This is a genomic window from Streptosporangium becharense, assembly GCF_014204985.1.
Classification (GTDB): domain Bacteria; phylum Actinomycetota; class Actinomycetes; order Streptosporangiales; family Streptosporangiaceae; genus Streptosporangium; species Streptosporangium becharense.
In genome coordinates this window covers 4,351,635-4,409,305 of record NZ_JACHMP010000001.1, presented here as the reverse complement: position 1 = coordinate 4,409,305, position 57,671 = coordinate 4,351,635, and the positions used below count along the sequence as shown (strand labels likewise).

Here is a 57,671-nt window from a genome sequence, read left to right as displayed (position 1 = left end):
TGCAACCAGTCGAGCAGCGGGCCCGCCCCGGTGCCCTCCCAGAGGGCGGCCTGGGCCGTGGAGGTGGTCGGGCGAGTGACGCCGACCGCGGCGAGCGAGGTGCCGGACAGCAGGTTGAACAGCGAGGACTTGCCGCTGCCGGTGGCCCCGGCCAGCGCGACCGCGGTGTGGTCGACCGAGAGGCTGCGGCGTGTCCCCGCACGCCCGACCACCGACCGCGCCGCGGCGACCGCGCCGGCGTCCAGCCGCCCGTCGGCCAGGTCGGCGGCCCGCGCCAGCGCCGCCAGCCGGTCGTCCAGCGGGACCGTCTTCTCCCGCCGCAGCAGCTTCACGCCCCACCCGCCTCTCCGCCGTCCGGACGCCCGGTGCCGGACGGTCGCCGGACGTCCCGGTCACGCGTGACAGGCGTCCCCTCGTCCTCACCCCGTACGCCCGCCGCGTCTCCGGTGCCGGAGACAAGCCCCCGGGAACCGGGTGCCGGGCCGGGGGGAAGCCCGAACCGGGGGACGCCGCCGGGCGCCTCACGCAGGTGGTCGCGCACGGCGCGGGCGGTGGCGCGCAACTCGGAGGCGACGCCCTCGGGAGGCTGGACGGCGTCGATCAGGCCGGTGAAGCGGGCGGCCTCCTGGCCGAGGAGGATCACGACCCTGGCGCGCAGGTCGGAGCGGGCCTTGATGGTGAGGGTGCGCACGGCCTGGTCGCCGAAGACGGCCTCCAGGAGCTTCTGGCTCAGCACGCTGGTGCCTCCGGCGATGCCCACCTCGATCCCGGTCAGGCCGCCGGTCGAGGCGAACACCGCGAGCATCAGCAGCAGCCCCGCCCCGTTGACCCCGAACGAGGTGAGCCGGGCCGTGGTGCGCTTGTCGGCGCCTTCCTTGCGGACCAGGTCGAGCACGTACCCCTGCCACTCGCGGACCGCCGTCTCCGCCCGTGCGGGCAGGTCGGCCGAGGCCCGGCCGAGACGCCCCGCCGCGGCGACGCCCTGCCCTTCGAGCAGCGCACGTCCGGCCGGGTGCGACGACCACGACTCCAGCAGGCGCTCGGCCGCGCCGTCGGCCGAGGCTCTGATCAGGGCCTCCACTCCGCTCTCCAGCGCCACCCGCAGCTCGTTCTCGGGTGCGGGACGGCCGGTGAAGAGCGCGACGAGCCGGTCCCGCAGCCGGCCGACCCGGGTCTCCAGAGAACGCATCAGATCACCGGTGCCGATGAAGTCCTGCCAGCGGGCCAGCACCTCCCCGCGCAGCAGCGACCCGTCCAGCATGCCGTCGTCGAAGGAGGTCAGCCCGGCGGCGTAGGCGGAGCGCGCCATCGCGCGCAGTTCCTCCGCCACGGTGTACTGGCGGTCGACGGCGGCGGCGAGCGCGGGAACGCGGGTGGCCAGGCTGTCCAGCGCGCCGGAGAGGGTCTGGCGTACCACCTCGGCGCGGGAGCGCGCGTCGGCGGCGATGGCGGTGAGCCAGCCGACGATCGGCTGGACCGCCTGACGCGGCAACCGGGCGTTCTCCTGCGGCAGCACCAGCTCGGGCACCTCGAACAGGCGCGTCCCGCCGAGCCCGTTGTCCGTGAGCAGCCGGGTCAGGTCCTTGTCCACCACCCCCAGGGCCTCCGGCGGGACGCGGGAGAGGATGACGGCCAGAGCCGTGCTGCGTTCCCTGGCCGAGCGCAGGAAGCTCCAGGGGACCTCGTCGGCGTAGCGGGCGGCGGTGGTGGTGAACAGCCACAAGTCGGCGGCGGCGAGCAGTTGCGCGGCCAGTTCGCGGTTGGCGGCGACGACCGAGTCGATGTCGGGGGCGTCGAGCAGGGCCAGGCCGGGCGGCAGGCCCGGGACGGTGACGATCCGGAGCGTGCCCGGCTCGCCCCTGCCGCTTCCGGTGACGCGGGGCAGGCCCGGCAGGACGTGCCGGGTGAGGAACCACTCGCGGTCGGCGGGGCTGGTGACCAGGGTGGGGGCCAGTGTGGTGGGACGCAGCACACCTGGCTCACAGACGTCCGCACCGACCAGGGAGTTGACCAGGGTGGACTTCCCGGCGCCGGTGGAACCGCCGACGACGGCCAGCAGCGGGGCGTCGATCGCCCCCAGGCGCGGGATGAGGTAGTCGTCGAGCTGGCCGGTCAGCTCGCGCAGCGCTCCGCGGTCGGCCGCGGTGTCGCCGACGACGAGGGGGAACAGGTCACGGTCGAGGAGACGCCGCAACTCCCGCAGCGTCCCGAGCAGACCGTTGTCACCCATACGGGGGTCCTGCCCGGCGAAAGGCCCCCTAGACGCGATTGGCCCCACCGCTCGACCGGGTTACGGGGGCGAACTCGGTAAAGCGATGGGGCCGGGCCCCGGGTCTCACGGATCGGGCCTGTGCCGGGCTCGTCTCCCCCGCAGCTGGAGGCGAGCCCGAACCCGCCGGTCGATTCCGGGGTGATCGGGGGTCACGCACTGCTCATTGGAGCAGACGAAACTCAGGATCAGATCTGGCGAACCTGAATATAAGCTGAACGTTCAATCACTCTGCGGAGGTCGCAGGACGTACCCCACCCCGCGCAGCGTATGGATGAGCCGCGGCTCGGCCGTGTCGACCTTCCGGCGCAGGTACGAGACGTAGGACTCGACCACTCCGGCGTCGCCGCCGAAGTCGTAGTTCCAGACGTGGTCGAGGATCTGCGCCTTGGAGAGCACCCTGCCGCTGTTGACCATGAAGTAGTGCAGCAGCTTGAACTCGGTCGGCGACAGCCGTACCGCGACGCCCGCCTTCCACACCTGGTGGGCCTCCTCGTCCAGCTCCAGGTCGCCGACCTGCAACCGGGCCGGGAGGTCGAGGTCTCCCCTGGTGCGGCGCAGCACGGCCCGGATCCGGGCGAGGACCTCCTCCAGGCTGAACGGTTTGGTCACGTAGTCGTCGGCCACGCGCAGCCCGGCGACCTTGTCGTCGGTGGCGTCGCGGGCGGTCAGGAAGAGCACGGGCATCTGCCCGCTCATCTCCCGCAGCCGTCCCGCCACGGTGAAACCGTCCATGTCGGGCAGCATCACATCCAGGACGACGAGGTCGGGACGGGCCCGCTCGGCGAAGTGCACGGCCTCCCGCCCGTCCGCCGCGGTCATCACCTCGAACCCGGACATCCGGAGACTGGCCGAGAGCAGCTCCCTGATGTTCGGTTCGTCGTCCACGACCAGCAGCCGGGCTTCCGCTCTGTCCAACACACCCCGAGGCTCGCTCACCTCTCTGGAACGGGGCTCAGTCGGGGCTGAACGTTTCCTGAGAACCGGGCGTTCCCCCAGAAACGTGTCATCTGCGTCCGCCCCCCTCGCTGATCGAGGTCGCGGTGACCGAGCCGTCCCCGGCCCTGCCTCCCTGGACGACCACCGTGCCGCCCGGCTTGAGGTCGGCGACCTCGGCCTCCTTCGTGACCCGTACGGCCGTGTCACCGGTGGTCTTCACCGTCACCACGGATCCGTCCGCGATCTTGACGTAGAGCGTGGTGCCGTCGACGCGCTGCACCGTTCCGATGGTCACGCCGCCCCGGCCGCCCGGCTGACCGAGCTGTCCGAGCCGGTCACCCTGCTGCGCACCCTGCCCGTTCTGCCCGCCCTGGGTGCCCGGCTGGCCGAGCTGGCCGCCCTGTCCGTTCTGCCCGTTCTGGGCGCCCGGCGGGACGGGCTGGCCACCCTGCCGCCCGCCGGCGGTCCCCGGCGCGGTGGGAAGCTGACGCACCCCGGCCGCCGGACCTCCGGCCACCACGGCCGGGGCACCCATCGCCTTCTGGGCCTGGATACCGATGATCACACCGGCGACGAGGAACACCCCAGCCCCCAGTGCGAGGGTGACCTTGGAAAGGCCCCGCCCCTGCCGGGGAGCCAGCTCGCTGTCCAGGTCACCCGGGAACGGGGAGGTCTCCAGCGTCCTCTCGGCCGAGACGGTCCCGTCCGCGTTGCCGCCCATGTCTGTCTCTCCTTGGGTATGCCGTGCAGGTCACTCGTGGCGCAGAGCCTGGATGGGCCGGAGCTTGGCCGCCCGGTTGGCCGGGTAGCCGCCGAAGAACAGCCCGATGCCCACGGAGACGCCCAGGGCCAGCATGATCGAGGACGGCACGAGTACCGGGTCGATCCCGGCGATGGTGAACCGGGTGCCGGCGAACGCGACCAGGACGCCGGACAGTCCGCCCACCAGGCTCAGCACCGTCGCCTCCAGCAGGAACTGGCCGAGGATCGCGCTCCGGGGAGCGCCGATGGCCTTCCTGATGCCGATCTCCCTGGTCCGCTCGGTGACGGTGACGAGCATGATGTTGGTGATGCCGATGCCGCCGACCAGCAGGGAGATGGCGGCGACCGCGCCGAGCAGGGTCGTGAAGATGCCGATGGTCGAGCTGACGGTCTCCTGCAGGGTCGCCTGGTTCAGGATCCGGTAGTCCGCGACACCCGTCGGGGTGATGCCGTGGCGCTGGTTCAGGATGGCCGTCACCTCGGCCTGCGCCGTGTCGGTGGTGTCCGCGCCGGTCGCCTGCACGATGATCGAACCCAGCGGGCCGAACCCGGTCAGGCTCTGCTGCACGGCGGGCAGCGGCACGATGGCCACGTCGTCGGCGTCCTGCTGGCCCGCGGAACCCGACTCCTTGAGCACCCCGATCACCGTGAAGGGCACCCCGGAGACGCTGACCTGCCGGCCGACGGGGTTGGCCGAGCCGAACAACTGCTCGGCCACGGTCCGGCCGACCACCATGACCTTCCTGGCGGCGAGCACGTCGTCGTTGACGAAGTAGGAGCCGGTCTCGATGGGCTTGTTCGTCGCCTCGAAGTAGCTGGGGTAGGTGCCGACGAGCTGTCCGATCGAGTGGCCGGCCCCCTCGTGGACGGCCGGGGCCCCGCTGGTGGACACCACCGGGGAGACGCTCCGCACGGACGGGGCCTGTTCCTTGTCGGCCAGTGCCCTGGCGTCGTCCAGGGTGAGTTGCTTGGCCTGCGTGCGCGGGCCGCTCTGTACCCTGCCGCCGCTCTGCGGACCGCCGAGGCCGCCGCCGATGCCGCCGCCGGAGAAGGAGGAGGAGATGGTCAGGGTGTTGGCGCCGAGCCGCTGGATGCTCTTCTGGATGCTCTGCGAGGCACCCTCGCCGAAGGCGACCAGCAGGATCACCGCCGCGACCCCGATGAGGATGCCCAGCGTGGTCAGGAAACTGCGCAGCTTGTTGGCCGCCAGTCCGCGGAACGCGAACCGCAGCACCTCCAGCCAGCTCACGGGGCGACCTCCGCCATGCTGGGCGGGGGCCCGTCGACCGGGGCCTGACGGCGGTCGTCGACGATCCGGCCGTCCACCAGCCGGATCACCCGCTTGGCGCGGGCGGCCACGTCGTCCTCGTGGGTGATGAGCACGATGGTCCGTCCCCCGGCGCTCAGCCGGTCGAAGATCCGCAGCACGTCCTCGGTCGAGGTGGTGTCGAGGTTCCCGGTCGGCTCGTCGGCGAGCAGGAGCGCGGGCGCCGTGACGAGGGCCCTGGCCACGGCGACCCGTTGCTGCTGGCCGCCGGACAACTCGTTGGGCTCGTGCCGGACCCGGTCGGACAATCCGACCTGCTCCAGGGCGGCCAGGGCACGGGTCCGCCGCTCGGCCGCGCCGACCCCGCCGTACGCCATGGGCAGTTCGACGTTGGCGAGCGCGCTCATCCGGGGGATGAGGTTGAACGACTGGAAGACGAATCCGATCTTCCGGTTGCGCAGGACCGCGAGCCGGCGCTCGTCCAGCGACCCGATGTCGGTGCCGTCGATCAGGTAGCGGCCCGAGGACGGCACGTCCAGGCAGCCGAGGATGTTCATGAGCGTGGACTTGCCGGAGCCCGACGCGCCCATGATGGCCACGTAGTCGCCCCGCTCGACGGTGAGCGACACCCCGCGCAGCGCCCGGACCTCGGCGTCTCCCCGACCGTAGACCTTGGTGATGTCGCTCAGGGACAGGACGGGGACGGTCATCGGCCGATGCCTCCCATGCCGCCGCGGGCGCCGCCACCGCCGCCGAGACCGGGGAACCCGCCGCCCTGCTGGGTGGCCGCCGGGCGGACGACCTGGTCGCCCTCGGTGAGTCCAGAGGTGATCTCGGTGAGCGCGTCGCCCTTGACCCCCACCTCGACCGGGGTGGGCGTCTGGCGGCCGTCCCGCAGGACGGTCACGACACTCCGGCCGCCCGCGGTGGAGATCACCGTGGACGGGACGGCGAGCACGTTCTCCGCCCGGCCGGCGATGACCTGCACCGTCGCCGTCTGGCCCAGCCGGACCTCCTCGGGCACCTCCGTGAAGGAGATCGTCACCGGGTACTGCACCACGTTGTTGCTGGTGGACGCGGTCGGCTGGATCTGTGTGATCTTGCCCGTGGCGGTGACGCCGGGCAGCGCGTCGAACCGGATCGCAGCCGCCTGGCCGACCTTGAGCCTGGTGACGTCGGACTCGGTGAAGGTGCCGACGAGCTGGAGCCTGCGGGTGTCCGCGATGTCGATGAACCCGCCCGAGCCGCCTGAGGCGGACGCACTCGCCGAGCCGCCCGAGGTGCCCGTCCTCGGCGAGGCCCCTGAGCCGGAGGAACCGGACGCCGAGGACGCGGCCCCCGAGGAACCGGAGGAGCCGGACGCGCCGGAGGACCCGCCGACCGTGCCGTTGACGGCGGTGACCGTACCGGCGAACGGGGCCTTGATGACAGTGCCCTGCACCGCGCGGCGGGCGGCCCGGTAGGCGTTCCTGGCCGTGACGTACTCGGCGTAGGCCGCGGCGGTGGAGGTGTCGTCGTCCGCGGAGTCGAGGGCGGCGGCGGCGGCGTCGAGGCTCTCCTGCGCGGCGGAGTCGTCCAGCCGGGCCAGGATCTGCCCCTTGGTGACCTTGTCGCCGACCTTGACGTAGATCTTCTCGACGGTGCCGCTCGACGCGAAGCCGAGGGAGCGTTTCCGGGCGCTGTCCACGGTGCCTGAGGCGGAGACCGAGGCGACGACCGTGGCCCGGGTCACCGGCACGGTCCGCACCGCCGCGTCCGCGGAGGAGGCGGAGGAGACACCGCCGCCCAGTGAGGAGTAGGCGATCCCCGCGCCGCCCAGCAACAGGACCGCCAGGACCCCGTTAACGATCAGCGCTCCGCGCTTGGTCGACAGCTTCACAGCGTCCGACCTTGGCCTACCAAACTGGGTGCCACCCCAATGGATCCTGAACGTTTGCTGGAGGCGCGCGTTTCCCCTGGAAGACATACAGCAAACCTTCAGGTTCCTGTGAGCATGCTGTGAATCAGAGGGACCAGGATGGTCGTTCATGAGACCGACCCAGCTCCCGAAGAACGTGCGTGTGGGCGGACTCGCCCTGGTCGCCCTCCTCCTGGTGGGCGGCGGCGTGATCGTCGCGCTCGACGACGACGCGGCGGGAGAGCCCCGGGTGGAGCTGGCCGCGGCCAGGCGGGGAACGGTGGTCGCCGCGGTGTCGGCCGCCGGTTCCACCGTGGACGGCGGCGCCAGGCAGCTGGGCTTCGGTGGCTCGGGCACCGTCACGAAGGTCTACGTCAAGGCCGGTGACAAGGTCGACAAGGGTGACGTGCTCGCCAGGATCGGCTCCGCACCCGCCCGCGAGCGCTACTCCGCGGCCAAGGCCCAGCTCGCCGCGGCGGAGGAGGCCCTGGACACGGCGAACAGCGCGGCGAGCGGTACGGCGAACAGCACGGCGACGGCTCAGCCGGGCGGCCAGGGCCGCATCGGCACAGGACCCGACCAGACCGGTACGAACGGCTCCGGTCAGGAGCGCCTGCCGGGCTGCGTGCCCACGACGACCCGGACGCCGCAGCCGGGGCCCACCCCCACCGCCACGCCGGGGCCGACCCGCACCGCCGCCCCCTCCGCCACGGGCACGCCGGAGACCGGTCCCGTCCCGGTGGGATCGGTGACGGACACGCCGGGCCCCGGGGACGGTGCCCCGGACCCCGGGAAGGACACCCGGCAACCGCATTCCTCCGCCACGGACGCACCCGAACCGGTGACGTCGTCCGCGCCGGACGGAGCGCACCCGCCGGTGACGGCCGCCCCCGCGGGCGGGATCGCCCCTGCCGCGTACGCCCCTGCGGCGGCGCCGACGCCCGGAGAGCAGAGCCCCCGGCCCGACCGGCGCAAGGCCCGCGGCGGAGAGCGGACCTCCCGGCCCGAGCCGGCGGCCACCGTCACCGTGACGGCGGCCCCCACGGTGACGGTCACGGCCACCGTCACCGTCACCGCGCCTGCGCCGGAGAACCCGCCGGCTGCGGAACCCACCCCCGGTGACCCGTCGTACGGCCCGACGGCCGGTCCCGGCACCGGTGACGGGACCGGCCCGTCGCACGGCCCGACGGCCCACAACCCGACGGCCGGACCCGACACGACCGGCCGGCCCACCCCCACCGCCCGGCCCACCACGACCGCCCGGCCCACCGCGACCGCCCGGCCCACCGCCGGCGGCGACGCCACCCCCAGGCCCGGCGTCTGCCCCACCCCGGGCGACGGTGCGGACTCCGGCACCGGTCGGATCACGACCCGGCCCCCGGTACAGAACGACGCCGGGACCCGCACCGGGAGCGACGCGGGGAGCGGTTCCCCCCGCACCGGCGGCCAGGGAGTGCTCGGCGTGGAGCAGGCCGAGGCCCGCGTGAAGCAGGCGCGGGCCGAGCTCACCGACGCCAGGGAGGAACTGGCGGGCGTGCGCATCGTCGCCCCCGCCGACGGCACCGTCATGTCGGTGGCCGGCGGTGTCGGCGACAAGGCGGGCACCGGCGCGTTCGTCACCCTGGGCGATCTCGACGAACTCCAGGTGGAGGCGCTGTTCACCGAGTCCGACATCGGCAGCCTCAAGCTGGGGCAGCGGGCGACGGTCACCCTGGCCACCAGGCCCGGGGAGAAGTACGCCGGCACGGTGACCGGCATCGCACCCACCGCCACCACCACCGACCGGCTGGTGCGGTACGGCGTCAAGGTCTCCCTCGACGAGTCTCCGGCCGGTCTCCTGGTGGGTCAGAGCGCCACGGTCACCGTGACCGTCGCCGAGTCGGTGGAAGCGCTCTACGTCCCGGCCCAGGCCGTGCGGACCGAGGGCGGGGTCTCCCGGGTCACCGTGCAGGACGGCGGTGAGCGCGTCGTGAAGACGGGGGTGCGCAGCGACCAGTACGTCGAGATCGTCTCCGGGCTCGCCGAGAACGACCGCGTGATCCTGCCCGGCGCGGCCACCGGCGAGTTCCCCGACAGCAGCTGGCCGGAGGCCGACGCCGGAACCCCCTGACGCCGGGCCCCCCGACGCCGGGACCCCCTGACGCCGGGACGCCCGCACCCGGCGGCCCCGCCCCGGCCGAAGACGCCGATCGGCCGGGGCGGGCGGTTCCGGCCGGGGGCACCGGGCCGGTCAGCCGACGGGCCGGTCAGCCGACGGCTCGAACCCCGAGCGGACCGAACCCCGAACGGACCGAACCCCGAGCGGATCGAACCTCGAGCGGATCGAACCCCGCCGGGAGGCGCTCCCCCGTCTCCTCGCCGTCAGTCGAAGTCGGGGGCGAGCGGGAGGAACACCCGGAAGGTCGCCCCCTTCCCGGGTTCGGACTCCACGGTGACGGTGCCGCCGTGGGCCTGGACCATCGCGGCGACGATGGCCAGGCCGAGCCCGCTGCCGCCGTCCTCGGGAGCGCGGCGGCCACGGGCGGAGTCGACCCGGTAGAACCGTTCGAAGACGCGCTCGCACTGTTCGGCGGTGAGCCCCGGCCCCTCGTCCGCCACCTCGACGACGGCCGAGCCGTCCTGGGCGGAGAGCGCGACGCGCACCGGCGAGCGGTCCGGGGTGTGGGTGAGCGCGTTCGTCATGAGGTTGCCGACGACCTGGCGGAGCCGCACCTCGTCGCCGGAGACGATGAGCGCCGAACCGTCCACCGAGAGCGTGATCTCCCGGTCGGGGGCGAGGATGCGCGCGTCGTGGACGGCGTCGGCGGCGATGGCGAGCAGGTCGACCGGGCGGGTGGCCATCGGCCGCTGCTGGTCCATCCGGGCGAGCATCAGCAGGTCGTCGACCAGCAGTCCCATCCGGACCGCCTCCGACTCGACCCGGCGCATCAGCGGCCCCGCGTCGATGCCGGGGGCCTGCCGGTAGAACTCGGCGAAGCCGCGGATCGAGGTCAGCGGTGTGCGCAGCTCGTGCGAGGCGTCCGCGACGAACCTGCGCATGCGCTCCTCGGAGCTGCGGGCGGCGGACTCCGACTCCGACCTGGCCCGGAAGGCGGCCTCGATCTGGGCGAGCATCCCGTTGAGCGACCGGCCGAGCCGGCCCACCTCGGTGCGCGGGTCCGTGTCGGGGACCCGGCGGCTCAGGTCTCCGGCGGCGATGGCCTGGGCGGTGCGTTCGATCTCCTGGAGCGGGCGGAGGCTCCGGCGGATGATCAGCACTCCGGCTCCGGCGAGCATCAGCATCAGTCCGCCGCCGCCGAGCAGCTCCACCAGGGCGAGCCGGCCGACGATCTGCCGTACCTCGCCCATGTCCACCGCGACGAGGAGCTTCCCGCCGTCGTCCAGCGGGATCGCCCGGACCCGCCAGTCACCGCTCTCGAACGGCTCGTCGCCGTGGTCGGCGGGCACCTGGGGCCCCGGCTTGCCCTCCACCTCGGTCCCGCTGAGCAGGAGGGTGATCCTGCCGCCGCGGTCGCGGAGCTCCAGCCTGACATCCGGCGCCAGGGGCTTGCCGGCCAGTGTGGCCGCGTCACGGCGCAGCCGGCGCAACGCGCTGTCGGCGTTCAGGCCGATCTGGGTGTCGACGCGGTCGATCAGGTAACCGCGCATGATGGAGACGCTGCCGACGCCGATGAGCGCGAGCGCGATCATCAGGAGAACCAGGATGACCGCTATCAGCTTGACCTGCAGCGGAGTCCGGTTGAACATCACTGTGCCGGCGGCAGGCGCAGCACGTACCCCACGCCGCGCAGGGTGTGGATGAGCCGGGGATCGACGTTGTCGATCTTTCGCCGGAGCACCGAGACGTAGGACTCCACGATCCCGACGTCGCCGCGGAAGTCGTAGTCCCACACGTGGTCGAGGATCTGCGCCTTGGACAGCACCCGTCCCGCGTTGGCCATGAAGTAACGCAGCAGCTTGAACTCCGTCGGCGACAGCGACACCGCCCTGCCGCCGCGCCACACCTCGTGGCTCTCCTCGTCGAGCTCGATGTCGGCGAAGGTGAGCCGCGACAGGCGAGGAACCATGTCGGCGGCACCGGTACGGCGCAGCACGGCCCGGATCCGGGCCACGACCTCCTCCAGGCTGAACGGCTTGGTCACGTAGTCGTCCCCGCCCACGGTCAGCCCCCGGATCTTGTCCTCGGTGGCGTCGCGCGCGGTGAGGAAGACCACCGGCGTGTCGCTGCCGCCGCCGCGCAGGCGCCGTACGACGTCGAAGCCGTCCATGTCCGGGAGCATGACGTCGAGCACGATGAGGTCGGGACGGTGGCGCTGGACCGCGGCGACGGCGTCGGTGCCGGTGCCGGCCGTGTTCACCCCGAATCCGGCGAATCGCAGGCTCGCGGCCAGCAGTTCCAGGATGTTGGGCTCGTCCTCGACGATCAGCAGACGGGCTTCGGGTGAGTCGGTCACTTGTCTATTTTCACCGGCCCACATGAGAAAGCAGTTAACTCATCAGCACTGAGGCTAAACCCACAATATGCCGCGCAATGGCCAAACTGGACGTCGCCGCGGGTGAAGGGGCGTTCCGCACCAGTGTGACGCGGCCGTGCACGTCGATCGAGAAGTCGTCCAGCATGTCGCCGTTCCTGCCGACGGCCTGCGCGCGGACGCCCCCGGCGGCCCGGACCAGGTCGGCGCCGGTCAGTTCGGGGACATAGCGGCGCGCGGCCCTCAGGAACGACCGCTTGGCCAGCGAGCCGAGCACCTCCCGTACCCCGGTCCGCCAGTGCGCGGCGGCCAGTCGGCGGGTGCCCGGCCAGGCCGCGATCCGGCCCAGGTCGGCCAGGTCGACGTCGCGCCAGGAGTAGCCCTCCAGCGCGAGCGCCATGACCGCGTTGGGGCCGACCAGCACCTCACCGTCGATCCTTCGGGTCAGATGCACGCCGAGGAACGGGTAGCGGGGGTCGGGCACCGGGTAGATGAGCCCGCGGACCAGGCCCCTCGCCTGACCGGCCAGCGCGTAGTACTCCCCCCGGAAGGGGACTATCCGTACGTCGCCGGGGGCCCCGGCGAGCCGTGCGACCGCGTCGGTGCCGAGGCCCGCGCAGACGATCAGCCGGTCGAAGCGGAGCGTCCGCCGCCCGGCCAGGACGTCCACCCCGCCCGCCCGTTCCCGGATCGCCCGTACCGGGTGCGACAGCAGCACCGAGCCGCCGCCGTCCACCACGTCGGCGGCCAGGCGTCGGGCGACCGCGGGGAAGTCGGCGATCGCGGTGCGCGGGGAGTGCACGGCCGCCGCGCCGACGGCGTGCGGTTCCACCTCGCGCAGGGCCAGCGCGTCCAGCTCGGCGATGCCGGGAACCCCGTTGGCGCGGGCACGCTCGGCGATCACCCGCAGCCTCGGCCGTTCGGCGGCGGTGGAGGCGACGATGAGCTTGCCGACCTCGTCGTAGGGGATGCGGTGCTCGACGCAGTACTCCCTGAGCATGGCCATGCCCTCGCGGCAGAGCCGGGCCTTGAGCGAGTCCGGCCGGTAGTAGACGCCGGCGTGCACGACACCGCTGTTGTGCCCGGTCTGGTGGGCCCCGACGTGGTCCTCCTTGTCGAGGACGGTCACCTCGGCACCGCGGGTCCGCGCCGCCTCCCTGGCCACCGCCAGGCCGACGATGCCCGCGCCGACGACTCCGACCCTCATCGCCGACCCCTCCCTGTGGGACGTCTCCCGCCGACTCCGCCGCCACCCACTCCGCCGCCGACGGCGGCACCATCACGGCGGCACCGTCACGACGGCACCGTCACGGCGCGACACTACCCGGCGGCCCGCGATACGCCCAGGGGGAGAAGGCCCCTCCCACGCCGGGCGTCCCTTCTCTCCGCGCCACGCGGCACGACCCGGCACAGCTCCGGAACCCCCGCCGACAGAAGTAAGACGTACGGCCGTTACGTATATGTCTCCCGGCCGTCGCCCATCCCACGGCCGGCGAGGGTATATCTCGATGAGGCCGGAGAAGCATCGGCCGGAACGGGCCGTCCCACCGGTGCGGAAGATCCGAGGCGATGAGCAGAGAGCTCTTCATCGACGTCGACCATCACGAGCGCGTGGGCTGCACCGTGCTCACCGTCATGGGTGACATCGACCGCAATTCCAGCCCGCTGCTCGAAGACGCCATCCGGCGGATGGTCTCCACCCGCCGGACGCGGCTCGTCATCGACGCCGAGGAGATCACCTTCTGCGACTCCAGCGGGTTGCGGGTGCTCCTCGGCGGGATACGCGTGACCTCCGAGGTGGGCGGATGGCTGCGCCTGGCGGCGGTGGGAGGGAACCTGGAGCGGCTGCTGCGGATGACCGACCTCTACGGCCGCTTCCCGGTCGACGCCGACGTGGCCGTCTCCCTCGGCCACGCTCACGGCCCGTGACCCGGCGGACGCGCACCCGCCCCGCCGTACGCCTCGTTCGCACGACCGCGCGCGACCACCCACACTGGTGACCCCGGCCCGCTCAGCGGGTGTTGCGGGCGATCAGTGTGATGGTCCCGGTGGCGCCCGCGGCGACCGCCAGCCACAGGAGCACCGCGGACGTCGGCACTCCCGCGTCGCCGTCCTCGTCCGCGGCGGCCTTGTCCGTGGCGTCCTCGTCCGCGGCGGCACCGGCACGCGGAGTCCCGCTACCGCCCGCGGCGGCACCGGTCGGCGTGGGAGTGGCGGAGCCCGCCACCCGCCGCGGTGCGGGCGTCGCGGCCTGCAGGACGGCGTCGGGCAGCGGCACCCGGTAGACGGGGCTGCGGGCTCCCTCGGTGCCGGTCAGCAGGTGGCGGCCGTCGCGCGTGTAGGCGATCGACTCGGCCTGGTCCAGCTCCGGCATCGTCATCTTGGTGATCTGCTCACCGAAGGCGCGGTAGACCGTGGCGGAGAAGTAGGTGCGGACCACGAAGCTCGACCCGTCGGGGGCATAGGCCGCGTCGGTGGCCATGATGGGTGCGGGGCCGACCTTGCGCAGCACGTTGGTCCGGTCGGTGCGCAACCGCCTCGGGGCCGCGTAGATCGCTCCGGAGAACTGCTTGGTGACGATGTAGAGGCGGCCGGTGCGGGGGTGCACCATGACGCCCTCGGCGTTGTGCCCGCCGTCCTCGTACCGGAAGCGGTAGCGCACGGCGGGGATGGTCGCGTCCCGCAGCGTGGTGGGCTCCTGCACCCTGTAGACGGAGATGTCGGGCCAGGCCCCCTCGAAGTTGTCGCCGATGTCGGCGAACCAGAGCACACCCCGTCCGGTCTGCGGGTCGGTGGAGGCCGCCATGCCCTCCCAGTCGCGGGCGACCGCTCCCCGCAGGGTGAAGGTCGCGCGGGTCCGCCCGTCGGCGCCGACCGCGAAGAACACCGGCCCGTCCGAGCTGTCGTTGTGGGTGTAGTGGATGTCCTCAAGCGTCGGCGAGACCGCCAGCCCACTCGACTCGGTGATCCGGCTGTCCTTGAAGCGGAAGAGGACCTGCTCCTCCTCGGCCGCCCGTCCCCCCGCCCCGCTGCTGCCCGCCCACGCCCCGGACCCGGCGAAGACGGTCGTCGCGATCACCCCGGCGGCGACGAGCACGCGTGTCAGGGCACTCCCCGATCTACTCCCCATTCAGCCATCATGCCCTGAGAGCAACTCGCGCAGACGCCGTATGAGGCGCTCGTCCGCGTCGAAGATCGCTACGCCTCCGCCGAACCCGCCACCCGAACCCACCACTCGAACCCACCGCACAGGCCGGATCGCACGGGCCGGGCCGGACCGCACGAGCCGGACGCACGAGCCAGACCGCACGAGCAGAGCCGGGCCGCACGAGCCAGGACGCACAAGCCGGACCGCACGAGCAGAGCCGGGCCGCACCGTCCCGGCGAACGGGCTCGCCTGGAGTGCACTCCAGGTGCCTAGTGTGGGCCACATGGAGTACACACAGCTTGGCCGTACCGGCCTGAAGGTCAGCCGCCTCTGCCTGGGAACCATGAACTTCGGCCCCGCGACCTCGGAGGAGGACTCCTTCCAGATCATGGATCGTGCCCATGAGCTGGGGATCAACTTCTTCGACACCGCCAACGTCTACGGGTGGCAGAAGGGCGAGGGCATCACCGAACAGATCATCGGCCGGTGGTTCGCCCAGGGGGGCGGACGCCGGGAGAAGACGGTCATCGCCACGAAGCTCTACGGGGACATGGGCGACTGGCCGAACGAGGGACGCCTGTCCGCGCTGAACATCCGGCGCGCCGCCGACGCGTCCCTGAAGCGCCTGCAGACCGACCACATCGACCTCTACCAGGCGCACCACATCGACCGGGACACCCCGTTCGACGAGTTCTGGGAGGCCATGGACATCCTCAAGCAGCAGGGCAAGATCCTGTACGTGGGGTCGTCCAACTTCGCGGGCTGGCACATCGCCAAGGCCCAGGAGAGCGCGCGGCGCCGCAACAGCGTCGGGCTGGTCTCCGAGCAGTCGCACTACAACCTGATCGTCCGGGCGCCCGAGCTTGAGGTCATCCCGGCGGCCCAGGACTACGGTCTGGGCCTGATCCCGTGGAGTCCCCTGGCGGGCGGCCTGCTCGGCGGCATCCTCCGGAAGATCGACAAGGGTCGTTCGGCCTCGGAGATGATCACCAAGCAGCTGGAGAAGCACCGCGACAAGGTCGAGCGGTACGAGTCCTACGCCGACGAGCTCGGCGTGGAGCCGGCCAACCTGGCGCTGGCCTGGCTCCTGCACCAGAAGGCCGTCACCGCGCCGATCGTCGGGCCGCGCACGCTCGACCAGCTCGACGGCACCGTGAAGGCCCTGGAGATCACCCTGGACGAGAAGGCCCTCACCCGCCTGGACGAGATCTTCCCGGGGTTCAGGACGGCCCCCGAGGAGTACGCCTGGTGACGGACCGCCGGACGCACCGGACGGCGCCGGGGCCGCCGCGCGGCGACCGCCGGGAGCCGCCGGAACCGGCGGGTGGTGATCACCGGAGGCCGCCGGTCGGCGACCGCTAGGAGACGAGGGCGCCGATCACCACAAGCAGCACGAGCAGCGCGAGCACCGTGGGCAGCAGCCAGCGACGGGGACGATCCACGACCTGGAGCCTAGCTCTGCCCACGGGGTGCCCGCGCCGTCAGGGGCCACTCCGCGACCGTCTCGTAGCGGACCGTGGCCCCGAGGTGACTTCGCACCAGGTGCACCGCGTCCACCTGCCAGGGGGTGCCGGCGAACGTCTCGAACGCCTCGACCAGCGGACGGAGATCCGTGTCGGCCCGGGACCTGGCCAGGCTCAGGTGGGGTGCGAACCGCCGCGACTCGGCCCGCTCGATCCCGGCCCGCCGCCCGCCCGCCGCCACCGAGTCGGCGAGACGGGTGAGCGGGAGACGGTCGCCGGTCAGGCCGGTCCAGAAGACCCGTGCCCGGCGCGGCGAGGGAAAGGCGCCGCCACCGGCGAACGACACCGTCAGCGGCGCGTGGCGGGCCGCCGCACGCCCGAGCCGCACCCGCAGCTCGGGCAGCACCGGATCCGGCACCTCACCGAAGAACGACAGCGTCACGTGCCAGTTCACCGGGCTCAGCCAGCGCAGCCCCGGCCAGCCGTCCCGGTGGGGTTCGAGGGCGTGGGCGAGCTCATCGCGCACCGGCGGCGGCGGCAGCAACCCCGCGAACAGCCGCATGCGACCTCCTGCCGATCACCCTGGTGAGCATTATCGCCGCGCCGACACCGATCACGGTGAGCGCCCCGCCGATCACGACCCCCGCGCGCGGACCGCCCAGCTCGGAGATCCAGCCGAGCAGCGGCGCGCCGATCGGGGCCCCGCCGGTGAACACCAGCATGTAGATGCCCATCACCCGGCCCCGCATCTCCGGCGAGGCGGCGAGCTGGACTCCGGCGTTCGCACTGGTGTTGACCGAGATCAACGCGACGCCGGTGGGCACGAGCAGGAGCAGGTAGAACGGGTACCACGGGGCCATGCCGGTGGCGATCTGGAACAGACCGAAGGAGACCGCGCCGCCGACCAGCAGCCGGCGGCTGGGCCGCGTCCGGCGGGCCGCCATGAGCGCCCCCGCCAGCGCCCCGACCGCGAACATGCTGGAGGCCAGGCCGAAGGAGGAGGCTCCCGCGCCGAAGACCTGCCGCGCCATGAGCGCGATCGACATGGTGAACGACTGCGAGAACATCGAGACGAACGCGACCAGCAGAATCGGCATGAGCAGCTCGGGCCGCTCCAGCACGTAACGCAGCCCCTCGCGGAGCTGGCCCTTGGCCCTCGGCACCGGTTCGGGGGTGGTCAGCTGGGAGGAGCGCATGAGCGCCAGGCCCCCGATCACTCCGGCGAACGACAACGCGTTGACCAGGAAGATCGGTCCGGTACCGCCCAGGGCGTGGATCAGGACGCCCGCGAGGGCGGGCCCGGCCACCCGGGCGAGGTTGAAGCTGGAGGCGTTGAGCGCGATCGCGTTCGGCAGGTCCTTCCGGCCGACCATCTCCACCACGAACGACTGCCGGGTGGGCACCTCGACACAGGAGATGAGCCCGAGCGCGAGCGCCATCGCCCAGACGTGCCAGACCTGCGCGGCACCGGTCACGGTGAGCACGCCCATGGTGAGGGCCAGCACCCCCATGAGCGTCTGGGCGGCGATCAGCAGCGGCCGCTTGGGGTAGCGGTCGGCGAGCATGCCGCCCCAGAGCCCGAACAGCAGCGACGGCAGGAACTGCAGCGCGGTGGTCACGCCCAGCGCGGTGGCGCTGCCGCCCGTCAGGTCGAGCACCAGCCAGTCCTGCGCGGTGCGCTGCATCCACGAACCGACGTTGGAGACCACGCCGCCGACCGCGAACAGCCGGTAGTTGTGGTTGCGCAGCGACCGGAACATCCCGCCGCGCGTCTCGGACGCCGCCTGAGCCGACGTCGCCTCGGACGCGGCCTGGACCTGTGCGACCTCGGGCACGGCGTGCGCGGTGTCCGTCTCCGACGCGGCCCGCACCGCTTCCGCCTCGGCGTTCCGGGGGATCGCCGAGGCGCCGGGTTCCTCGGGTTCGGCTAGATCCGGCTGAGCTTCTCCAGAATCGGAGCCGCCTGCCGGAGTATCGCCCTTTCCTCGGGTGTCAGCTCCTTCAACTGCTGCGTCAGCCACGCCTCCTTGCGGCGCCGCTCCTCCTTCAACAGCGCGGAGCCCTGCTCGGTCACGTTCACGGTCACCTGACGCCGGTCGGTCGGGTGCGGTGTACGCGACACCAGCCCCCGCTCGGCCAACGCGGCGACCACCCGCGTCATCGAGGGCGGTTGCACCTTCTCCAAATCGGCCAGTTCGCCGGGGGTTATCCCGGGGTGCCACTCCACGGCGACGAGCGTCGCGAGCTGGGTGGGGGTCAAGGAGTGAACCGCAGCCTGCCTGCGCAGGCGCCTGTTCAGTCGTGCCAGGGACACGCGCAGGGCCGAAGCCAGACCGGCGTCGCTGCGCAGGCTTGCGACGGGGTCCTTCCGTGGGTTTTTCATTGCTCTGTCTCATTACTCTTGCTAACTATATGGCACCGCGTCCGATTCCCTCCACGCGGTTTCTCAGCGGGGACCGTACAGCGTCCCGCGTCCGGTGCCGACCCGGGTCCCGCCCGCCGGCCCGCCCTCCCGGCGCGAGGGCCCGCGACCGGCTCCTCCACGGAAAGGTCGTACGTCCCGGAGACGAAACCAGCGACGAAAGATGTACGTCTCCGGTCGGCTGTTCGGCCGAAGCGCTCGCCACCGAATGTGACAAAGATCCTTCGCGTACCGATGTCCACCCCTACCGGGGAGCAACGCATGACCACCCGCCCGCACACCGGCCCCACCCACCGGGAAACGGCTCCCGTACGGCAGATCGTCCTCCGCACCGCCGCCCTGACGCTCATTCCCGTGGTGCTCGCGGCGACCGGCCTGCTGCACCCGCACCACCTGACGCCGGAAACCGCCGAACGGTGGGTCACCCTGCACCTGCTGCTCCTGCCGGTGTTCCCCCTGCTGGCGGGCTCCCTGCTGCTGCTCCTGCGTGGGGTCCGCGGCCCCTGGGCGGTGGTCGCGCGGGTCGGCTCCTACGTTTACGCGATCTTCTACACGAGCCTCGACGCGATCGCCGGCATCGCGTACGGCACGCTGGTCGCCAACACCGACGATCCCACGACCCTGACCCGGGCCGGGGCGGCCATCGACGTGGTCGGCGGAGCGCTCGGGCTGATCGGTGCGGTGGGCTTCCTGCTGGCCTCGATCGCGACGACCGCCGCGCTGGCCGCGCGGCACGGCGGACGTCGAGTGGCGGCCGGTGGCACGATCCTGATCGCCGCCTCCGTCGTGTGGCTGGGCAGCCACATCTACTGGCCCGAAGGCGTGATCACCGCGCTCGCCCTGGGGCTGGGGATCGGGCTGCTCAACGTCGCGACCTCCACCGGCACCGCACCGGCTCCGGGCGACCCCGGGCCGAGGCCGTCGGCCCTCCCCGCGTAGGACGTCCCCCGGCCGACGCCGCCCGCCCTGCCCGCACAGGACGTCCCGCGGCCGACGCCGTCCGTCCTCCTCGCACAGGACGTCCCGCGGCAGGCCCCTCCCCCGACGGAAACGTCCAGCGGCCGACGCCGTCCGCCCTCCCTGGGGAGGACGTCCCCCGGCCGCCCGCCTCCTTCCATCGTCGTAGCCCGTCGGCGGAAGTCGTATCCGCCGGTCGGCTGTTCGGCCGAAGCACCCGCGACCGGACATCGGAAAGATCTTTCGTATGCCGACACCCGTGCTCCGCGGCGCTCTGGCCGCCGCCGTCGCCCTGCTCTCCCTCACCGCGTCCGTCGTGCCCGCCGCACCCGCCCTGGCCGGTGCCTCCGCCGTGGACGCGGCCCACGTGGTGACCGGCGCCTCCCCCGTGCCCGGGTCCCCCGACACACGGGGCAGGACTCCCGCCCTGCCCGAGCCGACCGGGCCGCACCCGGTGGGCACGACCACACTGCACCTGGTGGACGACTCCCGGCCCGACCCCTGGGTGGCCGAGGCGGCGTCACGCGAGCTCATGGTCACGCTGTGGTACCCCGCACGCGCGTCGCGGGGACGCCGGGCCCCGTACATGACCGCGCAGGAGTCGGCGCTGCTGTTGAAGGACCAGAACCTCGACCGCGTCCCCCCGGACACGCTGAGCAGGACGCGGACCAACGCGTTCGTCGACGCCCCGCCGCGCGGACGCGGGCGCGCTCTCCCCCTCGTCGTGCTGTCGCCGGGCTTCAGCGTGTCCCGCAGTTCGCTGACGGCCCTGGCCGAGGAACTGGCGAGCAGAGGGTACGTCGTGGCGGGCATCGACCATACCTACGAGGCGTCCGGCACGACCTTCCCCGACGGACGCACCGCCACCTGCGTTGCCTGCGAGTCGGAGGAGTCCCCCGAGTTCGGGGAGAAGACGACGAAGGGCCGGGCGGCGGACGTCTCGTTCGTGCTCGACCGGCTGATCGGGGCCGACCCGGCGTGGCCGGCCGCCGGGCTGATCGACCCGTCCCGCATCGGGATGGCGGGCCACTCCATCGGCGGCAACAGCGCCACCTGGACCATGCTCACCGACCGCCGGGTGCGTGCCGGGGTCAACATGGACGGCACCTTCTACATGCCGATCCCCGGGAAGGGACTCACCCGGCCGTTCCTCATGCTGGGGGCCGGGCGGATCCACAAGCCGGGCGGCCTGGACGACACGTGGGACCGCGACTGGCGGCGGATGACCGGCTGGAAGCGCTGGCTCACGGTCGAAGGCGCCGACCACGGGTCCTTCAGCGACTACCCGATGCTCACCGAGCAGCTCGGCGTGGACGTCAACGGCCGCTTCTCCGGGGCCCGCGGGGTGGAGATCACCAACCGGTACGTGAACGCCTTCTTCGACCTGCACCTTCGCAAGCGCTCCCGGCCGCTGCTGGACGGGCCGTCCCGGCGCTACCCGGAGGTCAGGTCGTGGCTGGGAAGGCCGTCGTGGTGACCTCCCGCCGCCGGACGCCATGGCGGTCCAGCCCCTCACCGGCCTGACCGGCATGAAGGGGACGGCCCCGGCGGGCCCGGCGGCGGTCCCGGCGGTCGACGACGCCTACGGCACTGTCACGACCTCGATCTCCCCACCGTCGAGGCCCGTCACATAGCCGGTGGGCTTCCCCGTCTCGGAGAACGCGACCGTCGGCTCCGCCCCCGCCCCGACGGCCCGGAGGAACACCGCCGTCCGGGCGGAGGCGATGGGCCGCCAACGACCGTAGGTGCGGAAGTTGTCCACCTTCGAGTCCTCGATGAACCCGACCAGCCGCTGCCGGTAGTACACGGGAACGTCCATACCGCCCTTCCGGGGCCGACGCCGATGCTTGCCGTCCTGATTGTTCCTGGATTGTTCCCGGGGCGATACGGGCCCGTGCGCGGGAGGGCCGCTGCGGGAAAGGCCGTCGCGGTGACCGCCCACGGGCACCGCGACGGCCTCGGACCGCTTCTCAGCCGACGCCGAGCAGGGCCCTGATCGGGCCGAGGGCGAAGTAGAGCACGAACAGCACCGCGACGGTCCACATCAGCGGGTGGACCGCGCGGGCCTTGCCCTTCACCAGCTTGATCAGCACGAAGGTGACGAATCCGGCGCCGATCCCGGTGGCGATCGAGTAGCTGAACGGCATGAGCACGATCGTCAGGAACGCCGGGATGGCGACCTCGTAGTCGGTGAAGTCGATCTCCCGAACGCTGGTCATCATCAGGAAGCCGACGACGACGAGCGCGGGGGCGGCGGCCTCGTACGGGACGACGGCGACGAGCGGTGAGACGAAGACGGCGAGCAGGAACAGCACGCCGGTGACGACGCTGGCGAGGCCGGTGCGCGCGCCTTCGCCGACGCCCGCGGCCGACTCGATGTAGGTCGTGTTGGAGGAGACGGAGGCGGCGCCGCCGGCCGCCGCGCCGATCGAGTCGACGAGCAGGATCTGGCGGGTCCGGGGCAGCGTGCCGTCCTCCCGGATCAGCCCGGCCTGGCCGCCGACGCCCACGATCGTGCCCATGGTGTCGAAGAAGTCGGTGATCAGCAGGGAGAAGACGAGCAGCAGGGCCAGCAGGGCCGAGATGGAGCCGAAGGCGCCGAACGGGTCGAACTCCCGGAAGAGCACGAGCGGGTTGGTGAAACCGAAGATCCGGTCGGGGATGCCGGGGACGACGAGCTGCCAGCCCGCCGGGTTCGCGGGCCGGCCCGGCACCGTCGCCGCGCCGATCTTCCCGACGGCCTCGACGACGATCGCCAGGACGGTGGTGGCGACGATGCCGATCAGGATCGCACCTTTCACCCTGCGTGCGACCAGCACCGTGATCAGCAACAGGCCGGCCACGAAGACGAAGATCGGCCAGCTCGTCAGCGCACCCCGGATGCCGAGCTCCAGGGGCGGGCCGGCCGCCACCCGGCGGACGAACCCGGCGTCCACGAAGCCGATCAGCGCGATGAACAGGCCGATGCCGACACTGATCGCGGTCTTCAGCTCGGACGGGATGGCGTTGAACACGGCGGTGCGGAACCCGGTCAGCACCAGGAGTGCGATGACCACCCCTTCCAGGAAGACGAGCCCCATCGCCGACTCCCACGACATCTTGGGGGCGATGTTGTAGGTGACGAAGGCGTTCAGGCCGAGTCCCGCGGCCATCGCGAAGGGGACCTTGCCGACGACGCCCATCAGGATGCTCAGCAGGCCCGCGACGAGGGCGGTACCGGCGGCGACCAGCGGTATGTTCGCCCCGGATCCGTCCCCGATGAACTGCCCCTCCGCATCCGGGGCGGTGGCGATGATCAGTGGGTTGAGCACGACGATGTAGGCCATCGTGAAGAAGGTGGCGACGCCGCCGCGTACCTCCCGGCCGACGGAGGAACCGCGCTCGGTGATGTGGAAGAAACGGTCAAGTGTGCTTATTTGGGGAGTTCTATCGTCACTCACGCACGCAGGGTGGCAGCGTACCCGGCCTCCTGGAAGTCCCGGGCCGGGATGGTGACGCTTTCGAGATCGATTCGCGTCCTCACCGACCGGCGGCGGCAGGTCGTCGCCTAGGCTGGATCGCGTGGACCAGCCTCGCCTCCCGGATCTCCAGCCGTTGAAGACCAACGACACGCTCACCGTCCTCGTGGGCACGGCCCTGTGGGCGGTCGCCCTGGTCGTGCTCCTGATCGTGGGGCCGGGCGCCGAGCGGCACTGGTGGATCTGGACGTGCGTGTCGGGCATCTGCGGCGGCCTGTTCGGCCTGTTCTACATCCACCGCCGCGACCGCCGCCGCCCGCCGCCCACCGAGGAACCGGTCGAGCCCAGCACCGCGATCCTCTGACCGCCGCTCCCCCGCCCCGGAGACCGGAGACGGGGGAGACGACAGGAGGCAGGGGTCAGGTCGAGGCGGTCCAGCTGTCGAGGTCGGCCTCGGCCAGCAGCAGCGGCACCGCCGCCGGGTCGCGCAGCAGGGCCGCGACGGCGAGCCGGTCCCCCCACTGGCCCGCCGCCCACGCCAGCCCGCGCGCCAGCCCCTCGGTGTCGGCGGCGTGCACCGTGCCTTCGAAGAACCGCCAGGCCGCGGGCACTCCGTCCACGAGCAGGTTCTCGTGCGCCACGTAGGTCGCGGGCGCGGTGGGCAGCAGCGACCGCACGGCGGGCGGCACCTGGCGCACCTCGCCCGAGGACGTGACCTCCCCGGCCGCCTCCTCCCCCGCCAGTGGCAGGTCGAGCAGCTCCGACAGCGCCTCCGCCAGGTCGAACGGGGCCAGGACCAGCGGCCGGTCCGCGACCAGCGGGAGCAGGTCGGGTGCCTCGACGACGACCGGTTCGCCCGCCCCGCCCCGTGAACCGGCGTCGGAGCCGGACGCGGAGCCGGGGGCGGGCAGCGGGCTGCCGTCGGCGGCGTCGACCACGACGATCTCGTCACCGAGGACCGCGCGAACCGCGCGTGGAGGCGCGACACGGGCGGGGTCGACCCCCGCGAGGGCCACCCACAGAGCACGGAGCTGGGCCCGGTCGACCTCGACCGCCGGGTCGCCGAGCAGGTCCAGCAGCTCGTCGGGCCCGCCGTGCGAGGCCAGCAGGTCCGCCAGCGTGGTCCGGACGCCGATCATCGCCAGCGCGGCCTCGTCGACGTCGGCCGGGGCGTCGCCGTACAGGCCGAACAGCAGCGGGTCGGCGGTCGGGAGACGCAACTGGGTGGGACGCCTGCCGCCGAGCACCGGGTGGGTGGACAGCCACCACGCGGTGTAGGAGGGAACCTCCACGACCTCCCCGGCCACCAGGACCCGCAGCGGATGCAGGACCGAGCGGAGCGGCGGACGCGACAGCAGGGCGAGGGCCGCGGGCCAGTCGGCGACGTACTCCAGGTCGCGCACGGCGGAGAACTCCGGGGCGACCGGCGGCACTCCCGCGTCGGGCAGCAGGTCGAGGACGGCCTCCAGCCACTCCTCCTCGCGATCGAGGTCGTGGTCGCAGTCGTCCGGGTCGATCATGACATCGGTGTCGTTGACCACGGCGAACCCGTCGAGCACGCCGACCGCGGCGAGCACCCGCGGACCGTGGCGCTCCACCAGCTCCGGCGTGGCCGTGCCGAAGTGCGTCTCGGGGTCGAGCAGCCCGGCGAGCGCCCCGTCGGCCAGGAGCAGCTCACCCGCCGGGTACAGCTCGCCGTCGGCGCCGCGCAGCGCCAGCTCCGACAGCCACGGGGCCTCACCCGCGGTCAGCCCCGCCGCGTCGACCAGGGCGAGCACCGCCTGGGCGATCGCCTCCGCGTCGGGGTTGTCCAGCGACTGGGCGACGGCCGAGCGGGTCAGCGGGTCTTCCAAGACCGTACGGGGCGTGGCCTCGCCCGCCCCCAGCCGCAGCAGCAGCGGATGCGCCGCCTCCGGATGCACCACGCGCAGCCCCAGCGGGCCGAGCACCGCCGGATCGAGCGCGGAGCCATCGGTCAGCAGCAGCGTGCCGCGCGGCCCGCGCACGAGGCGGCCGTCGGCCAGCGGCACCGGCAGCGCGCCGAGCGCCTCCGGGTCGTCGCCGGGCAGCACCTCGTACAGCGAGCGCCACCAGGCCGGGTCGCGGTCCTCGACGGCGTCGCCGGAGAGCATGTCCACGACGTCGGCGAGCGGCACCCGCCGGACCCCGAGCGCGTTGAGCGCCGGGTGCCGGGACGGCCAGCCCGCGGGCAGCAGGCCGGGGACCATGGGGGCGATCCGCTCCAGCAGTTCACCCGGGGCCGCGACGACCGAGGCCCTGCGACCGGCGACCAGGAAGCCCTCCCCACCGGTGAGCGGCGCGGCGGCCGGGTCCGGGCCCGCTGAGGCGGCGATGTCCGCCGGGTCGGCGAGCACCGGGGAGGCCCCGGCGTCACCCCGCGGGGACGGCACGGCGGCGGGCGGGGAGAGCGCCGGGAGCAGCGGGGCATCGGGAAGCCTGCGCAGGATCGCCCGCCGGATCGCCGCGTCGAGCTCACCCTTGCCCATCAGACCGGGGACGAGGTCGAGCAGCGCGGGCGTGCGGGGCAGCCCGGAGAGGAGCTCCAGGTAAAGGTCGGCGGCGCGCTCGACCACGAAGTCGGCCAGCGGGCCCGGCGCCACGTGCCGCCGGTCGGTGGCCATCGGGAACGTGGCGATGAGCAGCGCGGGCAGGTCGAGCGGCTCGTCGCTCGGCGTGGGGGCGTGGACCACGGGCGGCACCAGCGACGGCAGCGGCCTGGGCTCCCCCCCTTCGGGGGCGTCTCCCGCAGCCTCCCCCCGCCGGTCTCCGCCGGGGCCGGACGTGACGGGCACGGCCCAGCGGACCAGCCAGTACGGCCGGGCACGCTCCTCGGTGGGCCGGTCGGCGAACAGCTCGGCCACCTGCTCGGGGGCGAACCGGCCGGAGGCCGAGACCACCTTCCAGCCCTCGGCGGTGACGGTCCTGGTCTCACCGTCGACGTCGATCTCGATCGACTCCAGCGCGGGCAGGCCGAGCAGCAGCGCGGGGCTGGTCTCGCGCAGCATCGTCCGCACGGCCTCGACCGCCGCCGCGTCACGCAGCGGAAGCCGGACGAGGGTGTCGAACCCGGCCGGGATCTCGACCGCACCCGCGGGGAACGGCAGACGCAGCAGCGGGACGTGCCCGCCGCGTTCGGCGAGTTCCTTGGCCAGCTCGGGCTCGGCGGCGACCAGGGCGACCGTCTGGTCACGGGACCAGCGCACCACGCCGGAGCCGAGGGAGCCGATCACCGGCTCGTCGCAGACCGAGACCACGGCCGCGAAACCGACGCCGAAACGGCCGGCCGCGCCGACGTCGTCACGTTTGGCGGAGACACGCAGCGTGGACACCCCCTCGACGCCGGCCGCGTCGAGCGGCGCGCCGGTGTTGGCGGCCGACAGCACCCCCTCGCGCAGCGACAGCCGGAGCCGTCCGGGCACCCCCGCGCGCAGGGCGGCGTCGGCCGCGTTCTGGGCGAGCTCGACGATCAGGCGGTCACGGTAGCCGCCGAGCGCGAAGTCCTCCTCGGCGTTGGCGTCCTCGCGGAAACGCGCGGGCGACGCCTTCCAGGCGGCCAGCACGGCGGAACGCAGTCGTTCGGTGGCGAAGATGTCAGTCAAGGCGATGAGTCCAAAGGTCGGGGTCCCACAGGTCGTCTCGCGTGGCGGTCGTCACCGCCCGGAGGCGGGCGTCCCGGCCGCGGGGCGGGCGTCACGACCGGAAGACGGGCGTCACGACCGCGGAACGGAGCGTCATGGCCGGAGGGCGACCCGGACACCGCGGATGGCGGCACCGGGGCGCTTTACGGGCTGGCCGGCCCGCGGGAGCGGCGGGCCGGACAACCTCCGGATTCAGGAGTGCCCGAGAGGCTCGGGGGTGGCGTCGTCGACGGAACCGGTCAGGTCGGGCTCGGCCTCGGCGGTGTCGTAGACGAGGTCGTCGAGGATCGGCGACGTCGGCTCGACCTGGTGCGGCAGCACGGCGGCCTCGGAGTGCGCGCCGCAACCGTGGTCGGCCGCGACGACCCGCCCGTCGTCGGGGGCGTACTCGTTGGCGCAGACACCGAAGCCGATGCGCAGCGCACCCGCGAGCGGCCAGTAGAAACCGCAGGTGGAGCACTGGGCGGGGGCGGCGTGCGCGAGCGGGGTGTGCGGGCCCGACTCGCCGGCGTGCCAGCGCCGCACGGCGCGGTCGCGGCCGATCCGGGAGAGCACCCGGGCCCGGCCGAGACCGTACTCGAAGATCATCTGCCGGTCGGTCTCGTCGTCGGTCTCGGTGAAGCCCGGGGCGAGCCGGTCGTCGTCGTCCGGGGTGGGCAGCAGGTCGCCCACGCCGAGGTCTCCGGGACGCAGGCGCTCGCTCCACGGCACCCACTCCGGCGGCAGCAGCGCGCCCGCGCCGGGCAGGAGCACGACCTCGCTGACCGTCACGTTGCGCGCCCGCGCGGCGCGGGCGACGGTGACGGCCCAGCGCCAGCCGCGGTAGGCGCGGTCGAGGCAGGCGAAGTAATGGGTGACGACGCGGTCGCCCTCGGCCTCGGCCGCGAGGTGCTCACCCACGTGCTCGGGCCTGACGTTCTCCTCCACCGCGGCGCGGGCGAGGTCGACGGCGGCGGCGCACGCCGGATCGGGGACCGCGGCGCGTGATCGAGTTCGGCTCACGAGTGGTCTCCCGTCAGCCTCGCAGCACGACGGCTGCTGTCTTTCCTGGCTCGCTCGCTGCGCTCACTCACAGTTCATTTTCACCCATGCCCGGAGCGGACGGCACCGCCGCCTGCCGATCGTCCCACCGATCGTCGCGCGGGCGGTCGCGGAACGGTCCCGTGCGTCCCGGCCTGGGGACGGCCGGTCGCGCTCCGGCGGGCGACGGCCCCGCGCGTCCCGGCGCGGGGGCGGCTCCGCCCGGGAGCGACCCGCCGCCCCCCGGCCTGGGGGCGGCCCCGCCGCGGAGAACAACTCATCCGCCATTCGGGTATGACTGGATACGTGGCAGCTGGGTGGGAACGGGCGCGGAAGACGGTGGGCGACGCCTCCCGTCAGGTCAGCCGCTCGGTCGCCTCCGCGGGCCGCTTCCTCGCACGAGCGGGACGCGGCACCGGACGGGCGACCGCGCGCGCGGGGCATGACGTGGTGGACGGCACCCGGCGGGTCGGCAAGGCCGCCCGCCGGCTGACGCACGCCCAGGGGGCGGGCCGTACCGGGCTGGGCCAGCTGATCGAGCTGACCGCCGCGCACAGCGCGGGCGACGCGCTGGTCACCGTCGCCCTGGCCGGGACGCTCTTCAAGCTCCCGGTGAACGAGGCCCGCGGTCAGGTCGCCCTCTACCTGCTGATCACGATGGTCCCCTTCGTGGTGGTCGCGCCGTTCGTGGGGCCGGTCCTCGACCGGTTCCGCTCAGGGCGGCGCTTCGTGATGGCGGGCACCCTGTTCGGCCGCGGGCTGCTCTGCTTCGCCATGGCGGCGGCGGTCGTCTCCGGTGACGCGTTCACCATCTTCCCCGCCGCGCTGGCCGTCCTGGTGCTGTCGAAGGCGTACAACGTCTCCCGCGCGGCGATCATGCCGAACGTGCTGCCCGCCGACATCGCACTGGTCACCGCCAACGCGAGGGTCGCCCTGTTCGCGCTGGTCGCGGCAGGGGTGGCGGTGCCCGTCGGCGCCGGGGTCAGCGCCTGGCTGGGGGCCGAGTGGGTGCTGCGCGGCACGACGGTGCTCTTCCTCCTCCAAGGGGTGCTGGCCATACGGCTCCCCCGCCACGTGGACTCCCCCGACCTGGAGACGGACGACGAGGACGGCGGGGAACGGACACATCGCTGGCGTACGTTGCTGAACGTCGGCCCGGTGGTCGCCGAGGCGATGAAGGCCAACGTGGCGATCCGCGTCTACTCCGGTTTCCTGCTCTTCTACCTGCTCTTCCTCGTCCAGGACAAGAAGCTTCCCGGCCTGCCGGAGGCCGTCACCATCGGCGTGCTGGCCGTGGCGGCCGGCGCGGGCGGGCTGGCCGGGGCGGCCGTGGCCGCCTGGGTGCGCAGCCACTCCCCGCAGGTCATCGTGCTGGCGACGCTCGCGCTGGCGACCGCGACGACGGTGGTGGCGGCGATCGTCTTCCGGCTGTGGACCGCGGTGGCGGTCGCGCTGGTGGCCGCGTTCGCCCAGGGGCTCGGGAAGCTCGCCCTGGACGCGATCGTGCAACGGGAGATCGGCGAGGAGGTGCGCTCCTCGACGTTCGGCGTCGTGGAGGCGTTCCTGCAGATCGCGTGGGTGGCCGGTGGCCTGGTCGGGCTGTTGATGTCGCTGTTCACCGACGGTCAGGCCGGCCTGGCGGTGATGACCGCGGGGCTCGCGGGCTCACTGGTCTGGCTGACGTTGCGGCGGCGCGCGCGGCTTCGGGAGCGGGACGCCCGGGTGGAGGCCGCCAGGGCCGCCCACGTCCCCGAGTCGAGCCCTCTCGCGCCGGTGGACGGGCTCCAGCACGAGCGCACGGTCGTGGAGCGGTCCGCCCGCGAGGAGTGGGCTCCGCCGAAGAACAGGCGGAGCAGGTCGCGTCCTGCGGGGACGACCACCGCGGTGATCCGGCACGAGAACGCGCCGACGGAGAAGCGGACCCGGCCGCTGACCGGCCCCCACGGCGGCTGACCCACGGGGCCGGAACTCCGCTGGGAGCCGTCGCGGAACCGGTGACAAGGAGCCCGTCACGGAACCGGTGACAAGGAGCCCGCCGCGAACCCACACGAGCCCGCCGCGGCCTTCGGCGGAGGCCGCGGCGGGCTCGGCGATGTCGGGAAGGGTCAGTCGTCCAGGTCGTCGGCCACGGCCCGGAGCACGGCCGCGACCTTCTTGGCATGCGCGGGTTCGGGGTGCTTGCCCTTCTGGTACGACGTGGAGACCACGTCCAGAAGCTTGATCAGATCCTCCACGATGACGACCATCTCGTCGGGCTTCTTGCGCTTGCCCTTGGTTTTGGCGGACCTGGCGAGCACCGGAGGCTGGTCGATCACACGAACCGAGAGCGCCTGCTGGCCGCGGCGCCCTTCGGCCACGCCGAATTCGACCTTCTGGCCCGGTTTGAGGGAATCCACGCCGGAGGGCAGCGCGGAAGAATGCACGAAGACCTCACCGCCGTCGTCGCGGGTGAGGAAGCCGAATCCCTTGTCGGCGTCGTACCACTTGACCTTGCCACTCGGCACAGGGGTGACCTCGTTCAGACTGTCGTGAAAAGGAATGGATGTAGGTTATGCCCAGCGAGCGCCGAGAGCGACCGTGTATTGGGGCCCTAATTAAGCGAGTTACACAACCGCGGCGGGAGTACGCCAGCCGTCGAACCATTCGGCGAACTCCGTGAGATCGCCCAGGATCACGTCCGCCCCGTAATCGCGGAGATCTCCCGCCGGATAACCACCCGTCGCCACCGCCACGCTGACGACGCCCCCCGCCCGCGCCGCCTCGATGTCCGCGACGTGATCTCCGACGTACGCGGCGGCGCCGAAGGCCGCGAGGGCCGGGCCCTTCTCCGCCCCGAAGACCGATCCGGCGACCTCGTCGACCTCCAGGCCGAGGAACTCGACCGTGGTCACCGCGTCGTTGGTGTTCTTCCCGGTCACCACGGTGACCCTGCCGCCGGCCCGGCGCACGGCCTCGACGGCCTCACGGGCACCGGGCATGAGGGTGGTGAGCGGCACGGCGATCGAGGGGTAGAGCGCACGGTAGGTGTCGGCCGCCGCGGGGATCTCCGCGGCGGGCAGCCAGTTGGCCAGCTCCCACTCCAGCGGCGGGCCCAGCCGGGCCACCACGGCGGCGCTGTCGATGTGCACGCCGAGACGCACTGACAGTTCGTCGTAGACGGCTGCGATGCCCGCGCGCGTGTCCGCAAGCGTCAGATCGAGGTCGAACCCCACCGAATCCATCGGATTACTCACCGCTCCTTGTCCGCTACGCGGAGACAATTCTCCGAGAGGCCCTCAAAGAATGCCAAATCCGCATGAACATCGGTAATCGCCATCGTTGTCCGTCAGATCACCCACTGTGTCGCCCTCCGCGGAAGGGTCCACCCGCCGCGAGGGCGACCGGCCGCCTCGGCATGGCTTCCAGACCGTCTCCCCGCCCGTGGGCGGCCGACGGCCCGCGGGCGACCGGGCGGCCTGCGGGCGACCCGGCACGCCGTGACCTGGCGGGTTCGGCACTGGATAGGGTCATGGTGGAGGTATCGGTAGAGAAATGACCAGATCGACGCGTGACCGGATCATCGACGAGGCCCTGCGCCTGTTCGCCGAACGGGGCTACTCGGCAACCTCGGTGGCCGAGATCGAGGCCGCCTCCGGGCTGTCGCCGGGAGCCGGCGGACTCTACCGGCACTTCAAGTCCAAATACGAGGTCCTGGCTGCGGCGATCAACGAGCATGCCGCCAGGACCCGGTCGCAGATCGCCGAGACCCTGGCGGAGAACACCACCGTCGACACCTCGACCGGCATCGAGGAGCGGCTGGTCCGCCTCTGCAGGGCCGGGCTGGCCAAGGTCCGCGAGGAGAACGAGCTGACCCGTGTCTTCTTCCGCGACCTGAGCCAGTTCCCCGAACTGGTGGCGATCGTCCGGGAAGGGCTGCTGCAGCCCATGTTCGACGCGATCGCCCTGTGGTTCCGGGCTCAGCCGGAATACGCCGGGGCCGACGCCGACTGGCCGGCGATCAGCGCCGTGCTCGGCGGGGCGGTGGTGCACTACCGGCTGTCCGAGGAGACCGTGGGCGAGGCCCCCGCCGGCGCGGAGCGCGATCGCTTCGTCGCCGCCTGGGTGAGCCTCGCACTCGGCCTGCTCCCCAGGCCGGTCGCCCAGACGATCCCCTGAGCGGCAGAGAGGCGGGATCAACGCAGACGCCGGTCCGTCCGAGCGGGCGGGTTGAGCAGGCGGTACGCCAGCCAGAAGACGCCCCATGCCGCCCCCAGCGCGAACATCAGCCCGCTGATCGCGAAGAACTCGTCGATGACCCGGCTGAAGTCGTCGCGGGAGCGGATGACGGCGACCACGGCACCGCCGAGGGTGTAGCCGACGATAGGGGTGGCCACCGCGAACACCTTGTCGGAGGTATGCCAGGTCTCGCAGAACGTCACCACGAGCGCCGCGACCGCCCAGACCAGCACCGGGATCTGGAAGATCGCGATCGGCGCGAAGGGGAAGGGGATGAGCAGTCCGGCCAGGGCGAGCAGGGCCATCGCCACCGTCTCACGCGGATGGCCGCGCAGGACCGACCGGGCGTCGCTCTCGCCGGGGACGACGTCCGGCCGGGGCCTCGGCGTCCGGAGGCCCGGCCGGTCGGCCCGCCCCCGCGCCTGCCGTCTGGCCCGCTTCCTGGCCAGTAACGCCTCCGCCTCCCGCATTCCCTGAGCCACGCCGGGCGGCATCGCTCGCTGGGACGCGCCGCTCCCCCGCTTCTCCGGAGACGCCCCGGCCACGACCTCGGGCCCGTCCGCCTCGGCACCCTCGGCCCCACCGTCAGGCCCGGCTGCCCCGGCACCCCCGGATCCGCCGTCGGGCCCGTCCGTCCCGGCGCTTCCAACCGCGATCTCGGGCCCGCCTGCCTCGGCACTTCCAGGCCCGTCCGCTCCGGCACTTCCAGGACCGTCCGCCCGCTCCGCCCCGGCTGCCCCGGCACCCCCGGACCCGATCTCAGATCCATCCGTCCCGGCACTTCCGGCCCCGTCCGTCCCCGTGCTCCCCTTCCCGGAATCGACGGGGCCGCTCGGTGCCGCTTCCGGCCTGGGAGCGGGCACCTGCGCCTCCGTTTCCCGGTCACCCGGGGAGGCGTAGGGGTGGCCTCGCATGGACCGGTGCGGCGCCGACGTGCCCGGGTCGTCCGCGGAGGGGTCGTGGGGTGGCGGGGGGCCGGCGCCGTCGGGAACCGGGGCCGCGAGGGGACCACCCGGCCGGGGGACCGTCACACCGGTGAGACCCCGCAGCTCACGCCGCACCAGCGCGGCCGGGTCACCCAACCTCGTCAGCAGCTCCGCCACCGCGGCCGGGTCGTCCAACCCGGCGCGTTCGGTGTCGATGCGTTCACGCAGCCTGGCCACGAAGTCGATGCGCTGCCTCGGGTGCAGCACACCGTGGGCGGCGTCGGCCGCCTTGTTGACGTAGTCCAGGACGAGCTGGTCGGCACGCTCGGTCACGCTTGCCATCCTCTCTCGGCATCGCCTTGCCTGTGACCCATTCCCGCATTCACGGCCGATCACATGATCGCGGGATTCCCCCTCGCCACACGATGTCGGTCAAGCCTCCTACCATTGACGAAATGAGCACGGAGTTCACCGAGTGGCTGCGCGGCCGGAGCGACGACCAGCTGCGAGCCCTCGTCACCGCACGACCCGAGCTCATCACCCCGGTCCCGGCGCATGTCGAGGGGCTGGCCGGGCGGGCGAGCAGCCCGTCGGCGATCGGCCGGGTGCTCGATCGGCTCGATCGGTTCACGCTCGCGGTCCTGGAGACGCTGGCCGTGCTCCCGGGCCCGGTTCCCCACCGGTCGCTCCGCACCCAGCTGGCCCGCGCGCTGCCCGGGGCGGCGGACGCGGCGTTCCGGGCCCGGCTGAAGGAGACGGTCGAGCGGCTGCGCACCCTCGCGCTGGTCTACGGGCCCGACGGCGCTCTGGTGCCGGCGCCGGGTGTGCGTGAGGTCCTCGACTGCCCGGCGGGGCTCGGCCCACCCGCCGTGGAGGCGTTCCGGCACCACCCTCCGGAGCGGCTGGCCGAGCTCGTCCACGACGTGGGCGGCGGCGACGCCGACGACAGCAACGGCAACGGCAACGGCAACGGCAACGGCAAGGAGACTCTCGCACGGTTGCTCGGCGACCCGGAAGTCGCCGGACGGCTGGTCGAGGAGGTCTCGCCGCAGGCACGGGCGGCGCTCAACGAGCTGGCCTGGGGGCCGGCCAGCGGGCGGGTGCCCAACGCGCGCCGCGAGGTGCGGGCCGCCACCGCGCAGTCGCCGATCGAGCAGTTGCTCGCCCGTGCCCTGCTCGCCGCCACCGGCGAGGAGACCGTGGTGCTGCCCCGCGAGGTCGGCCTGTTCCTGCGTGGCGGGCGGATCCACCGCGACCTCTCCGCGGTCCCTCCGGCGATGGAGGGCACCGCCCGCGACCAGGGGCTCGCCGATCGCACGGCCGCCGGGCAGGCGTTCGCGTTCGTGCGCGCCGTGGAGGAGCTGTGCGAGCGCTGGAGCGTCGACCCTCCGGGTGTGCTGCGCAGCGGCGGCCTGGCCGTGCGCGACCTGAAGCGGGTCTCGGCGCTGCTCGACCTGCCCGAGTGGGTGGCGGGGCTGATCGTCGAAGTGGCGCACGCGACGGGGCTGCTGGCGGCGAGCGGCGCGGTCGACGGCGACTGGCTGCCCACGCCCGTCTACGACGGCTGGCGGGTCAAGGCCACCGAGGACCGCTGGGTGATCCTGGCCTCCACCTGGCTCACGATGGATCGGGTGCCGGGCGTCATCGGCGAGCGCGACGACCGTGACCGGCTGCTCAACGCCCTCCACGCCGACCTGCGGCGCCCGGCCGCCCCGGAGGTGCGCGGCGCCACGCTCGGCGTGCTCGCCGCGGATCCCGGATTCGCCCCGGCCCTCACCTCGGTGCTCGACCGCCTGGCCTGGGAACAGCCGCGCCGCCGGGGCGGCCACCGCGACCAACTGGTGGAGTTCACCCTGCGGGAGGCCGAGCAGATCGGGGTCACCGGCCTCGGCGCGCTCTCCGCCCACGGCCGCGCTCTGCTCACCGGCAGGGGCGGCGGCACGGCCGCGGAGATTCTCGCCCCGCTGCTGCCCGAGCCGCTCGACCACGTCCTGCTCCAGGCCGACCTGACCGCCGTCGCCCCGGGGCCGCTGACGAGCGAGCTGAGGCGGTGGCTGGCGCTGGCCGCCGACGTGGAGTCGACCGGCGGCGCGACGGTCTACCGCTTCGGTGAGCGGTCGATCCGGCGGGCCCTGGACGCCGGGCAGGGGGCCGACGAGATGCTGGCCGTGCTGGAGCGCCACTCGACGACACCCGTCCCGCAACCGCTCAGCTACCTGGTCACCGACGTGGCCCGCCGCCACGGCCGGATACGCGTCGGCTCGGCGAGCGCGTACGTACGGTGCGACGACCCCTCGATGCTGGACGAGGTGCTGGCCGACAGACGGGCGGTCCCGTTGCGGTTGCGGCGGCTCGCCCCGACGGTGATCGCCTCCCAGACCTCCCGGCAGGCCCTGGTCGACGCGCTGCGCGCGATGGGCCACGCCCCGATGGCGGAGTCGCCGGACGGCGATCTGGTCCTGGCCCGGCTCGACGTCCGGCGGACCGAGGGGCCGCCGCAGCTCCGTGTCCCGGCCGCGCCAGGCGGCCCGGAGACCGACGTGGCGGCGGCCGCGATCCGCGCCGTCCGCGCGGGCGACGCCGCGCACCGGACCCGCCGCCCGCCCGTGGCCGCCCCCAGCGGGCAGGTGCCGCGCTCCCCGGCGACCGAGACGATCGTCGCGCTGCGGGAGGCCATCCGGCAGGGGTCGCAGGTGTGGATCGGCTACCTCGACTCGCAGGGCAACGCCACCAGCAGGATCCTCGAACCCGCCCGGATGGAAGGCGGCTACCTGACCGCCTACGACGAGACCCGGGCGGCGGTGCACCGCTTCGCCCTGCACCGCATCACCGGCATCACCGACGTCACCGACACCGTCTGAGGGCTCGCCGGGCCACGCGGAGGGCCGGACGGACGCGCTCGGGCGGGAGTCACGGGGTAACCTCGAAGCCGGGATCACTCCGTCATGAGCATGGCCGGCACACCGGTGGGCTCGGCGTCCGTCGAGGTGTGAGGGTCCCTCCGGCCTCGCGTGGCCCGCCGGGTACGCGGCCCGGTCTGTTCGCCCACGGTACGGACTCAACGCCCCATATCGTGATATGTGTTGATGTTGCGAGCCCCGGAAGTGAGACGATCCACAGTGAGCAGCGGTTACCCCGAAGGTCCCAGCACGAACCCGGACGACTGGAAGAGCCCCTACGGCACGGGTCCGGGCCAGTCCCCGGGGTACGGCCGGCCCGCCGGAGACACGCAGCCCGCCGGATACGGCCAGCCCTCCGGGCATGACCCTTACGCCCGGCCCTCCGGGTACGACCCGTCCTCCGGGTACGGCCAGCCTTCCGGGCATGCCCCTTACGGTCAGTCTCCCGGCCATGACCCGTCTTCCGGGCACGGCCAGCGGCCCTACGGTTACGAGCAGCCGCAGCAGGGCTACCCGGCGCCGCACAACCAGACCGGCGGCTACCCGGCCGACTACGGCCGGGGATACGGCGAGCCCGGAGTGTACGACCAGCCGTACCACGGGCAGGGGTACGCACCGGGCCACCCGCCCCAGCACGGCGACGAGGGCACCAGAACCCACGCGATCGTCGCCCTGGTCATCAGCATCATCATGGCGCTGAGCTGCTTCGTGAGCTTCGGCGGCACCGTCGGCGTCATCCTGTCCGCCATCGCGCTGGGCAAGGTCGACACCGACGTCAGGACTGCCAGGTCCCTGCTGAAGTGGACCTGGATCAGCATCGCCGCCAACGTCGCACTGCTCGTCCTGGGCATCCTGGGCATCGTCTTCCTGGGCATCAGCAGCGCCTCCGTCTGACCCCGGCCGCCCGCCGGGATTTCCCGGGCTCCCACCGGCGTTGCATCCAGGGCCGGGCGGACGACGGATGCCCGGCGGATGACGGACGCCCCTGAGGGGCCCGCACCGGTGCGAGCATGGGCTCACCGGCCGTAACCGAGGGAGAAGTCTTTGACTGACGGACCACTGATCGTCCAATCGGACAAGACCCTGCTGCTCGAAGTGGATCACGAGCTGGCCGGTGAGTGCCGCAAGGCGATCGCGCCGTTCGCCGAGTTGGAGCGGGCACCCGAGCACGTGCACACGTACCGGATCACCCCGCTGGCGCTGTGGAACGCGCGGGCCGCCGGGCACGACGCCGAGCAGGCGGTCGACGCGTTGATCGGCTACAGCCGCTACCCCGTGCCGCAGGCGCTGCTGGTCGACGTCGCCGAGACCATGGCCCGCTACGGCAGGCTCAGGCTGGAGAAACACCCCGTCCACGGGCTCGTGCTGACCAGCACCGACCGGGCCGTGCTCGAGGAGGTCCTGCGCTCGAAGAAGATCCAGCCGCTGCTCGGCGAGCGCCTGGGCGACGACGGCGTGGTGGTGCACCCGAGCGAGCGGGGGAACATCAAGCAGCACCTGCTCAAGCTGGGCTGGCCCGCCGAGGACCTGGCCGGCTACGTCGACGGCGAGCGCCACCCGATCACCCTCACCGAGGAGGGCTGGAAACTCCGCCCCTACCAGCGGGAGGCGGCCGAGGCGTTCTGGGACGGCGGCTCAGGCGTGGTCGTGCTGCCCTGCGGCGCGGGCAAGACGATCGTGGGTGCGGCGGCGATGGCGAAGGCGAGTGCGACGACGCTGATCCTGGTGACCAACACGGTCTCGGCCCACCAGTGGAAGCAGGAGCTGCTGCGGCGCACCTCGCTGACCGAGAACGAGATCGGCGAGTACACGGGCACCAAGAAGGAGATCCGGCCCGTCACCATCGCCACCTACCAGGTGATGACGACCCGGAGGCAGGGCACCTACCGGCATCTGGAGCTGTTCGACGCCCGCGACTGGGGTCTGGTCGTCTACGACGAGGTGCATCTGCTGCCGGCGCCGATCTTCCGCATGACCGCCGACCTACAGGCCCGGCGACGGGTGGGGCTGACCGCGACGCTCGTGCGCGAGGACGGCCGGGAGGGCGACGTGTTCTCGCTGATCGGTCCCAAGCGCTACGACGCCCCCTGGAAGGAGATGGAGAACCAGGGCTGGATCGCCCCCGCCGACTGCGTGGAGGTGCGGGTGACCCTGACCGACGAGGAGCGCCTGGCCTACGCGATGGCCGAGTCCGAGGAGCGCTACCGCTTCTGCGCGACCACACCGGCGAAGACCCGGGTGGCCGAGGCGCTGATCCGTCGTCACCTGGACGAGCAGGTGCTGGTCATCGGGCAGTACATCGACCAGCTCGACGAGCTGGGAGCCCACCTGGACGCGCCGGTGATCAAGGGCGAGACCAAGGTCAAGGAGCGGGAGCGGCTCTTCCAGGCGTTCCGCGACCGGGAGATCCAGGTGCTGGTCGTCTCGAAGGTCGCCAACTTCTCCATCGACCTGCCGGAGGCCGCGGTGGCGATCCAGGTGTCGGGCACCTTCGGGTCACGTCAGGAGGAGGCGCAGCGGCTCGGCCGGGTGCTGCGGCCCAAGGCGGACGGTGGCGGGGCCCGCTTCTACTCGGTGGTCAGCCGTGACACGGTCGATCAGGACTTCGCCGCCCACCGTCAGCGGTTCCTGGCCGAGCAGGGGTACGCGTACCAGATCATCGACGCGGACGACGTGCTCGCCGGGGAATAGGCCTCACGTGGCGAACACGTCGTCGAATTGTGTCAGGTCCACGAAATACCGCAGGCTTTCGACAAAGAAACCACCCCCTAGCTAGCCCCTAGGCCACTGGCGACATACCCCTATGATCTGGGGGAGTCACCAGATTTGCCCTGCTTTTTTGCCGTTTCGCAACAGAATGACGTAGGGTATCGGGACGATCACTCAACGGTCAGCGTGAATGCCCGCGACAGGTGTCATCGCCCGCGACCGGACACGCGGCGAGCACGACACCCCTCCGTGGGGAGACGCACCGCCACCGGGCGGCGCGGCGCCTCCGCGTCCCCGCGAATTCCGGGGAAACCCGGAAGGCGACCGGTCACCCCGTACGCCGTGCCGGTGGCCACCGGCACGGCCGGAGAGGCCCGTACGGGCGTGGTGACCCCGGCGCCGCGAGACGCGGCCGGAGGGCCAATCCTTTTGAGGCATGCGCGGCACGCCGCTAAGCTGGTCGATTCGCTGCCGGATGACCATCACCTCCGTTTATTGAATGGGAGGCGCTTCAACGTGCCCGCACATCAATTGTCCCCCGACATAACCGACGACCCCGCGGAGACCCTCGCCGCCGAACGCGCGCACCTGGCCGCCTCCCGGGCCGCGCTGCGCGCCATGCGGGAGCACGCCGGCTCGTTGTCGTCCGACGCCGCCGGAGACTGGGTCTCCCAGCAGATCCTCCAGGCTCTGCTGGACCAGCGGGTGGCGGCGCTGGCCGACCACTCCGGCACCCCGCTGTTCTTCGGCCGCCTCGACCGGGCGAGCGACGACGACCTCCCGGCCACCGTCCACGTCGGGCGCCGGCATGTCCACGACGACCGCGGCCGGCCCCTGGTGATCGACTGGCGGGCCCCGATCTCCCGGGCCTTCTACCAGGCCAGCCCGGCCGACCCGATGGGCGTCTCGCTGCGCCGCAGGTTCGGTTACCACGGCGGCGACCTGACCGCCTACGAGGACGAGCGTCTCGACGACGGCGGTTCCGCCGCCGGGCGGCAGAGCCGGATCCTCACCGAGGAGATCGAGCGACCGCGTACCGGCCCGATGCGCGACATCGTGGCCACCATCCAGCCGGACCAGGACGAGATCGTCCGCTCCGAACTGACCCGGACCGTGTGCGTCCAGGGGGCGCCCGGCACCGGGAAGACCGCCGTCGGCCTGCACCGGGCGGCCTACCTGCTGTTCACCCACCGCGAGCGGCTCGCCAGGTCGGGCGTCATGATCGTCGGACCGAACCGGGCGTTCCTGTCCTACATCTCGTCCGTGCTCCCCGCGCTGGGCGAGGTCAAGGTGGACCAGACGACCGTCGCCGGGCTCCTGGGCGAGTACTCCGCGCCGGAGGACCCCGCGGTCAGCGCCGTCAAGGGCGACGCGAAGCTCGTTGCGGTGCTGCGGCGCGCGCTGTGGATGCACATCGTCAAGCCCACCGAGGGGTTGTTGTTCACCAAGGGGATCAACCGCTACCGGGTCGCCGACCATGAGGTCCGGGAGATCGTCGCCTCGCTGCGCGGCACCACCCGCTACGGCCCCGGACGCGCGGCGCTCGCCCAGCGCCTGGCGCACATGGTGCTCGTCCGCATGGAGCAGCGGGGCGAATCGCCCGACGACCGGGTGCAGGACGCGGTGGCCAGGTCCAAGCCGGTTCGGCAGCTCGTCGACCAGGTCTGGCCCAAGCTGACCCCCCAGCAGGTGCTCCACCGGCTGTTCAGCGACCCGGAGTTCCTCGCCGCCGCCGCGAAGGACGACCTCACCGCCGAGGAACAGTCTCTGCTGCTGTGGGCCAAGCCGCCCAAGTCCTTCCGCTCGGCGAAGTGGTCGGCGGCCGACGGTGCCCTGATGGACGAGCTCGGTGACCTGATCGAGCGGACCGCCGTGCTCGGCCACCTGGTCGTGGACGAGGCGCAGGACCTGTCCGCGATGCAACTGCGGGCCCTCGGGCGGCGCTGCCGCACCGGATCGGCCACCGTCCTGGGCGACCTGGCCCAGGGCACCACGCCCTGGTCGGCCCGGTCGTGGACGGAGGTCCTGTCCCACCTGGGCTTCGAGGACGGCGCCGTCACCGAGCTCACCCTGGGTTTCCGCGTGCCCCGGGAGGTCCTCGACTACGCGGCGAGGCTGCTGCCCTCCGTCGCCCCCGGCCTGGCCGCACCCCGGTCGCTGCGTCCCGGCGCGGGCTCCCTCTCGGTCCACAGGACACCCGACCTCGCCGACTCCCTGGCACGGGCGGCGCAGGACGCGCTCTCCCGCGAGGGCTCGATCGGCGTGATCGTCCCCGACGCCTGGGTGAACGCCGCCTCTGCGGCCCTGACCGGCCTGGACCACCGGGTGCTGAGCGCCGACGCGGTCGAGGACCACCGCCTCCTGGTGGTCCCGGCCACCCTCGCCAAGGGTCTGGAGTACGACCACGTGATCGTGGTCGAACCGGCCGACATCGTCGAGGCGGAACCGCGCGGCCTGGCACGCCTGTACGTGGTCCTGACCCGCGCGGTCACCTCACTGACCGTCGTGCACTCCAGGGATCTCCCCGAACAGCTCCGCTAGCCCTCTCGGGGACGGGACCGCGCCACCGGCGAGGACACCGCGCGGTCCCGCACCCCCGTCCCCTGAGCGGGGCCGCACCACCGGCGGGCACGCCCCGCGACCCACGTCCCTCCCCGCCTCACGGGGCCTGTCCCCCACCCCTTGTACGGGTGTGCGGCCCGGACACCCGGGTCATCCCTCGCCGGTCGGTCCGGAGTAAACGAGCTGGAACAGGTCCGCAGGCAGGAGAATGTCAGCCACCTCAACGACTCGCTCTCCGGCCGGATAACGGCGGTCGATCGTCAACATCACCGAACCGGACGGCTGCTGGAGCCGGGTGCACTCCTCCGCAGTACCAAGGCGGGCACCGACGGTCTCGATGAACCCGTCAACGGTGACACCGATCGCCAGCATCCGCTCGACCACGCCGCGACCACCGTGAGGGCCTTCCTCGGGCATGACGACAGGTGTCCCACGCGTGAGCGACAGCGGCTCCCAACTCGTAGAGAGCATGACCGGCTGCCCGTCGGCCTTGAACGTGTAGTCGGTTCTCATGACGTCGGGCCGATCACCGTCGGGCTCCCCCAGACCGAGACGTTCTCGGACATCCGGCGGAGCCGGGACCGTGCGGGAATCGTAGTCCCAGGAACCTCGTCGGCCCTGACGTTCCATGTCAGCCGTGAACGGGCTTCCCGCCTTCAGGTTGCGATACCAGGCCCTGACCAGACGTTGCAGCTGCGGCCGGGTGCGCACGTATGTGCCCGATCCGGGCTTGGCCACTGCGAGCCCTTCAGAGACGAGGGCACGCAACGCGTCACGGGCGGTGCCGTCTGCTACCTGGTATCTCCGGACGATGTCAGGGATGGACGGCAGGCGATCCCCGTCGGCCAGCTGTCCCGAGGTGATGAGGGCACGTAGTTCATCTGCTATGCGCAAGTACCGGGGACGCTCTTCGGAATCCATCACAGGGACTAGCTTGACGGGCTTGATACCTAGGTAGCAAGCTATGCATCAAGCATCCAATCTAGCTACCAAGCTTTGGTGGTCCCTATGTCGTATGAGCATTCCCTTCCTGGAGTCCTCGCCTCCATCCGGAAGGCGCAAGAGTGGATCCAGTTCGTCGCCTCCCCCACTCACCCGGACCTGGCCAGAGACGCCGGCGAAGTGATCGGCGAGTTGATGGCCATCGCGATCCGCCGCACTCCTGAAAACGTCATGGTCCGCCTGAAGGCCACCCCCTCCCTCGAAGGACTCACGGTCGAAATTCGCGACCCCGGCCTCCTCTACATGCCAGATGGCCCCGAATGGGCGAAGCTATCAACCCGTGTCTGGACCGCACGGTGTAGCCGAGACGAAACCGGTCACCTCATAGAGGTCGAAATTCGGTCACGGCAGGCGGTTCCGCCATGACGTCCTCCCCGGCCCCAGGTGATCCGCCAGTACCACGTCCCAGCCCCTGAGCTCGGCCCCTCCCCGCTCACCCCGCACCGGCACGCTGAGGTCGTCCGGCACCACGTCGGCGAACCGTGACAGACGGCCCGGCCGCCACCATCCGGATGCCGCGATCCCGGCGCGCGGCCCCCCTGCACACCGCCCCGGCACACCACCCAGGCTCCCCCGAGGTACCGCATGTGGGGCCTCGCCTCGGGGGCCGGGTGGCCCGCCCGTCTGGAGGGGCGGCGGGCCACCCCCTGATCGTCCGGCGGGCGTCCCACACCCATCCCACGCCCGCCGGACCCCGCACGACCGGCCACAAGCCGACCACCGGCGACCGGCCACAAGCAGGCCGCCGACCACCGGACCCCGCACAACCGGTCACCGCACAACCACCGCCGAACCACCACGAAGGAGGCATCCATGAGCGATCTGAGCCCCGGCGACCTGGTCACCGACACCCGCGGCGTCGTCTGGTTCGTCCACGGCAACCCGCAACTCGGCCTGTTCGCCACCAGCCCGCCCGGCACGTGCGTCCCCGTCCCCGGCGTCCTGCGCCTGTACGGGCCGCTGACCATGACCTACCGGCCCGGCTCCGGCCGCCCCGCGACCGCCGACGCCGGGCACGGCCCGGGATTCCACCCCCGCTCCCCGGGATGAGCACGGGAGAAGCACCGGTGAACACGAAAAGAGACGGCCCCGGCACTTCGGGGTCGCCTCTTCTCGTGGAAAGCGTCAGGACTTAGAAGTCCATGTCGCCGCCGCCCGGCATGCCACCGGCCGGAGCAGCGTTCTTCTCGGGCTTCTCGGCGATGACGGCCTCGGTGGTGAGGAACAGCGCCGCGATGGACGCCGCGTTCTGCAGCGCGGAACGCGTCACCTTGGCCGGGTCGATGATGCCCGTCTCGAACAGGTTGACGTACTCGCCGGTGGCGGCGTTGAGGCCCTCGCCCGGAGTGAGGTTGCGGACCTTCTCCACCACGACGCCGCCCTCAAGGCCGGCGTTGACGGCGATCTGCTTCAGCGGCTCCTCAAGAGCCTTCTTGACGATCGCGGCACCGGTGGCCTCGTCGCCGACGAGCTCCAGCTTGTCGAACGCCTTGGCGCCGGCCTGCAGCAGGGCCACGCCACCGCCGGGGACGATGCCCTCCTCGACGGCCGCCTTCGCGTTGCGGACGGCGTCCTCGATGCGGTGCTTGCGCTCCTTGAGCTCGACCTCGGTCGCCGCGCCGGCCTTGATGACGGCCACGCCGCCGGCCAGCTTGGCGAGACGCTCCTGGAGCTTCTCGCGGTCGTAGTCGGAGTCGGTGTTCTCGATCTCGGCGCGGATCTGGTTGACCCGGCCGGCGATCTGCTCGGCGTCGCCGGCACCGTCGACGATGGTGGTCTCGTCCTTGGTGACGATGACCTGGCGGGCGCGGCCGAGCTGGTCGAGCGCGGTCGACTCCAGCTTGAGGCCGAGGTCCTCGCTGATGACCTGGGCACCGGTGAGGATGCCGATGTCGCCCAGCATGGCCTTGCGGCGGTCACCGAAGCCCGGGGCCTTGACCGCGACCGAGCGGAACAGGCCACGGATCTTGTTGACGACCAGGGTGGCCAGGGCCTCGCCCTCGATGTCCTCGGCGATGATCAGCAGCGGCTTGCCGGCCTGCACGACCTTGTCGAGAACCGGGAGCAGGTCCTTGTTGGCGGAGACCTTGGAGTTGACGACGAGGATGTACGGGTCCTCGAGGACGGCCTCCATGCGCTCCGGGTCGGTCACGAAGTAGGGCGAGATGTAGCCCTTGTCGAAGCGCATACCCTCGGTGAGCTCAAGCTCCAGCCCGAAGGTGTTGCTCTCCTCGACGGTGATGACGCCTTCCTTGCCCACCTTGTCCATCGCCTCGGCGATCATCTCGCCGATCTGCGGGTCGCCGGCGGAGATCGAGGCCGTGGAGGCGATCTGCGCCTTCGTCTCCACGTCCTTGGCCAGCTTGGAGAGCTCCTCGGAGACACGCTCGACAGCGGCCTCGATGCCCTTCTTCAGGGCCATGGGGTTGGCGCCGGCGGCAACGTTGCGCAGACCCTCGCGGACGAGAGCCTGGGCGAGGACGGTGGCGGTGGTGGTGCCGTCACCTGCGACGTCGTCGGTCTTCTTGGCGACTTCCTTGACAAGCTCGGCCCCGATCTTCTCCCACGGGTCTTCGAGCTCGATCTCCTTGGCGATGGAGACACCGTCGTTGGTGATGGTGGGGGCGCCCCACTTCTTCTCCAGAACGACGTTACGGCCCTTGGGGCCGAGGGTCACCTTGACCGCGTCCGCGAGCTGGTTCATACCGCGCTCGAGACCGCGACGGGCGTCCTCGTTAAACGAGATCATCTTGGCTGCCATACGGCTAGACCTCCCAAAGACAGGGTGGCTTGCACCGGACCGAGTCGACGCCCGCGACGGCATGTGGGCCCACGACTCCGTTCGGCAGGCCCCATCGCCTCGATCCAGGGTTGGCACTCTCAAACCGTGAGTGCCAACCATCTGTTTAGCACTCTACCCTGCCGAGTGCAAGCCGCACCCCCATGACCTGCGACCGCCCCGGGAAGCCGGATCCCATGCCCTGCGACCACCCGGGAGGCCGGATCCCGGCCGGAAAGCGGAGGCCCGGCCCACCCGCCAAGGGGATGGGCCGGGCCTCCGCGACGGTTCCGGCGGACTGCGCTGCCACCGGACCCAGCCGAAACTTTCCGCAGAATTCACGGAACGGCTACGTCAGACCGCCCGGACGGACTCCGCCTGCGGGCCTTTCTGACCTTGGGTGATCTCGAACTCGACCCGCTGGCCCTGTTCGAGTGAGCGGTAACCGTCCATCATGATTGCGGAGTAATGGACGAACACATCCTTACCACCGTCTACCGCGATGAAGCCGTAGCCCTTGTCCGCGTTGAACCATTTGACGGTGCCCTGCGCCACTTGCGACTCCTCTTACTGGGCTTGAGGACGACGCCCATTCCTCTCGCGAAGTCCTCAATCTCCGAGGCGGAGACATCGCCTACGTCGATCGCCCTCGACCATACCTGTGAGACGCGGTTGGGCAACAGAGTCAACCAACAAACTCCCTCTTTACCGACGCATTTAGTACGCGAGGATGTTTGGTTATCACGATTAGTTAGTTAAAGATTACATTATTTTACGGAGCCAACGAATGCGACCTCGCGCCACAAAGCATGACACCCGCCCGGCGGAAGCCGGGCGGGTGTCATATGAGGTGGTACAGAGTGTGCCCCAGGCGGTCCCACGGGAGCGGGATCCGGTGCGGGACCGCCGAATCGGTGCGGGAGCGGGATCCGAAGCGGAGCCGCCGGGTCTGCGCGGGAGGGGGATCCGGTGCGGGACCGCCGAATCCGGGGTCAGCCCCCGGCGACCGCCGGGATGATGGAGATCTGGGCACCCGCGGGCGTGGCGGTGTCGAGATTGTCGGCGAAACGGACGTCCTCATCACCGACGTAGACGTTCACGAAACGCCGGATCTTCCCGGTCTCGTCGAGAATCCGGGCTCCGATGCCGGGGAAGTCCGCGTCCAGCTTCTGCAGAACGTCACGAAGGGTGGCACCCTCGGCGTTCACCTCGGCGGCTCCGCCGGTGTAAGTCCGGAGGATCGTCGGAATCCGTACAGAAACGCTCATAATTCAATACCTTTCGCGATTTTTAGGCGATAGCCGTACGGAATGCGTCAAGAGACGGCCGGATGACCGCGGTGGGACGTGCCTGGCCGGCCACCGCGTCGAGGGTCTTCAGCCCGTCGCCGGTGTTGAGCACCACGGTCTCCGCCTCGGGATCGAGCACCCCGGAGGCGACCAGCTTGCGGAGGACTCCCACGGTGACGCCTCCGGCGGTCTCGGCGAAGATGCCCTCGGTTCGCGCCAGCAGGCGGATCGCCTCGACGATCTCGGCGTCGGTGACGTCCTCGACCGCCCCGCCGGTGCGGCGGGCGATGTCCAGCACGTAGGGGCCGTCGGCCGGGTTGCCGATCGCCAGCGACTTGGCGATGGTGTCGGGCTTGACCGGGCGGATCACGTCGTGACCCGCCTTGTACGCGGCCGAGACCGGCGAGCATCCCTCGGCCTGGGCCGCGAAGATCTTGTACGGCCTGTCCTCGACGAGGCCGAGGGCGATCAACTCCTTGAAGCCCTTGTCGATCTTCGTGAGCTGGGAGCCGGAGGCGACCGGGACGATGACCTGGTCCGGGATCCGCCAGCCGAGCTGCTCGGCGATCTCGTAGGCCAGGGTCTTGGAACCCTCGGCGTAGTAGGGCCGCAGGTTGACGTTGACGAAGCCCCAGCGGTCGCCCAGCTCGTCACCGATCAGCTCCGAGCAGAAGCGGTTGACGTCGTCGTAGGTCCCCTCGATGCCGACGAGCTTGCCGCCGTACACCGAGGCCATGACGATCTTGGCTTCCTCCAGGTTCGCCGGGATGAACACGCACGCGTCCAGCCCGGCGCGGGCCGCGGCGGCGGTGACCGCGCCCGCGAGATTGCCGGTGGAGGAGCAGGAGAGCGTGTGGAAGCCGAAGTTGCGGGCCGCCTCGACGGCGATGGCCACCACGCGGTCCTTGAAGGAGTGCGTGGGGTTGCCGGAGTCGTCCTTGATGTGCAGCGAGCGGATGCCCAGCTCACGGGCGAGGTTGTCGGCCTTGACCAGCTTGGTCCAGCCGGGGGCCATGTTGGGCTTGGTGGTCACGTCCGCCGGGACGGGCAGCAGCGCGCGGTAGCGCCAGATGTTGGTCGGCCCCTCGGCGATCTGAGCCCTGGTCACGCGACCGAACTCGTAGGCGATCTCCAGAGGCCCGAAACACTCGATACAGGCGAAGCTGGGACCGAGGTCGTAACGGGCACCGCACTCGCGGCAGGACAGCGCGACGGCGGGTCCGAAGTCTCCGGCGCGGGCGGGGGAAGCGGTGGTGTTCTCAGTGGTCGCAAGCACCATGAAGCGAGGCCTTTCCCTCATCTTCGTCTGCGACCACCTTGGCCGCAGACCGGAATTGGCACCTGTCCCGGCCGACCTCGTCAGATCACGAGTCTTGAACCGGGAGGGTTGCCGGGGCTTCGCAGGGCCGGTCCCTCCACCCCTCTGGATGAGCAAATGTTCAGTTGTGGACCTGACGGGCAGGTCTTCTGCACTCTACCCCGGCACACCGGGCCCCTGACCACCCGTCTCATATTTCAAGACGCAGCGTGTTACCTGACGGACAGATTGCCCTGCCGCGCGGGTCGGAACGGGGAGACCCTCCCTCGGGCCTCACCCGCCCGGGGGCGGGCGAGACCCGATCAGGGATCACTCGTCGTCGGCGAGGCCGCCGTGCGCCATGACGGCGCCTCTCCTGTCAGCCGGTCAGTTCGCGGACCGGGTCCGGACCCACCGCTCGATCGCGCCGTGCTCCGGATCCTCGATCCGGGCCTCGACGCTGAATCCGGCGTTGCGGAGCACCCCGCCGCAAGCGGCGTCACCCGCCGGCGTGTGCGCGGTCACGCGGGTGACCTCTCCGTGCCCGAGAACGCGGTCGACGAGTGCGATCGCGGCGGCGCCGGCGAGGCCGCGGCGGCGGAACCCCGGCGCGATCTCGTAACCGATCTCCACGGTCCCGTCGACGGGGACACCCTTGTAGCCCCCGGAGTGGTACCCGATCGGTACCGCGACCGAGAATAGTGGGCGGACAGATCCGCCCACACCGGGAATATGGAAGCTACGCCGACTCTGCGCTGCCGACCGGCCCGGCACGTCGGCACACCCTCGCACCACGACCGGCAACCCCCGGCTCGGCCGGAAACCCCGCGGACGGGATCAGAACAGGCCGTAGGCGTCGCCCAGGGCCCCCTGCACGTACTTACGCGCCTGGTGGATGCGGGACTTGGCGGTGCCGAGCGGGATGCCCAGCTGCTCGGCCACCTCGTTGTAGTCGAGCTGGCAGATGTCGCGCAGCACCAGCGCCTGGGCCAGCTCGGGCTTGTCGGTCTCCAGTGCCTCCATCGCGTCGAGGAGGTCCAGCCGGGAACCGGCGATCACGCTCACCCGGGCGACGTCGGGCTTCTGCAACAGCGGCAGCTCGTCCGAACTCTGCTCGGCGGCGCGGCGCTTCAGCGAACGGTAGGTGGTCCTGGCGCAGTTGGCCGTCACGATGTGCAGCCAGGTGCTGAACCGGGCACGCCCCTCGAAACGGCTGATGTTGCGCGCCACCGCCAGGAGGGTGTCCTGGCACGCCTCCTCGGCGTCCTGCCGGTAGGGGAGGATCCGGTGGCAGTGGCGGAAGACGTCGGGCTCGATCCGCTTCAGCAGTTCGCCGAGCGCACGGTGGTCGCCCCGGGCGGCCTCACGGGCCAGTTCCTCGGTCGTCTCATCCAGCGCCATCACGAGCCCCAATCAGCGGTCACAGTCGCAGACATCCTACGGTCGGGGGACACCTTTGCCGACCCGTCATACGGCTTCCGAAAGAACGCGAACCCACAGGCACCCATCGAGCTGCCGACAAGAGCTGACACAATCTGATGAACGGCGTTCCTCCTTGTTTCGAAGAGCAGGGCATCCCGGAGAGGTCCCGGCTAGCCTTCAGAACAGGCGTGTCCCTTAGGTCGAGGGGGTTGAATGAACGCGATCCTGGTCGCCTCGAACCGCGGCCCCGTCTCCTTCACTCTCTCCGACGACGGTTCCCTGTCCATTCGCCGGGGCGGAGGCGGCCTGGTCTCGGGCCTGTCCGAGGCCGCCAAGGATCTCGGCACGCTCTGGGTCTGCGCGGCGCTGTCCGACGGTGACCGCGGCGCCGCACGGCTGGCGCCCGGCGGCCGGATCGACCACGCCGGCTATGACACCGGAGCGCTGCGGATGCTCGACATCCCTCAGGCGACCTTCCACCGCGCCTACAACGCGGTGGCCAACTCCACCCTGTGGTTCGTCAACCATCTGCTGTACGACACCCCCAACCGGCCGCACTTCGACGCCAGGTTCCGCCGCGAGTGGGAGTCGTACCAGGCCTACAACGAGGCGTTCGCGATGGCGCTGGCCGAGGAGGCCGCGCACGGGGCACGGGTGATGGTGCAGGACTACCATCTGAGCCTCGCCCCGGCCATGCTCAGAGGCGAGCGACCGGACGTGCGGATCGCCCATTTCTCCCACACGCCGTGGGCTCCGCCCGAGTACTTCAGCCTGCTCCCCGACGACGTGGGGGTCGAGCTGCTGGAGGGGATCCTCGGCGCCGACCACGCGGGTTTCCTGACCGCCCGGTGGGGCGAGGCGTTCATGGACTGCTGCGAGGCGCTCCTCGGCGCCCGGGTCGACCGCGCCGGACGCACGGTGGCGTACGCCGGCCGGACCACCCGGATCGGCGTGCACAGCCTGGGCGTGGACGGCGCGGCGCTGTGGGCACGGGCCTCGGAGCCCGACGTCGAGTCGCACATGGCCGCGCTCCGCGACCAGGTGGGCGACCGCAGGCTGATCGTCCGGATCGACCGGACCGAGCTGTCCAAGAACATCGTCCGGGGGTTGACCGCCTACCGGGAGTTCCTCGCCGCCCATCCGGAGTGGCACGGCCGGGTGACGCATCTGGCCTTCGCCTACCCCTCCCGGCACGACCTGCCCGAATACCGCGAGTACACCGCGGCGGTACAACGCTGTGCCCAGGAGATCGAGGACGAATACGCCACCGAGGACTGGGACCCCCTGATCCTCAACGTCAACGACGACTACCCGCGCTCGCTCGCCGCCTACCGGCTGGCCGACGTGCTGCTGGTCAACCCGATCCGCGACGGGATGAACCTGGTGGCCAAGGAGGGGCCCGTCCTGTCGCCGAACAGCGTGCTGGTGCTCTCGCGCGAGGCGGGCGCCGCCGCCGAGCTCGGTGAGCACGCGCTGACGGTCAACCCCTACGACGTCTCCGCCACGGCCGCCGCCCTGCACGAGGGCCTGACGATGCCCGAGGACGAGCGCGCCAGGAGAGGCGCCCTGCTGGTCGCGGCGGCCACCGCGCTGCCCCCGAGCCGCTGGTTCGCCGACCAGCTCGACGCCCTCAAGTGAACCACCCCGCGTTGATCGTCACCTTCCATCCCATGCGATAGTTTTCGGGGCTGTTTGACGTTCTGGGGTATCGGGGGCACCGGTTGACTGCGATCGCGTCCGTTCGGCTGAACCGCGACCGCGCGACCTGGCTGATCTACCTGCAACTCGGCGTCTTCGCCACCTACCTGTACGGCCTCAGCGCCGTGCTGCCGCTGCTCCGCATCGACCAGGGGGTCTCACAGACGACGGCCGGCCTGCACGGCACCGCGATGGCGGCCGGCGGGATCGCCACCGGGCTCGCACTGCCCTGGCTGACCGGCAGGATCGGCCGTCGGGCCGTCGTCTGGACCGGGCTGGCCGGGATGAACGCCGGCATGCTCCTGGTCGCCGCCTCCACCGCCCTACCGGCCACGCTCCTGGGGTACGGCATGGCCAGCGGGATGGCCTCGATCACCCTGTACGCGGGCATGGCCGCGCTCGCCGACCACCACGGCCCGGCGGGTCCTGCCGCGATCAGCGAGGCCAACGCCGTCTGCGTGATCGTCGGCATCGGTGTCCCGTTCGTGGTCAGCGCCGCCGCGCAGAGCGCGTTCGGCTGGCGGGCGGCGCTGCTGGTGCCGCTCCTGCTGACCGTATTGCTCGCACTGACCATGGGACGCGTCTGGATGCCGGAACGCGACGGCGGCGCGGGCGGTCCGGCCGACGACGCGGATGCCCCCGGTGCGGGCGTCGGTGCGGGTGACGCCGGTGCGGGTGACGCCGGTGCAGACGGCGGTGCAGACGGCGGTGTGAACGGCACAGGCGGCGGCTCAGGTGCAGGGGGCACGAGTGGCGCGGGTGCGGGCGGTACCGGCGGCGCGGGTGCCGGGCCCCGTTTCGGCTGGCGGTTCTACCTGGCCGGGATGGTGCTGTTCTGCTGCGTGGCGATGGAGTTCTGCTTCAACCTGTGGGCGGCCAGGCTGTTCTCCGACCAGACCGGTCTGTCCGCCGCGGTGGCGGCGACGGCGCTGACCGCCTTCACCGCAGGCATGGCGGCGGGGCGGCTGGCCGGTGGACGGCTGGCACTGCGGGTGCCACCGGCCGCGCTGCTCGTCGGGGCGCTGCTGCTCACCGCCGCGGGATGGGCGGTCTTCTGGCCGAGCACACACCCGGCGCTCTCCTACGCGGGGCTGGCCCTGTGCGGGCTGGGAGTCTCGCTGCACTTCCCGCTGGCGCTCTCCCGGGTGCTGGCCGTCTCCGCGGGGCAGCCCGACCACGCCTCGGCCGTGGCCTCGATCTACGCGAGCCTGGCCGTGGGGGCGGGTCCGTTCCTGCTGGGTGCGCTGGCCGACGGGTTCGGCACCCAGCAGGCGTTCCTCATGGTCCCGGCCCTGGTCGGACTGGCCGTCGGCGGAGTGCTGGTCAATTCCAGTCGGCGTACTTGATCGTGTCCGCCAGGAGCGGGGTGTTCCACTGGTCCACGATCAGGATCTTGGACTGGGGCAGGTACCACTCGCGCTGGTTGAAGGTCGCGATCTGCCGGCCGTTGCCCTCGACGATGCAGCGGCCCGCCCAGGAGCGGTAGTGGGCCTTGTGCCCGGAGCCCGCCTGCCGCACACCGGCCGAGGTCGCCTTGCCGAGGACCTGGTGGTACTTGCCGTTGAGCGGGCACGCCTGCACGTCGCTCGCGGGGTAGTAGGGCCGCGAGGGGGTGTAGCGGTTGAAACCCTCGTGCCCCCTCTTGATCCGCTCGGGGCCGAAGATCCAGAAGGCGCGGCACCCCGGCGTGAAGTAGTCCCCGGCGCGGTCGGCACATGATCCGGTGACGACCTTGATCCGGTCGGCTTCCTGGTAGGACACCCACTTGAGGGGGAATGTCAGGGTCATCCCGCGGAAGGTCACCTGATAGGTGCCCGAGGCGGAGGACGTGGACGCGGGGGTGGCGGATGCGGAGGACGCGGACGCCGGGGTCGCCAGCGCGGCGGTGAGCAGGGCGGTACCGGTGAGGGCGGCGAGGAGGGAGGGGATCTTTCTCATGCCGGTGAAGATATCGGGCACGACTTGCCGATGACTTGCTGCCCAGTAGACACCGATCCGCGCACCGCCCCAAGAATCCGTCGTTCATTCCATTCCAGACGACGGATATCGCGATCAGCCGGGCTCCTCACCTTCGATGGCGTCGGCGATCGCGTTCAGCAGGCCGATCACTCCCCCCGGCCCGTCCACCACGAGGTCGGCCTCCACCTCCAGCTCCGACGACCCGCTGAACACCGTCACTCCCGGCAGCCCGCAGGCGCGCACGGCGGCGAAGGCGGCGAGGTCTCCCAGGTCGTCCCCGGCGAACAGCACCGACCGGGCCGCCCGTTCCCGGAGGAAGGCGTCCAGCGCCTTGCCCTTGTCCGTCCCGGGCGGACGCAGCTCCAGCACGAGCTTGCCCGGTTCCACCGCCAGCCCGGCTTCGGCCGCCAGCGCGATGACCGGCTCGCGCAGCGCGTCGAGCGTCGCCTGCGGGTCGGGCGCCTGCCGGGTGTGCACGGCCACCGCCCGCTCCTTGTCCTCAATCCTGACGCCGTCGAGCCCTGCGGTCAGCGCGGAGAGCCCGGCCCGGGCCCGTGCCAGGCCCGGGTGGACAGGCGGCGTGGTGAGGGTGCCCCCCTCCCAGCGCTCCAGGCCGTAGTGGCCGAGCACCACCAGGCCGGGCACACCGGCCAGGGAACCGTACTCGACCGCCGTGGCGGCCGGGCGTCCGGTAACGATCACCACGGCGCCGACCAGCCCGCCGAGCCGGGCGAGCGCCGCGGGGCCGTCCGGATGGATCCTGGCCGCCGCCGGATCGGGCACGATCGGGGAGAGCGTGCCGTCGAAGTCGAGCCCGATCACCGCCCCCGCCGGGTCGGCGACGATCGCCTTCAACCCGTCGGGCATGTCCGCCGTCATGCTCCCTCGCCCCTCTCCGCGTCCGCCGTCCCGCCCGGTCGCCCCTCCGGATCGAGCGCCGCGCAGCCGCCTCCGCCCGGTCGGACCGGGTGACCGGACGCCAGGCCCGGCCCGCTCGGGCAGACGGATCCCGCACCCGGTCCGCTTGGGCGACCGGATGCCGTGCCTGGTCGGTCGTACCCCGACACGGCCGGTCATACCCCTAGATCACTGGCGAAAGCCCGTTCTCCGGGCAGCGCGGGCACGACGCCGCATCTCACGGAGCCTGCGCAGCCGCTTGACCAGCATCGGATCGTGGGCGAGCGCTCCGGGCAGGTCGATCACCTCGCCGAGCAGCTGGTAGTAGCGGGTCGCGGAGATGCCGAAGGTCTCGCGGATGGCCTGCTCCTTGGCTCCCGGGTAGCGCCACCACCGGCGCTCGAAGGCCAGCAGCTCCCGCTCGGCGTCGGTCAGCTCCCGCGACACCGGGTCGCGACCGTCACCGGCGCCCCTGCCGGCCCCCTCACCGGAACCGGCGTCGTCATCGGGAGTCGGTGCGGCGTCCATCGCTCTCCATCGCCTCCTCCTCGGCCGGGCACACGGCGGACCTGCCGTTCACCTGCGACCCGAAGTCAGAATAGTCCGGAATTTCGCGCTGTTCATCACGGATTCGGAGACGTACAGTCACCAAGTGTGACCTCTGTCATCAGCCTTCTCACCGACTACGGACTGGAAGACGGCTACGTCGCCGCCTGCCACGGTGTCATCCTCGGCATCTCTCCGCAGTCGCGGATCATCGACGTGTGCCATCTGGTCCCTTCGGGAGACGTGCGGCGCGGGGCGGCGATCCTCGCACAGACGATCACCTACCTGCCCGCCGGTGTGCACGTCGCCATGGTGGATCCGGGGGCCGGCTCGCACCGGGCCGTGGTGGTCGAGGCCGGCGACAACCTGCTCCTGGGCCCGGACAACGGGCTGCTCTCCTGGGCGATCCACGCCGCGGGAGGCGCGCGGGCGGCCTACGAGGTCTCCAACCAGGAGTTCTTCCTTCAGCCGGTCCTGCCGACCTTCCACGGCCGTGACCTGTTCGCACCCGTCGCGGCCCATCTGGCCACCGGGCGTGCTCCAGCCGATCTCGGGCCCGAGATCCGGGTGGAACGGCTGGTCTCGTTCCCCGAGCCGACCACGCTGGTCCACGGCGGCGGAGTCGAGGGCGAGGTGCTGTCGGTCGACCGCCACGGCAACGCCCAGCTGTCGATCAGCTCGGCCGACCTGGTGATGCTGGGCATCACCTCCGGAGACACGCTGGTGCTCTCGCTGGGGCGGCGCCGGGTCTCGGTGCCGTTCAGGGAGACCTTCACGGCGGTGCAGCCGGGAGAGATCGTGGCGTTCGTCGACTCGGCCGGGCTCATCGCGCTGGCGGTCCACACGGGCGACGCCTCCCAACTGCTGGGCCTGCCCCCCGGAGCCCACGTACGGCTCTCACTCGTGCCGTGACCTCCCGCCAGTCCTGGCGGGCGGCGGTTCCCGCGCCGCCGTCGCCCCCGTCCCCGGATCCGCCGGGCCGGGTTTGCCGTCACCCGGGGAACGGCCGCCCGAGGTTCCGTCATCATCACCATGACTTGACGGACCCCAGACCCGTGAGAGCCTCCCGGCGCCCGTCTTCCCTCCATACTTGTTGCGACTCTGCGTAGTCTTTCGATCACGGAAGGCACAGTCGATGCGCCTATCCACGTCCTTCGGGGGAGACAGAAACATGATCCGTCGCATTCTCGCCGTCTCAGCCATCGCCGGCCTCGCCGTCGTGGGCTCGGTCACCACCGCGTCCGCCGACAGCGACCCCATCTCCAACCTGCTGAGCAACGCGATCGAGGGCCACAACCCGGGGACTGGCCTGCTGGACGACCTGGTCGGCGGCGCCGAGGCCGGCCGCGGCCTGCTGGGCGGCCTGCTGGGCGGCGCCCGCAACGTCAAGGGCTCCTACCACGTCGGGGGCTCCTACCACTCCAGTGGCTCCTACCACTCCAGCCACGGCGGCTCGTACGGCGTCTGCGGCGGCGGCTCCTACGGCGTCTGCGGCGGCGGCTCCTACCGCGCCTCCTACGGTGCCTGCGGCGTGGGCGTCTCGCACGGCGTCTGCGGCGGCGGTGGCGTCGTGACCTGCGGCGCGGGTGTCTCGTACGACGTCTGCGGCGGGGGTGCCGTGGTCGTGCGTCCCGTCCGCCCGGTGGTCGTGCGTCCGGTCCGCCCGGTGGTCGTCGCCCCGGTGGTCTCGCGTCCCGCGGTCCGCACCACCGTCGTCTCGTACCCGTCCGTCCGCACCGTCCGCACCACGGTCAGCAGCAATGTCGTCCACTACCCGCCGGTCTCCTCGACCGTCGTGTCGGGCGGCTGCGTCGAGGCCGTCGTCAGCGACTGTGAGTGACGAGAACAGCTGATCCGTGGCGAACGTGAAAGGCCCCCCACGCGCGTGGGGGGCCTTTCACGTTCCGGAGCGCGCCGGCTCCGGCCACGGGCGGCGCTCCGCCCGCAGCCCCGGCCGGAGCCGGTCAGCCGACCTTCTCGACCTTCTTCTCCCACCCGACCCGGTCGAGCAGGTTGATCATGACACCTTTGACGCCCGTGACGCCCGTGACGTTCGGGGAGGACGCGGCGTCGGTCCGGTGGAAGTACACCGGGATGTACGGCGGTTCCCTGATCAGGATGTCATCGGCCGGGGCCCGGATACCGGAGAAGACGGTCTCGGCGACCGTCTCGCGATCAATGGCCATGGAGACGGCCTCGCGGACCCTCACGTCCGCGTACGTCTCGTCGTACCGCATCGGGAAGCCGATGCAGGCGACGCCGGCGTCCGCCTCGCCCCCTTGGCGCAGACGAAGCGGCCCTCGCCCGGGTCGAGGTCGGCCCAGCCGCCGACCGGCTGAAGAAGCCGTTGGGCCCCCTGCGCGTTCCCCCGGTCGGCGGCGTGGTCCCACGCGTCGACATAGTTCCGCGCGGCCGGCCTTTATCACCGTTGCGCCAGTCGCGGTTCGGTCACGCACGGCCCCTCCCGGCGCCATGCGTCCGCCAGCCCGGCTGAACTGGAGCTTCACCTGCTCATAAGTGCGACATCGAGCCACACATAATGCACAAACGGTCACACCAAAACACCCTCGAACGGACAGTGCCCTCATCCGTTGCCCACAGACGACCTGGACCTGGGCTACCGTTGACCGGGTCGCAAGGGAGCCGGTGGCTCGCAGGCGAACCGCACAATTGCCCTGGAACCTCTTCACTGGAGATCCCGTCCAATGTGTGCGGCGGGTCACCGCCGTAAGCACTCCATCCACTCGCATCCAATAGAGTCCTTGCCATGAGCCAGCCGGAATCCGCGACCGCGGACGCCCAGGCGGGCGGCCCGAAGAACGGCACCCCCACACCGGGGCAGGAGCCGCTGGCCAAGCTCGCCGAGCGTTACGGACTTCGGCGTGCCATCGCACGCCCCAGTCTGCCCGTCTACCTGCGCCAACTGTGGGAACGACGGCACTTCATCACGACGTACGCCACATCGCGAAACGTCTCGAAGTACAGCAACTCAGCCCTGGGCCAGCTCTGGCAGGTCCTGACGCCGCTGATGAACGCCGCGATCTACTGGCTGATGTTCGGCCTGATCCTTGGCGCGGACAAGGGGATCACGAACTACCCCGCGTTTCTCATCACCGGGATGTTCGTCTTCACCTACACCCAGCGCTCGGTGAGCAGCGGCGCCAAGTCGATCTCCGGCAACCTGTCGCTGATCCGCGCTCTGCACTTCCCCCGCGCGGCGCTCCCGCTCGCGTACACGATCCAGGAGCTCCAGCAGCTCCTGATCTCCATGGGCGTGCTGATCGGGCTGGTGCTCGTCACCGGCGAGACGCCCACGCTGCTCTGGCTGCTGATCCCGGTCGCCCTGCTGCTGCAGACGATGTTCAACATCGGCGCCAGCCTGGTCCTGGCCCGGGTGGGCGCCTCCGCCCGCGACCTGAACCAGCTGCTGCCCTTCATCATGCGCACCTGGCTTTACGCCTCCGGCGTCTTCTTCTCCATCGGCGACAAGGTGTCGGGCACCAGCGGCGCCGGGCTGCCCCAGTGGGTCGCCGACATCATGTACTTCAACCCGGCCGCCGCGTACATCGAGCTCATGCGCGATCTGCTCATGCAAACCCACAGGCCCCAGCCGTACATCTGGGCGGTCTGCGTATTCTGGGCAGTGTTCGCTCTGCTCGGCGGCTTCTGGTACTTCTGGCGAGCCGAGGAGAAGTACGGCCGTGGCTGAGTTGACCGAGGAGCAGTCCCGAGTGAAG

The 57,671-nt window shown here is 71.8% G+C and carries 52 protein-coding genes and 1 riboswitch (2 of these 53 cut by a window edge); of the genes, 20 read left to right on the top strand and 32 right to left on the bottom strand.

The features are described from left to right. The 7 genes from F4562_RS19520 to F4562_RS19490 all read right to left on the bottom strand — a co-directional run. Positions 1-332: the 5' end (the start) of a GTPase family protein gene (locus F4562_RS19520; protein WP_184547257.1), read on the bottom strand. 1,492 nt of this gene lie to the left of the window's left edge; only the first 332 of its 1,824 coding nucleotides appear in the window; the start codon lies at positions 330-332; its stop codon lies off the left edge, out of view. Further along, positions 329-2,230, bottom strand: coding sequence for a P-loop NTPase family protein (locus F4562_RS19515; RefSeq protein WP_246473486.1), 1,902 nt, complete (start codon positions 2,228-2,230; stop codon positions 329-331). Before F4562_RS19515 ends, F4562_RS19520 begins: the two co-directional genes overlap by 4 nt. 261 nt (positions 2,231-2,491) lie before the next feature. Beyond that, positions 2,492-3,190 (bottom strand): response regulator transcription factor, encoded by a 699-nt coding sequence (locus F4562_RS19510; RefSeq protein ID WP_311734258.1) that lies wholly within the window; start codon positions 3,188-3,190, stop codon positions 2,492-2,494. Between the two features lie 85 nt (positions 3,191-3,275). After that, on the bottom strand, positions 3,276-3,929 hold the full coding sequence (locus tag F4562_RS19505; RefSeq protein ID WP_184547259.1) for a DUF5666 domain-containing protein: 654 nt from the start codon (positions 3,927-3,929) through the stop codon (positions 3,276-3,278). Between the two features lie 30 nt (positions 3,930-3,959). After that, entirely contained in the window at positions 3,960-5,219 is a 1,260-nt protein-coding gene (locus tag F4562_RS19500; protein WP_184547261.1) for an ABC transporter permease, read from the bottom strand. Further along, a complete protein-coding gene (locus tag F4562_RS19495) occupies positions 5,216-5,947 on the bottom strand; it encodes an ABC transporter ATP-binding protein (RefSeq protein ID WP_184547263.1) in 732 nt (243 codons plus the stop codon). The genes F4562_RS19500 and F4562_RS19495 overlap by 4 nt, the downstream gene beginning before the upstream one ends. Next, complete coding sequence (locus tag F4562_RS19490) at positions 5,944-7,116, bottom strand: efflux RND transporter periplasmic adaptor subunit (RefSeq protein WP_184547265.1); 1,173 nt, start codon at positions 7,114-7,116, stop codon at positions 5,944-5,946. Before F4562_RS19490 ends, F4562_RS19495 begins: the two co-directional genes overlap by 4 nt. 148 nt (positions 7,117-7,264) lie before the next feature. Here F4562_RS19490 and F4562_RS19485 point away from each other — a divergent pair, with 148 nt between their 5' ends. Continuing rightward, positions 7,265-9,244 (top strand): efflux RND transporter periplasmic adaptor subunit, encoded by a 1,980-nt coding sequence (locus tag F4562_RS19485; RefSeq protein ID WP_184547268.1) that lies wholly within the window; start codon positions 7,265-7,267, stop codon positions 9,242-9,244. A gap of 251 nt (positions 9,245-9,495) precedes the next feature. Here F4562_RS19485 and F4562_RS19480 read toward each other — a convergent pair whose 3' ends face one another. Genes F4562_RS19480 through lhgD form a run of 3 tightly spaced genes read right to left on the bottom strand, consistent with a single transcriptional unit; the run spans position 9,496 to position 12,813 of the window. Continuing rightward, complete coding sequence (locus F4562_RS19480; protein ID WP_184547270.1) at positions 9,496-10,881, bottom strand: sensor histidine kinase; 1,386 nt, start codon at positions 10,879-10,881, stop codon at positions 9,496-9,498. Then, positions 10,881-11,588, bottom strand: a complete 708-nt coding sequence (locus tag F4562_RS19475) for a response regulator transcription factor (RefSeq protein WP_311734259.1) — start codon at positions 11,586-11,588, stop codon at positions 10,881-10,883. The genes F4562_RS19480 and F4562_RS19475 overlap by 1 nt, the downstream gene beginning before the upstream one ends. 34 nt (positions 11,589-11,622) lie before the next feature. Beyond that, positions 11,623-12,813 (bottom strand): L-2-hydroxyglutarate dehydrogenase, encoded by a 1,191-nt coding sequence (lhgD, locus tag F4562_RS19470; RefSeq protein WP_184547275.1) that lies wholly within the window; start codon positions 12,811-12,813, stop codon positions 11,623-11,625. 362 nt (positions 12,814-13,175) lie between these two features. Between lhgD and F4562_RS19465 the strand changes: the two genes are divergently transcribed. Continuing rightward, positions 13,176-13,535, top strand: a complete 360-nt coding sequence (locus tag F4562_RS19465; RefSeq protein ID WP_184547277.1) for an STAS domain-containing protein — start codon at positions 13,176-13,178, stop codon at positions 13,533-13,535. An 82-nt stretch (positions 13,536-13,617) separates the two neighbouring features. Here F4562_RS19465 and F4562_RS19460 read toward each other — a convergent pair whose 3' ends face one another. Then, complete coding sequence (locus F4562_RS19460) at positions 13,618-14,736, bottom strand: YjiK family protein (protein WP_246473485.1); 1,119 nt, start codon at positions 14,734-14,736, stop codon at positions 13,618-13,620. 301 nt (positions 14,737-15,037) lie between these two features. On the opposite strand from F4562_RS19460, the gene F4562_RS19455 reads away from it, so the two are divergent. Beyond that, complete coding sequence (locus F4562_RS19455; RefSeq protein WP_184547278.1) at positions 15,038-16,006, top strand: aldo/keto reductase; 969 nt, start codon at positions 15,038-15,040, stop codon at positions 16,004-16,006. 200 nt (positions 16,007-16,206) lie between these two features. On the opposite strand, the gene thpR is transcribed toward F4562_RS19455, so the two are convergent. From thpR to F4562_RS19440, 3 genes are read right to left on the bottom strand one after another with little or no spacing between them, the layout of a single operon-like run. Further along, positions 16,207-16,779: an RNA 2',3'-cyclic phosphodiesterase gene (gene thpR / locus F4562_RS19450; RefSeq protein WP_184547280.1), complete on the bottom strand. Its 573-nt coding sequence runs from the start codon at positions 16,777-16,779 to the stop codon at positions 16,207-16,209. After that, complete coding sequence (locus F4562_RS19445; protein WP_311734260.1) at positions 16,733-18,088, bottom strand: MFS transporter; 1,356 nt, start codon at positions 18,086-18,088, stop codon at positions 16,733-16,735. The genes thpR and F4562_RS19445 overlap by 47 nt, the downstream gene beginning before the upstream one ends. 56 nt (positions 18,089-18,144) lie before the next feature. Then, on the bottom strand, positions 18,145-18,600 hold the full coding sequence (locus tag F4562_RS19440; protein ID WP_184547282.1) for a MarR family winged helix-turn-helix transcriptional regulator: 456 nt from the start codon (positions 18,598-18,600) through the stop codon (positions 18,145-18,147). Positions 18,601-18,900: 300 nt separating this feature from the next. On the opposite strand from F4562_RS19440, the gene F4562_RS19435 reads away from it, so the two are divergent. Next, positions 18,901-19,578: a hypothetical protein gene (locus F4562_RS19435; RefSeq protein ID WP_184547284.1), complete on the top strand. Its 678-nt coding sequence runs from the start codon at positions 18,901-18,903 to the stop codon at positions 19,576-19,578. A gap of 265 nt (positions 19,579-19,843) precedes the next feature. Further along, on the top strand, positions 19,844-21,073 hold the full coding sequence (locus tag F4562_RS19430; protein WP_184547286.1) for an alpha/beta hydrolase family protein: 1,230 nt from the start codon (positions 19,844-19,846) through the stop codon (positions 21,071-21,073). A 105-nt stretch (positions 21,074-21,178) separates the two neighbouring features. Here F4562_RS19430 and F4562_RS19425 read toward each other — a convergent pair whose 3' ends face one another. Further along, a complete protein-coding gene (locus F4562_RS19425; protein WP_184547288.1) occupies positions 21,179-21,415 on the bottom strand; it encodes a hypothetical protein in 237 nt (78 codons plus the stop codon). Between the two features lie 151 nt (positions 21,416-21,566). Continuing rightward, positions 21,567-23,036: an NCS2 family permease gene (locus F4562_RS19420; RefSeq protein ID WP_184547290.1), complete on the bottom strand. Its 1,470-nt coding sequence runs from the start codon at positions 23,034-23,036 to the stop codon at positions 21,567-21,569. A gap of 121 nt (positions 23,037-23,157) precedes the next feature. On the opposite strand from F4562_RS19420, the gene F4562_RS19415 reads away from it, so the two are divergent. Next, entirely contained in the window at positions 23,158-23,418 is a 261-nt protein-coding gene (locus tag F4562_RS19415; protein ID WP_184547292.1) for a DUF2530 domain-containing protein, read from the top strand. Positions 23,419-23,473: 55 nt separating this feature from the next. On the opposite strand, the gene F4562_RS19410 is transcribed toward F4562_RS19415, so the two are convergent. Together F4562_RS19410 and F4562_RS19405 are read right to left on the bottom strand one after the other, a co-directional pair. Then, positions 23,474-26,674, bottom strand: coding sequence for a sacsin N-terminal ATP-binding-like domain-containing protein (locus tag F4562_RS19410; protein ID WP_184547294.1), 3,201 nt, complete (start codon positions 26,672-26,674; stop codon positions 23,474-23,476). A gap of 231 nt (positions 26,675-26,905) precedes the next feature. Continuing rightward, entirely contained in the window at positions 26,906-27,715 is an 810-nt protein-coding gene (locus F4562_RS19405) for a DUF3027 domain-containing protein (protein WP_184547296.1), read from the bottom strand. Between the two features lie 324 nt (positions 27,716-28,039). On the opposite strand from F4562_RS19405, the gene F4562_RS19400 reads away from it, so the two are divergent. After that, positions 28,040-29,686: an MFS transporter gene (locus tag F4562_RS19400; protein WP_311734261.1), complete on the top strand. Its 1,647-nt coding sequence runs from the start codon at positions 28,040-28,042 to the stop codon at positions 29,684-29,686. A 152-nt stretch (positions 29,687-29,838) separates the two neighbouring features. Here the strand turns inward: F4562_RS19400 and F4562_RS19395 are convergent, their stop codons facing one another. Together F4562_RS19395 and F4562_RS19390 are read right to left on the bottom strand one after the other, a co-directional pair. Continuing rightward, the gene (locus F4562_RS19395) at positions 29,839-30,237 is read right to left on the bottom strand and encodes a cold-shock protein (RefSeq protein ID WP_184547300.1); all 399 of its coding nucleotides are present in this window, start codon (positions 30,235-30,237) and stop codon (positions 29,839-29,841) included. Between the two features lie 99 nt (positions 30,238-30,336). Further along, entirely contained in the window at positions 30,337-30,954 is a 618-nt protein-coding gene (locus F4562_RS19390; protein WP_184547302.1) for an HAD family hydrolase, read from the bottom strand. Positions 30,955-31,264: 310 nt separating this feature from the next. Here F4562_RS19390 and F4562_RS19385 point away from each other — a divergent pair, with 310 nt between their 5' ends. Then, positions 31,265-31,888, top strand: a complete 624-nt coding sequence (locus tag F4562_RS19385; RefSeq protein WP_184547303.1) for a TetR/AcrR family transcriptional regulator — start codon at positions 31,265-31,267, stop codon at positions 31,886-31,888. Between the two features lie 17 nt (positions 31,889-31,905). Here the strand turns inward: F4562_RS19385 and F4562_RS19380 are convergent, their stop codons facing one another. Continuing rightward, positions 31,906-33,207 carry a hypothetical protein gene (locus F4562_RS19380; RefSeq protein WP_184547305.1) on the bottom strand — a complete coding sequence of 434 codons (1,302 nt, stop codon included), beginning with the start codon at positions 33,205-33,207 and terminating at the stop codon, positions 31,906-31,908. 122 nt (positions 33,208-33,329) lie between these two features. On the opposite strand from F4562_RS19380, the gene F4562_RS19375 reads away from it, so the two are divergent. The 4 genes from F4562_RS19375 to F4562_RS19360 all read left to right on the top strand — a co-directional run bounded on the left by F4562_RS19375 (position 33,330) and on the right by F4562_RS19360 (position 41,024). Then, a complete protein-coding gene (locus tag F4562_RS19375) occupies positions 33,330-35,735 on the top strand; it encodes a helicase-associated domain-containing protein (RefSeq protein WP_184547307.1) in 2,406 nt (801 codons plus the stop codon). 258 nt (positions 35,736-35,993) lie between these two features. Beyond that, positions 35,994-36,668, top strand: a complete 675-nt coding sequence (locus F4562_RS19370; protein ID WP_184547309.1) for a DUF4190 domain-containing protein — start codon at positions 35,994-35,996, stop codon at positions 36,666-36,668. Positions 36,669-36,818: 150 nt separating this feature from the next. Continuing rightward, positions 36,819-38,465 carry a DNA repair helicase XPB gene (locus F4562_RS19365; protein WP_184547311.1) on the top strand — a complete coding sequence of 549 codons (1,647 nt, stop codon included), beginning with the start codon at positions 36,819-36,821 and terminating at the stop codon, positions 38,463-38,465. Between the two features lie 534 nt (positions 38,466-38,999). Then, on the top strand, positions 39,000-41,024 hold the full coding sequence (locus tag F4562_RS19360; protein ID WP_184547313.1) for a HelD family protein: 2,025 nt from the start codon (positions 39,000-39,002) through the stop codon (positions 41,022-41,024). 171 nt (positions 41,025-41,195) lie between these two features. Here F4562_RS19360 and F4562_RS19355 read toward each other — a convergent pair whose 3' ends face one another. Next, positions 41,196-41,966 (bottom strand): GntR family transcriptional regulator, encoded by a 771-nt coding sequence (locus F4562_RS19355; RefSeq protein ID WP_184547315.1) that lies wholly within the window; start codon positions 41,964-41,966, stop codon positions 41,196-41,198. A gap of 87 nt (positions 41,967-42,053) precedes the next feature. Between F4562_RS19355 and F4562_RS19350 the strand changes: the two genes are divergently transcribed. Together F4562_RS19350 and F4562_RS19345 are read left to right on the top strand one after the other, a co-directional pair. Next, positions 42,054-42,413 (top strand): ATP-binding protein, encoded by a 360-nt coding sequence (locus F4562_RS19350; RefSeq protein WP_184547317.1) that lies wholly within the window; start codon positions 42,054-42,056, stop codon positions 42,411-42,413. 447 nt (positions 42,414-42,860) lie between these two features. Further along, positions 42,861-43,097, top strand: coding sequence for a hypothetical protein (locus F4562_RS19345; protein WP_184547319.1), 237 nt, complete (start codon positions 42,861-42,863; stop codon positions 43,095-43,097). An 82-nt stretch (positions 43,098-43,179) separates the two neighbouring features. On the opposite strand, the gene groL is transcribed toward F4562_RS19345, so the two are convergent. From groL to F4562_RS19315, 6 genes are all read right to left on the bottom strand, one after another. Next, positions 43,180-44,808 carry a chaperonin GroEL gene (gene groL / locus F4562_RS19340; RefSeq protein WP_184547321.1) on the bottom strand — a complete coding sequence of 543 codons (1,629 nt, stop codon included), beginning with the start codon at positions 44,806-44,808 and terminating at the stop codon, positions 43,180-43,182. A gap of 372 nt (positions 44,809-45,180) precedes the next feature. Continuing rightward, a complete protein-coding gene (locus tag F4562_RS19335) occupies positions 45,181-45,381 on the bottom strand; it encodes a cold-shock protein (protein WP_068927743.1) in 201 nt (66 codons plus the stop codon). A 437-nt stretch (positions 45,382-45,818) separates the two neighbouring features. After that, positions 45,819-46,094 carry a MoaD/ThiS family protein gene (locus tag F4562_RS19330; protein WP_184547323.1) on the bottom strand — a complete coding sequence of 92 codons (276 nt, stop codon included), beginning with the start codon at positions 46,092-46,094 and terminating at the stop codon, positions 45,819-45,821. Between the two features lie 22 nt (positions 46,095-46,116). Then, a complete protein-coding gene (gene thrC / locus F4562_RS19325) occupies positions 46,117-47,394 on the bottom strand; it encodes a threonine synthase (RefSeq protein WP_184547325.1) in 1,278 nt (425 codons plus the stop codon). A 14-nt stretch (positions 47,395-47,408) separates the two neighbouring features. Next, positions 47,409-47,549: riboswitch (SAM riboswitch) on the bottom strand. A 250-nt stretch (positions 47,550-47,799) separates the two neighbouring features. Next, positions 47,800-48,135, bottom strand: a complete 336-nt coding sequence (locus F4562_RS19320; protein ID WP_221207803.1) for a GNAT family N-acetyltransferase — start codon at positions 48,133-48,135, stop codon at positions 47,800-47,802. A 114-nt stretch (positions 48,136-48,249) separates the two neighbouring features. Continuing rightward, positions 48,250-48,813 (bottom strand): RNA polymerase sigma factor, encoded by a 564-nt coding sequence (locus F4562_RS19315; RefSeq protein ID WP_184547329.1) that lies wholly within the window; start codon positions 48,811-48,813, stop codon positions 48,250-48,252. A gap of 234 nt (positions 48,814-49,047) precedes the next feature. Here F4562_RS19315 and F4562_RS19310 point away from each other — a divergent pair, with 234 nt between their 5' ends. Then, entirely contained in the window at positions 49,048-50,472 is a 1,425-nt protein-coding gene (locus F4562_RS19310) for an alpha,alpha-trehalose-phosphate synthase (UDP-forming) (RefSeq protein ID WP_184547331.1), read from the top strand. An 83-nt stretch (positions 50,473-50,555) separates the two neighbouring features. Continuing rightward, positions 50,556-51,878, top strand: a complete 1,323-nt coding sequence (locus F4562_RS19305) for an MFS transporter (protein ID WP_184547333.1) — start codon at positions 50,556-50,558, stop codon at positions 51,876-51,878. Here the strand turns inward: F4562_RS19305 and F4562_RS19300 are convergent. From F4562_RS19300 to F4562_RS19290, 3 genes are all read right to left on the bottom strand, one after another. Next, a complete protein-coding gene (locus F4562_RS19300) occupies positions 51,856-52,470 on the bottom strand; it encodes a hypothetical protein (RefSeq protein WP_184547334.1) in 615 nt (204 codons plus the stop codon). The two genes, F4562_RS19305 and F4562_RS19300, sit on opposite strands and share 23 nt — an antisense overlap. Before the next feature lie 114 nt (positions 52,471-52,584). Continuing rightward, positions 52,585-53,370 (bottom strand): trehalose-phosphatase, encoded by a 786-nt coding sequence (gene otsB, locus F4562_RS19295; protein WP_184547336.1) that lies wholly within the window; start codon positions 53,368-53,370, stop codon positions 52,585-52,587. Between the two features lie 207 nt (positions 53,371-53,577). Further along, positions 53,578-53,916, bottom strand: coding sequence for a DUF3263 domain-containing protein (locus tag F4562_RS19290; RefSeq protein ID WP_184547338.1), 339 nt, complete (start codon positions 53,914-53,916; stop codon positions 53,578-53,580). 126 nt (positions 53,917-54,042) lie between these two features. On the opposite strand from F4562_RS19290, the gene F4562_RS19285 reads away from it, so the two are divergent. Together F4562_RS19285 and F4562_RS19280 are read left to right on the top strand one after the other, a co-directional pair. Next, a complete protein-coding gene (locus F4562_RS19285) occupies positions 54,043-54,846 on the top strand; it encodes an SAM hydrolase/SAM-dependent halogenase family protein (RefSeq protein ID WP_184547340.1) in 804 nt (267 codons plus the stop codon). A gap of 259 nt (positions 54,847-55,105) precedes the next feature. Further along, entirely contained in the window at positions 55,106-55,774 is a 669-nt protein-coding gene (locus F4562_RS19280; RefSeq protein WP_184547342.1) for a hypothetical protein, read from the top strand. Positions 55,775-55,898: 124 nt separating this feature from the next. Here the strand turns inward: F4562_RS19280 and F4562_RS19275 are convergent, their stop codons facing one another. After that, a complete protein-coding gene (locus F4562_RS19275) occupies positions 55,899-56,171 on the bottom strand; it encodes a hypothetical protein (protein WP_184547344.1) in 273 nt (90 codons plus the stop codon). A 530-nt stretch (positions 56,172-56,701) separates the two neighbouring features. Between F4562_RS19275 and F4562_RS19270 the strand changes: the two genes are divergently transcribed. Together F4562_RS19270 and F4562_RS19265 are read left to right on the top strand one after the other, a co-directional pair. Beyond that, positions 56,702-57,643: an ABC transporter permease gene (locus F4562_RS19270; protein ID WP_184547346.1), complete on the top strand. Its 942-nt coding sequence runs from the start codon at positions 56,702-56,704 to the stop codon at positions 57,641-57,643. After that, a protein-coding gene (locus F4562_RS19265) for an ABC transporter ATP-binding protein (protein WP_184547348.1) crosses the window boundary here: on the top strand, positions 57,636-57,671 show its beginning. 825 nt of this gene lie beyond the right edge of the window; only the first 36 of its 861 coding nucleotides appear in the window; the start codon lies at positions 57,636-57,638; the stop codon falls past the right edge of the window. Before F4562_RS19270 ends, F4562_RS19265 begins: the two co-directional genes overlap by 8 nt.

Coding starts and splice junctions, on each gene's coding strand:
- groL (WP_184547321.1), bottom strand. CDS start 44,808: ATGGCAGCCAAGATGATCTCGTTTAACGAGGACGCCCGTCGCGGTCTC.
- thpR (WP_184547280.1), bottom strand. CDS start 16,779: ATGCGGCTGTTCGCGGGGTTGCTGCCGCCGCCGCCGGTGCGCGATGAG.
- F4562_RS19270 (WP_184547346.1), top strand. CDS start 56,702: ATGAGCCAGCCGGAATCCGCGACCGCGGACGCCCAGGCGGGCGGCCCG.
- F4562_RS19280 (WP_184547342.1), top strand. CDS start 55,106: ATGATCCGTCGCATTCTCGCCGTCTCAGCCATCGCCGGCCTCGCCGTC.
- F4562_RS19375 (WP_184547307.1), top strand. CDS start 33,330: ATGAGCACGGAGTTCACCGAGTGGCTGCGCGGCCGGAGCGACGACCAG.
- F4562_RS19275 (WP_184547344.1), bottom strand. CDS start 56,171: ATGCGGTACGACGAGACGTACGCGGACGTGAGGGTCCGCGAGGCCGTC.
- lhgD (WP_184547275.1), bottom strand. CDS start 12,813: ATGAGGGTCGGAGTCGTCGGCGCGGGCATCGTCGGCCTGGCGGTGGCC.
- F4562_RS19505 (WP_184547259.1), bottom strand. CDS start 3,929: ATGGGCGGCAACGCGGACGGGACCGTCTCGGCCGAGAGGACGCTGGAG.
- F4562_RS19430 (WP_184547286.1), top strand. CDS start 19,844: ATGCCGACACCCGTGCTCCGCGGCGCTCTGGCCGCCGCCGTCGCCCTG.
- F4562_RS19435 (WP_184547284.1), top strand. CDS start 18,901: ATGACCACCCGCCCGCACACCGGCCCCACCCACCGGGAAACGGCTCCC.
- F4562_RS19310 (WP_184547331.1), top strand. CDS start 49,048: ATGAACGCGATCCTGGTCGCCTCGAACCGCGGCCCCGTCTCCTTCACT.
- F4562_RS19315 (WP_184547329.1), bottom strand. CDS start 48,813: ATGGCGCTGGATGAGACGACCGAGGAACTGGCCCGTGAGGCCGCCCGG.
- F4562_RS19350 (WP_184547317.1), top strand. CDS start 42,054: ATGTCGTATGAGCATTCCCTTCCTGGAGTCCTCGCCTCCATCCGGAAG.
- F4562_RS19515 (WP_246473486.1), bottom strand. CDS start 2,230: ATGGGTGACAACGGTCTGCTCGGGACGCTGCGGGAGTTGCGGCGTCTC.
- F4562_RS19385 (WP_184547303.1), top strand. CDS start 31,265: ATGACCAGATCGACGCGTGACCGGATCATCGACGAGGCCCTGCGCCTG.
- F4562_RS19460 (WP_246473485.1), bottom strand. CDS start 14,736: ATGGGGAGTAGATCGGGGAGTGCCCTGACACGCGTGCTCGTCGCCGCC.
- F4562_RS19465 (WP_184547277.1), top strand. CDS start 13,176: ATGAGCAGAGAGCTCTTCATCGACGTCGACCATCACGAGCGCGTGGGC.
- F4562_RS19480 (WP_184547270.1), bottom strand. CDS start 10,881: ATGTTCAACCGGACTCCGCTGCAGGTCAAGCTGATAGCGGTCATCCTG.
- F4562_RS19330 (WP_184547323.1), bottom strand. CDS start 46,094: ATGAGCGTTTCTGTACGGATTCCGACGATCCTCCGGACTTACACCGGC.
- F4562_RS19345 (WP_184547319.1), top strand. CDS start 42,861: ATGAGCGATCTGAGCCCCGGCGACCTGGTCACCGACACCCGCGGCGTC.
- F4562_RS19495 (WP_184547263.1), bottom strand. CDS start 5,947: ATGACCGTCCCCGTCCTGTCCCTGAGCGACATCACCAAGGTCTACGGT.
- F4562_RS19390 (WP_184547302.1), bottom strand. CDS start 30,954: ATGGATTCGGTGGGGTTCGACCTCGATCTGACGCTTGCGGACACGCGC.
- F4562_RS19485 (WP_184547268.1), top strand. CDS start 7,265: ATGAGACCGACCCAGCTCCCGAAGAACGTGCGTGTGGGCGGACTCGCC.
- otsB (WP_184547336.1), bottom strand. CDS start 53,370: ATGACGGCGGACATGCCCGACGGGTTGAAGGCGATCGTCGCCGACCCG.
- thrC (WP_184547325.1), bottom strand. CDS start 47,394: ATGGTGCTTGCGACCACTGAGAACACCACCGCTTCCCCCGCCCGCGCC.
- F4562_RS19455 (WP_184547278.1), top strand. CDS start 15,038: ATGGAGTACACACAGCTTGGCCGTACCGGCCTGAAGGTCAGCCGCCTC.
- F4562_RS19300 (WP_184547334.1), bottom strand. CDS start 52,470: ATGAGAAAGATCCCCTCCCTCCTCGCCGCCCTCACCGGTACCGCCCTG.
- F4562_RS19290 (WP_184547338.1), bottom strand. CDS start 53,916: ATGGACGCCGCACCGACTCCCGATGACGACGCCGGTTCCGGTGAGGGG.
- F4562_RS19355 (WP_184547315.1), bottom strand. CDS start 41,966: ATGGATTCCGAAGAGCGTCCCCGGTACTTGCGCATAGCAGATGAACTA.
- F4562_RS19440 (WP_184547282.1), bottom strand. CDS start 18,600: ATGAAAAACCCACGGAAGGACCCCGTCGCAAGCCTGCGCAGCGACGCC.
- F4562_RS19425 (WP_184547288.1), bottom strand. CDS start 21,415: ATGGACGTTCCCGTGTACTACCGGCAGCGGCTGGTCGGGTTCATCGAG.